We start from the raw sequence: 55,851 nt of genomic DNA on the forward strand, positions 1-55,851 counted from the left end.
CCGACATGACCGAGGAGTCCACCCGGCTGAAGGCGCTCCAGACCCAGCAGCAGCTCGGCGTCCAGGCGCTGTCGATCGCCAACTCCTCCTCGCAGTCGCTGCTCTCGCTCTTCCGCTAAGCGCAAGGCCGCAGCCGCCAAAGGCAGGAAAGAGAGGAGGGCCGCCCGCAAGGGCGGCCCTTCGTCGTGTTCGCATCGGCCCGGCGGCCCGGGCGAGGCGCCAGGTCAGCCTTCGATCTCGGCCTTCAGCATTTCGAGCTCGAGCCACTCGTCCTCGGCCTTGGCCAGCGCCGCGCGCTTGTCGTCGAGTAGACCGGCGAGCTGGCGGAAGCGCTCCGGATTTGCCGAAAACAGCGTCGAATCGGCCATTTCCGCTTCCGCCCGGCCGATCGCGGCTTCGAGATCGGCAATCGTCTTCGGCAGGGTCTCGAGCGCGAATTTCTGCTTGTAGGAGAGCTTCGAGGCGCCATTTGGCTTGCCGGCCCCGCCCGCAGCCGCACCCGCGTCCGCGCCGGCCTTCTCTGCCGCCTTGCCCTGTCTGTTGCCGCCCGCCGCCGGCTTTTGCGGCCGCTCGGCCGCTGCCATGCTGCGCTTCTGGGAGAGCATGTCCGAATAGCCGCCGGCAAATTCCAGCCAGACCCCGCCCTCTGCCGGAGAGATCACCCCCGTCACCGTGCGGTCGAGGAAGTCGCGGTCGTGGGAGACGAGGAGGACGGTGCCCGGATAGCCGGCGATCAGCTCTTCCAAAAGATCCAGCGTCTCCATGTCGAGATCGTTGGTCGGCTCGTCGAGGACGAGCAGATTGGCCGGCGTCGCCAGGGTCTTGGCCAGCAGCAGCCGCGCCCGCTCGCCGCCGGAGAGCTGGCCGACGGGCGTCCTGATCTGTTCGGGCGAAAACAGGAAGTCCTTGAGGTAGCCGGCGACGTGGCGCGGCTCGCCGTTCACCATCACCTGGTCGCCGCGCCCGTCGGTGAGCGCCTCGGCGACGCCGACGTCGTCCTTCAGCGCGGCGCGCTTCTGGTCGAGAAAGGCGCGATCGAGATTGGTGCCGAGGCGAACCCTGCCCGCGTCCGGGGAAAGCTCGCCGATCAGCATCTTCAGGAGCGTCGTCTTGCCGGCGCCATTCGGCCCGACGAGGCCGACCCGGTCGCCGCGGGCGATGCGGGTCGAAAAGTCCTTCACCAGCACGCGGCCGTCATAGGCTTTCGCGATCGCCTCCGCCTCGATGACGAGCTTGCCGCTCTCGCGGGTCTCGCCGGCCTGCATGGTCACCTGGCCGACGGCGCGGCGCGCCTCGCGCCGCTCCTGGCGCATGGCGTGCAGCTCGCCGAGCCGGCGCATGTTGCGGGTGCGCCGGGCGGTCACGCCGTAGCGCAGCCAATGTTCCTCGCGGACGATCTTGCGGTCGAGCTTCTGGAGGTCGCGCTCTTCCTCCTCGAGCACCTTGTCGCGCCAGGCCTCGAAGGCGCCGAAGCCTTCCTCGATGCGTTTCACGGTGCCGCGGTCGAGCCACACCGTCGCCCGCGTGACGGTCTGGAGGAACCGCCGGTCGTGGCTGATCACCACGACGGCGCTCTTCATCTGGCGGATCTCGTCCTCCAGCCATTCGATGGTCGGAAGATCGAGATGGTTGGTCGGCTCGTCGAGAAGCAGGACGTCCGGCTCCGGCGCCAGGGCCTTGGCGAGCGCCGCGCGCCGCGCCTCGCCGCCTGAAAGGTTGGCCGGCGACATCTCCTCCGACAGGCCGAGCGATTCGACCAGGAAGGTGACGCGGTAGCGGTCGTCGGCGGGCCCGAGACCGTCCGCGACGTATTCGCCGACGCTCTGGAAGCTGCCGAAGTCCGGTTCCTGGGCGAGATAGCGCAGCGTCGTGCCGGGCTTGAGGAACACCTCGCCGCGGTCCGGCTCGACCTGCTTCGCGGCGATCTTCAGGAGCGTCGACTTGCCGGAGCCGTTGCGCCCGACCAGCGCGATGCGTTCGCCGGGCAAGACGTTGAGTTCGACGTTGGTCAGCAGCGGCGTGCCGCCGAAGGTGAGCGCGACGCCGTCGAGGCGGAGGAGGGGAGGGGGTGCCATGCGGCGCTTCTAATGCATTTGCGGGAGCGGAGGGAATGGGGTGGAGGGTCCCGTTTTGCAAGACGGACCAGACGGCGCCGATGGCTTTCCATGGTGCATTCGATGGCGAGGCCCATGAGGGGCTCACGCGACAGGGGGTCTGGCGAGGCATGCATCGATTCTGTTGCGGTCATGGCAGTAGATCCTCGGCACAAGGCCGAGGATGACGGCGGTGGGGGGCATGGCCTGTCCGGCGCCACCCGCCCATCCGCGGCGTCATGCTCTTCGACGTGGCGACGTCATCCTCCAAGACGCAGCGTCATGTCTATCACTCGGCGGCGTCCTCCAGAAGGCGACATCGTCCTCCCGTCCGCGCCGTCATCCTCGGCCTTGTGCCGAGGAGCTCCTGCCATCGCAATCTTGGATCCTATGCGAGCCGGCTGTTCTCGATCGATTCTGATGCGGCAACGACAGCAGATCCTCGGCACAAGGCCGAGGATGGCGGCCTGGAGGTGAACGCCGCCCGTCACGCTTTGCCGTCCCTGTCCCAACCTCGCGCGCACTATTGGCCGGGAACCCATTGCCCATTGACGCGGAGCCGATGCCTCGTCGGTGACGACTTCCCTACTCCGCCGGCGCGGGATGCCCCTCGTGGCCGTCATGGCGGCTCTCCTCCCCGCCGTCATGGTCTTCGCCTCCATGGCGCGCTTCCGCTGCGGCGACGTCGCGGTGGAGTTCGGCGGTGCGTTCCGACACCGGCGAGGAGAACCTTCCGAGGATCAGATAGGCGACGGGGGTGACGTAGAGCGTCGAGAAGGTGGCGAGGCCGAGGCCGCCGACGATGACGTAGCCGAGCGCCACGCGCGCCTCGGCGCCCGCGCCCGATGCCAGGACGAGCGGCACGCCGCCGACCACCGTCGCGACCATGGTCATCATCACCGGCCTGAGGCGGATCAGGCAGGCATCCTCCACCGCCTGCCGGAGCGGCAGACCGCGCTCGCGCAGCTGATTGGCGAATTCGACGATGAGGATGCCGTTCTTCGCCATGATCCCGACCAGGAGGACGAGGCCGATCTGGCTGTAGAGATTGAGGCTCTCGCCGAAGAAGGAGAGCGCGTAGATCGCGCAGGCGACGCCGAGCGGGACCGTGGCGATGATGATGAAGGCCGAGACGAAGCTCTCGAACTGCGCGGCGAGCACCAGGACGATGATGACGATGGCAAAGCCGAAGACCAGAGCGAGGCCGTTGTTGGTTTCCGTCAGTGTCGCCGCCTCAGCCAGCGGCACGAGGCGCTGGGTCGGCGGGAGGAGATCCTTGGAGAAGGCCTGCACGTCGCTCCAGGCCTCCTGGATGGCGTAGCCGTCCGGGATCTGGGCGGTGATCGCCACGGCCCGGCTGCGGTTCTCGCGCTCCAGCGACGGGGCGATCGGCTTCTCCTCGATCTCGGCGACCGTCGACATCGGCACGATGCGCCCGTCGGAGGCCTTGAGGAAGACGTTCCTGAGATCGCCGGGGTCGTTGACCGGGTCGCTCGACGAGATCAGCCGGATCGGCACTTCCTTGTCGGCGATGTAGGTCTGGCCGATCTCGCGGCCGTCGAGCAGCGCCTGCATGGCGGTGGCGAGGCCGTCGATGTCGATGCCGAGGTCGGAGGCGCGCGCCCGGTCGATGACCACCGAAAGCTGCGGCTGGGTGGCGTCGTTGGAAAGCCGCACGGTGCCCCAGCGCCCGTCCTTCTGCATCGCCTCGACGAGGTCGTCGGCGCTTTTCGCCAGTTCCTCGAAATTCTGGCCGGCGACGGCGAACTGCAGGCCGCGGCCGCCGCCGCGGATGCCGAGCGAGTTCGGCTGGATGGCGAAGGCACGCACCCCGGCGATGTTGCGGAGCTTGCCGTTGATCTCGCCGACGATCTCCTGCTGGGTGCGGACCCGGTCGGCCCAGTCGGCGAGGCTGACGACCATGAAGGCCTGGTTGGCGCCGCCGCGGCCGGTGATCGCGAAGACGTTCTTCGCCTCGCCGGAATCGACATAGGGCATGAGGATGTCTTCGACCCGGCGGACCTGCGAGTTGGTGTAGTCGAGGCTCGCCCCCTGCGGGCCGCTGATCGACATCAGGACGACGGCGCGGTCCTCGGACGGGGTCAGCTCCTGCGGCATGGTGCGAAAGACGGTGTAGGCGCTGAAGGAGAACAGCGCCGCCGCCGCCACGACGACGACGGGAAAAGCGAGGCAGAAGCGCAGCGTCAGGGCGTAGAGGCCCCCCAGCCGCCGGCCGAACCAGCGGATCGCCCGGGCGAACGGCCCCGGCCGGCACTCGTCCTCGCGCGCCTTCAGGAACGTCGCGGCGAGCATCGGGCAGAGCGTCAGCGCGATGAAGGACGAAATGACGACGGCCGCGGCGAGGACGTAGCCGAATTCCTTGAACAGGCCGCCCGCCTGGCCCGGCAGGAACGAGATCGGCACGAACACGGCCGCCAGCGTCGCCGTCGTCGAGATCACCGCGAAGAACATCTCGCGCGCGCCCATGACGGCGGCAGCGCGCGGCTTCACCCCCATGTCCCGCCAGCGCACGATGTTTTCAAGGACGATGATCGCGTCGTCGACGACGAGGCCGGTGGCCAGGACGAGGGCGAGTAGCGTCAGGATGTTGACCGAAAATCCCATCAGATAGATGAAGCTGATGACGCCGATGAGGGCGATCGGCATGGTGACGGCCGGGATGAAGGTCGCGCGGAGATTGAGCAGGAACAGGAAGATCACCGCGACGACGATGACGACGGCAAGGCCGATGGCGAGCTCGACCTCGTGCAGCGCGCCGTTGATGAAGGTGGCGTCGTCGCTGGTCACCTCGATGTGGACGCCTTCGGGCAGTGTGCGGTTGAGATTGGCGACCTCGCGCCTGACGCCCTCGGAAATGTCGAGGGTCGAGGAGCCGGCCTGCCGCACGACGCCGAGGCCGATGCCGGTCTCGCCGTTGCGGCGAAGCTGCGAGGCGGCCTCGTCCGGGCCGAAGCGCACGGAGGCGACGTCGCCAAGCCGCGTGCGGTCGTCGAGATAGATCGCCTCGAAGGCCTGCGGCGAATTGACGTTGGCGTCGGCCCGGACGATCAGCTGCTGGCTCGGCGAGGCGAGCGACCCGGCCGGGACGTCCATCGCCGCGTTCTGGAGGGCGGTCGCGACGTTGCCGAGGGTCAGGCCTCTCGTCGCCAGCTTGTCGGGGTCGATGTCGACATAGATCAGCTTCTCGCGCTCGCCGTAGACCTGGAGGTCGGCGACGCCGTCGACCGCGGCGAGCTGGTCGGCGATCCGGTCTTCGACGAGGGTCGTCAGGTCCTCGATCTTCATGTTCTTCGCCGTCACCGCGAGGCGCATGATCGCCTGCGCATCGGCGTCGGCCTTGACGATGCGCGGATCGTCGGCGCCTTCGGGAAGCTGGTTGGCGATGCGGCTGACGGCATCGCGCACGTCGCTCGCCGCGACGTTGAGATCGGTCGCGTCGGAAAATTCGATGGTCACCCGGGCATCGCCGAATTCCGACTTCGAGGACATCGATTCGATGCCGGTGACGCGGGCGACGGCGCTTTCGATCTGGCTCGTCACCTGCCGGTCGATGGTTTCGGGGCTGGCGCCGTCGAAATCGACCGAGACGGTGATCACCGGCCGGTCGACATTCGGCAATTCGCGGATCTCGACGGCGTTGAGCGCGGCGAGACCGGCGACGACGATCAAAAGGTTGAGGACGATGGTGAGGACCGGCCGGCGGATGAACAGGCTGGTGAAGGCGGTCAGCCCGTCGATGCGCTCGCTCGGCTTCACGGGCGCGCATCCTTGCCCGTGCCGCCGCGGCCGGTCGGGCGCAGCACGGCGGCCGGCGGCGGTTGCGGCAGCTCTTCGGCGACGGCCGAAGCGACGAAGCCCGCTCCGGCATCGGGCGACGATCCGACCGCCGAGCGGCGCCCGTCACCGGCGGCGACCGCGCCGCCGCCCTCCTCGCGCCGCGACGCACCCGCGACCGGGGAGGAGCGCTTTTCCTCCGGCGTCCTGACGGCAAGGCCCGGGCGCATCGCCTGCAGGCCTTCGACGACCACCGGATCGCCGGGCCGCAGCTCTTCGGAGGAGACGAGGACGCGGTCGATGTTGCGTTCGACGATCGAGACCGGCGTCTTCACCACCTTGCCGTCGACGATCTTCCAAACGATCGGGCCGGTGCGTTCCCAGACCACCGCGAGCGGGTCGACCGAGAGATATTCCTCGCCGTCGAGCGACAGGGAGACGGTGAACGACATGCCCGGACGCAGCGAATCCCCCTCGTTGTCGATCAGCGCCTCGGTGCGCAGCGTCCGGCTCGCCTCGTCGAGGCGGCTGTCGATGGCGCTGATCTCGCCCTTGTAGACCCGGTCGGGCTGGGCGGTCGGCACCGCCTGGACGGGGGCGTCGCGCTTCAGTTCCGGGACGAAACCTTCGGGCGTGTAGAAGACGACCTTGATCTCGCGGCGGTCGTCCACCTTGGCGATCGCCGTCTGGGAGTTGACGAGATCGCCCTTGTCGACCGAGACGATGCCGATCCGACCGGCGATCGGGGCGCGGACCGTGCGCTTGCCGAGGGCGATTTCCGCCGTGCGCAGGTCGAGCTTGGCGTTGTCGCGCTCGCGCACCACGTCGTTGACCTCGACGCTCGAGATGGTCCGGGACTTCGAGAGCTTCTCGTAGCGGGCGAGCTTCTCGTTGGCGGCATCGACCGCGATCCGGGCTCTGGCGACGGCGAGTTCCTCGGAGGAATGCTCGAGCACCACCAGCGGGTCGCCGGCCGCCACCTCGTCGCCCGAACGGACCGCGACGCTCTCGATGATCCCGGTGGTGTTGTCCGGATAGACCGTGACCGAGCGCGCCGCCTCGCCTGTGCCGATGGCCCGCATCTGCGTGCGGGTGCGGCCGGTTTCGACGGCGTCTGCGACGACCAGCTGGGCGCCGCCTGAGCGGCCGCCCCGCGATCGCTGCTCGGGCGTCCCAGCGACTGCCGGCGCATCGCCTGCCGCCGGGGCCAGCCACGCGATGGCGTCTCGGACGGGGCCGGGCAGGGGAAGCCCCGATTGGAGGAGTGCGGGACCGGCCGACGGCTCGAGCTTGATGTAGGCCGCACCCATGACGGCCAGCACGAGCAGGGTGACGAGGATCTGCCGGATCAGGGCCATGCGGCGGAGAGCTCCTTCGGAGGCGAGCGAAGCGACCGAAGGTCGTGCTCACAAGCATAGTCGCGAATTCGGCACCTTTGCGGGAACAAGCGTTACAAATTGTAATAGACTGGACACGAACGATCCGCCGTGCTTGGGCCGAGCCCCCAAGCGATGCAGCCTTCCAGCGTAACGCTTCAAACAAGAAAGGGCCCGCCTTTCGGCGGGCCCTTCCGATCATATTGTCGTGCGGTGACGGCGATCAGTTCGCCGGCTGGGTGGTCGCGGCGCCGCTCTGGTCGCCGGTCTGGCCACCATCCTTGGCACCCATGTTCTGACCGTTCGCTTCGAGCCGCATCGAGTCGCGGTTATCGGCGTAGGTGTCTTTGTTGAACTCAGGCGCGTTGTTCAGCTGGTCTTCGGTGAACTGGGTGTAGAGATACAGTTCGCCGTCCTTGTCGCGCATGAAGTTGAGGTTGTCCATGCCGAGGGCGACCGGCTTCTCGCCGATGCCGAGGAAGCCGCCGACGTCGACGATCACCGCATCCACCTTGCCCTCGGCGTTGAGCGCGATGTCGCCGATTTCGCCGACGCTCTCGTCGTTCGGACCGTACACGGTGGTGCCCATCAGGTCGTCGGCCGTGAGCGAGGCGTCGTCGTCGACCTTGGTCAGACCCTGACGCTGGCTACCGCCGGTCGAAGCGGTCGTGGTGGCGTCGGCCTGCGGGTTGGTCGCTGCCATGCCCTGAGCCGCCTGGCCGGTGGTCCCGGCAGCGCTGTCGGCCATATCGGCGGTCTTGTCGCCGGCATTGTCCATCGCCTGGCCGGTATTTTCGGCGGCCTTCTGCGTGGCGTCGCCGGCATTGTCGGCGGCATTGGCCATCTTGTCGCCGGCATTGTCCATTGCCTGGCCGGTATTCTCGGCGGCCTTCTGCGTGGCGTCGCCGGCATTGTCGGCCGCGTCGGCCGTCTTGTCGCCGGCATTATCCATCGCATTGCCCGCGGCAGCGCCCGTCGCGGCGCCGGTCGCGGCCATCTGACCGCTGCTGTCGGCCGGCTGGTCGCCGGTGTTCGCAGCCATCTTGTCCGACGACTTGTCGTCGTCGAATTCCGGAGCCTGATTCAGCGCATCCTTGTTCAGGGACGCGGTGATGCGCGGCTGGTCATTCTCGTCGCGGCTCATCTTCAGCTGGTCGAACGGGACGGCGACGTCCTTCTCGCCGATGCCGAGGAAGCCGCCGACGCCGATGACCGCCGCGTCGACCTTGCCGGAAGAGGCGACGACGAGATCGTCGATCCCGCCGATGTCCTCGGCGTCCTTACCCGGGCCGGTGTAGACGTCGGCGCCGATGACGTTCTCGCTGAGATACTGGTCGGACCCGGGCGTTGCCGGATACTCGGTCGACCCACCCTCGTTGGTGGCCGTCTCACGATCGGTCTTGCCGGCGGCCGTCGCATCGTCGGTCTTGTTGGCGGCCATCGACTGATCGCCCGACGCCGCATTGTCGGCCGGCTGGGTCGCGGCCATCTGGTCGCCCGACGCGGGTGCCGTGGCGGTGCCGGCGGCCGGCGCGGTCGCGGCGTTGTTCTGAGCCGCGGCCTGCTGCTGCTCGGACTGCTTCTCCTCGCGGGTCTTGAACGCCGGCGCGCTGGCCAGCTCGTTCATGTCCGCCTTCAGGACGGCCCGGGGCTCCTTGTTCTCGTCCATCGTCCAGCCGATCTTGCTGAACGGGATCGCGACCACCTTGGACTCGTCGTTCACCGTGGCATCGACGATCGCCGCGACGATCTTGCCGTCGCTGCCGATCAGGAAATTCTGGATGTCGCCGACCGACTTGGCGTCCTTGCCCTCGCCGTCATAGACCGACTTGCCGGTCAGGTTCGACGCCATGTACTGGTCGTCGGAGAGCTTCGTCAGGTAGTTGCCCGAAGCCGCGGCCTGGGTGGCGTCCGCCTGTTTGGCGTCGCCGGACATCGCGGCGTTGTCGCCGGAAGTGGCGTCGCCGCTCGGCTGCGTCGCGGCAGGCTGCTGCATCTGCTGGTCGGACTTGCTGGCGTCCTGGGCGAAGGCGGGCGCGGTAAGAAGGGCGGCGACCGCCGTCGTTGCGAGAAGCTTGCGGATCATGATGAAAACCTTTGTCTATATTGCAGATAGACCGGGCCCGCATGCCCGGCTCGGGTAAGCCGGGATGCACGGCGCTTGGATGGCTGGGTAACTTGTTGTCGGGCAATCGGTTCCAAAAAATGCTGGCGCTGCGCCCCATTCGTTGAATGCGGCGCAGCATTTGTCACGCGACGACGATGGCGCCGAATAGAAGGAGCAGCAAAAGGCCCGCAAGAACAATGAAGATCAGGATCTTGGCGAGGCCTGCCGAGACCCCCGCGATGCCGCGAAATCCAAGAAGGCTGGCGATCGCCGCGACGATCAAAAGAATGATGATCCATTTAATCATATGGGACTCCTATAAATCCGCTCCAGCTCGGGCCGGCGCCTGCCGGCCACAGCGGTCCATGTAGCGCCGCATCGGCCGTTGAGGATGGAGGAACGGCGTCTGGCTTCCGCGAAGGCAAGGGCACCGACGCGATCATGCGGCAGACACGGCTCGAAGGACCAGAAAGGCGAATACGAGCGCGGGGCGCGAGCTGGATCTCGCGATCCGGCCTGCATCTCCGTATTTTGCGAAAGCCATGCAAGGGCTTGCCCCGCCGTGCCGTGTCGACTTTGGGCCGCAGGCGCCTAGCTGAAGCGCATCCGGCCTGACGGCCCTCAATCTTTCAAGCGTGGTCCCTGTCGATGCGAATCCTGGCGCTCCTCAATCGTGATGGCGGCACGCTCAAGACGACGAATCTCGATTGGCTGTCCGAACTCATCCGGGACGAGTTCGCCGTGCACGGGCACGAGGTCACGGTGGAGATCTGTGGGGGCAAGGAGATCGTGCAGGCGATCGAGAAGGCGGCAGGCCGCAACGATCTCGACGTCCTGCTCGTCGGCGGTGGCGACGGCACGGTTTCCGCCGCCGCTGCGGCATTGTTCAAGGGCGAGACGGCGCTCGCGATCCTGCCGGCGGGAACGATGAACCTCTTCGCACGCACGCTGCAGATCCCGCTGGGGCTGGAGGAGGCGGTGAAGGCGATGGCCGGCGGGACGATCACCGACGTCGACGTCGCGACGGTCAACGGCAAGCCCTTCATCCACCAGTTCGCCGCCGGCCTTCATGCGCGGATGGTCAGGTTTCGCGAGCGCATCGCCTATGGCTCGCGGCTCGGCAAGATGTGGGCGACGACCCGGGCGATCGCGCTGGCGTTCCGCAAGCTTCCGAAGGTTGAGCTTCTGATCAAGGTGGACGGACGGACCGAGCGCCTGCTGTGCTCGGCCATCGCCGTGTCGAACAATGTCTACGGCCTCGGCCATCTGCCCTTCGCCGACAATCCGAAAGGCGGGGAGCTCGGCATCTACATCTGCACGGAGCGCGATCTCAGCCGTGTCGCCAAGCTGACGCTGGACATCTTCACCGGCAACTGGCGGCGCAATCCCTCGCTGGTCGTCAAGACGGCGAAGCGGGTCGAGCTTGCCCATCGCGGCAAGCCGCGCTCGAATCGCGCCGTGCGCGATGGCGAACTCGAACTCCTCGACGATCTGTCCGAAGTCGAACTGCATCCGCTGGCGCTGCGCGTCCTGGTGCCCGCCGAGGCGACCTATCTCGACCAGGCGGTCGCAGATGCGGCGCAGGAAGAGGAGCAGGCGCCCGCCGCACCCGTGCAATAGCTTAAGGAGCCGAGGACGCTCGAAGGGGCGGCGTATCCGGACGCCGCCCGGCGACCGGCGGCGGGCGAAAGCGGTCCACCCGATAAAGTCGCGCGCTCAGTGGTGGCGCAACGCCTCGATCAGCTGATCCTTGGTCATGTCGGACCGGCCGTCGATGCCGATTTCCTGCGCGCGCTCGTAGATCTCGTCCTTCGTCCACTCTTCGTAGGGCGCGGCCTTTCCGCCCTTTTTCGACGGTTGCATGTCGGGATTGGCCTTGGCATTCGAGATCCGCGCGGACTTTTCCTTCGAGTAGCCCTCGTCGCGGAGAGCCTCGTAGAGCTTGGGATCTTTCAGCTGCGGGGTCGAACCGCTTTCAGCTGGATTCTTCGCCATCGTCATGTCTCCGGTATCGAGCGGCTGCGAGGCTCGCGGTTTCGAGGGTCGGCGCCCAAGCCGGAAAACGGCCCGCTGCGCCAACCCAAGGAGGTGTCGGCGCACGGACCGAATGGCCGGGGAACGTCTATCCGAAGGCGCACGGAAGCGCCCTGACGCCCGGTGTCCGGCTGGTTCTGCGCACCCGCCCTGCGCCGGCAGGGCACCTCGTATCGGCGCCGGGCCGGGGCATATGCCCGCTTACTGCGAACCCGTGCCGGTTCCCGTCGTGCCGCCGTTGTCCGGCGCCACAACGACATCCTTGCCGTTGTTGGCATCCGTCTTTGCCGGCGCGGTGTCGGTCGCGGTCTTGCTCCCGTCGTCGAGCGAGGCGTCCGGCTCGCTGGCGCCGTAGAACTGCACCCCGACGAAGACGATGGCGCAAAGCGCCAGGGCCGCGATGAGGATCATGAGAATGGGCGTGCCGCGCCGGCCCTGCCTGGCGCGCTCTTCGTCGAGTCTGGTCATGTGGCTTGTTCCTTCGCTCGGCGTGCGGGCACTGCCGTTTCGGCAAAGACCGCGCGCCGCGTGGGTGATGGGACCGTGGCTTTGGAGGAGAACGCCGCCTTCCCGGAATGACCGGAAGTGCGGGCCTTTACTGCCGAAGCGGTTCCCTGCCTCAGGCTTCGAGCGTCAACGCGCCATGGTTACGGCCGTTCCGCCGTCGAAGCATGGGCGGGAAGCATTCCCATCTCGAAGGAGAGTGGCGACTGACCGGCCGCAGCCGGTCAGTAGGCGTCGGACTCGCCGCGCGTGAAATAGGAATTGACCGCGCGCCACACCGCCCAGCCGACTGCGCCGGCAACGGGGACGAGCAGCAGCTTCTTGTTGCGCCGCGCCGACTGGAAGAGCAGCGGCGCGTTGGACAACGCCGCGACGCCCGCAATCGACGCGATGTCGCGCTGCAGGCGATCGTCCGCGCGCTTGCGGGGCGGGCGTCTGACGATCACGATGGCGACATAGGTCAGGAGGATCAGCACGAAGAACACGCCGGCAAAGCCGAGTGCGGCAGCGAGCGGCCCGTAGAGCGATGCGATCCAGACATAGAGGGCGGTCATCAGATAGGCGACCATCAGGATCGCCAGGACCGCCATCACCAGATACAGCACGACGAGGCGGCGGAGACGGGCGACATAGACGCCCGCCTCGCCGGTGACCAGTTTGGCGACCAGTTGCCAGATCATCGAGCCCTACCGGAAGAGGCGGGCATAGAGATAGCCGATGCCGGCGGCGATCAGGACGCTCTTGATCGGCTCGGCCCGGATGCGCTCGCTCATCTCCTCCTCGAGGTCGCTGGCGGCGTCCTGGGCCTGGCGGATGTAGGCCTCGCCGCGCTGGCGAACGTCCTCGCGCAGGGCCCATGCCTGCTTGCGGACGTCCTCCGCGCCATGCGACGCGAGGTTTTTTACCGCGTCGTTGAGGGCGGTGACGTCCTCCCGCAGCCGGCCCAGCTGTTCCTCGAGATTGGCCCGGTCGGCCTGGGTCTTCGGATCCTGCCCCGGGGTGCGCGGGCCTTGGCCGGGCATGTTGGGGTTGTTGGCCATGTTGTCGCTCATCGATCAGTCCGTTCGTCTGGATTGCATTGTTCACGGCGCCCCGCCGGGCAAGGCTCGTCCGTCAGGCTTAGTGGTCGGCCGGTCCGGCGGATAACCCGGGGAGGGCCTGCCGGTTCCGTCCCCCGCGCATCACCGGTCAGGCCGCCGGAGCGACGCCGATGATCTGCGAGGATATCGAGTCCGGACCGTAGTCGCCGTCCCCCTCGACGCCGAGGATCTCGGCGATGCGCGTGCGCGCCCGGGAGACGCGGCTCTTGATCGTGCCGACGGCGCATTTGCATATCTCCGCCGCCTCTTCGTAGGAAAAGCCGGAGGCACCGATCAGGATCAAGGCTTCGCGCTGGTCGTCCGGCAGCAGCTCGAGTGCCTTGCGGAAATCCTGCAGGTCGAGATGTCCCTGCTGCTCGGGATGGCCGGCGAGCTGCATCGCATGGATGCCGTCGACGTCCTGCACCTCGCGGCCCTTCTTGCGCATCTGCGTGTAGAACTCGTTGCGCAGGATGGTGAAGAGCCAGGCCTTCATATTCGTCCCCGGCTGGAAGGTGTGCTGCTTGTCCCACGCCTTCACCAGCGTCTCCTGGACGAGATCGTCCGCCCTGTCGAAGGAGCCGGTCAGGGATGTCGCGAACGCCCGCAGATTGGGGATGATGGTGATGAGTTCCTTGCGAAAATCGAACTGGGCACTCATGGACGTCTCACTCCCGCGTCTTCGACTTCGAAGACGACTCCGCCTTGTCCAGCGCGTCGAGCAGGGAAAGGAACCGATCGGGCACCGGCTCGCTCGCCACGTCGTCGTAATAGGCCTTCAGCTGCTTGCCGATGGCGACATTGACGCCGAGCTCGGAGGGCTGCTGCGCCTTCTGGGCATGTCCGGTGTGCAATTTGTTTTCCTCATCCTCGCGATCGCTCATCGACCGCCTCGACAAATTCTGGGGCTGCGCGCGCAGCGGCACCATGACGTGTTGAAACTCATCTCATTCCCGCATTCTTCGACGACTAGGTACGAGAGATAAAACGGGATCCCGTTCTCGCAAGCCGTCAGCCGGCACGAGACCAATTTTCGAGCGGGTCTTCACAGCGCGCGACAACTGTCCCATTTACCCCAGAACTCGCAGGGTGCGGCCTTGTTCCTTCTCACCGGCCTGCCTTTCCAGCCGAGTTTGCAAATCACGATTGACGTCTTGTCCGAGGGACAGGAGGGGAGCCTAAATGTCGATGTCATCCCGCATAGCGCCGCACATTCCTTATCTGCGTCGCTATTCTCGGGCGCTTACGGGTTCGCAGGCGAGTGGTGACGCCTACGTCGCAGCCGTTCTGGAGACGCTGATCGCCGACCCGTCGCTGTTTCCGGAAGATCAGTCTCCCCGCATCTCGCTCTACAAGCTTTTCTCGTCGCTCTGGCAGTCCCTCGACGTGAACGTCCGCGAGGACGCGCCCACCTCCGCCTGGGAGGAGCGCGCCGCCCGCAATCTGAAGGCCATCGCCCCGCTGCCGCGGCAGGCGTTCCTGCTCGTCGCGGTCGAAGGCTTCACAAGCGAGGAGGCCGGACACATTCTCGGCGTCGACCAGACCCGTTTCTCCGAGATGATCGACCAGGCGGGATCGGACATCGGCCGGCAGGTCACGACGAACATCATGATCATCGAGGACGAGCCTCTGATCGCGATGGACATCGAACAGATGGTCGAGAGCCTCGGCCACAGCGTCACCGGCATCGCGCGCACCCACAAGGAAGCGATGGCACTGTTCGAGAGCCAGAATCCGGGCATGGTCCTCGCCGACATCCAGCTTGCCGACGGCAGCTCCGGTATCGACGCGGTGAACGACATTCTCGCCAAGGTCTCGGTTCCGGTGATCTTCATCACCGCTTTTCCCGAGCGGCTCCTGACCGGCGAGCGGCCGGAGCCGACCTTCCTGGTCACCAAGCCCTTCAATCCCGATATGGTGAAGGCGTTGATCAGCCAGGCGCTGTTCTTCGAAAACGACAGCCGCGCGGCTGCCTGACATTGCAGGATGACCGGTCGGCGCGGCTGTGGCGAAGGCCGCCGCGCGGAAAGGTCGCGGCTCTGCGGGATCGGCGGGGAGAGGCCGGACGGCACGCCCTTCGGCCGGTCCCGTCGCAGCCTTCTCGCCGCTCCGTCGAGGGTTTTCGGCGCGCGACCGTCCCGCTTGTCCGCGGCCGTCAACCTTTCCACAGACTTATCGTTTGAGCTTGGTCGCGGCTACGGAACCTTTGAGAGGCGAGGTCATTGTTTCTGACGTCAGGGCACGGCGTCGGGCCGAAGACGTTGATGGACATACGGGTTTTGCTCTGACCCCGCGGGCCGGCCGGACCGTGGCGGAAACTGGATAGTGGTGGCGTCGGCTGATGTTGGGACAGAAGATCTTGCGAGCGATCGAAAATACGGAGATGTCCGTATTCGCGCAAGATTTGGACCTTCGCTACGCCTGGGTCTGCAATCCCGGCAGTTCCTGGCTCGCGGATGCCAACACCGGCTCGAGCGACAGCGACATCCTGAGCGAGGCGGCGGCAAACCGCTCGACGGCGATGAAGCGCGAAGTACTCGCAAGGGGTCACGCGATGCGCTACGAGATGTCGCTCGTCCAGGGCAACCAGACGCGCTGGTACGACATCTGCGTCGACGTCGATCGTGACGACAGCGGCACGCCATGCGGCATCATCGGCACGTCCTCCGACATCACGGATCAGAAGCGTCGCGAGGAAACCCTCAAGACGCTGCTGCGCGAGCTGTCGCACCGCTCGAAGAACCTTCTCGCGATCATCCAGAGCCTCGCCAGTCAGACGGCGCGCCACTCCCTGACCGTGCCGGAATTCCTCGTGCGGTTCCGCGGCCGCATCCAGTCGCTGTCCTATTCCCAGGACATCGTCACCGATGCCGACTGGCGCGGTGCCGACCTCGAAAGCCTGGTGACCACGCAGGTCGAGCGATATGCTCCAGATGGCATGGACCAGATCGACTTCAGGCCGGTCGACGCGTACCTGTCGCCAACGGCGTCGCTGCATGTCGGGCTCGCCCTGCACGAACTTGCCGTGAACGCGGCGTCCTACGGCTCGCTGTCGGTGCCGGGTGGCACGGTCGCCATCCAGGCGCGTGTCGAAAGGCAGGACGGCGAGGCGGTGCTGGTCATCATCTGGCAGGAGAGGGGCGGGCCGAGGGTCCGGCCGGAGCGCGACGCCCGCTTCGGGACGTCGACGCTGGAGCGGATCGTGCCCAACGCCGTGGGCGGCGAAGCGCGCCTGGAATATCTCCCGGAAGGCATCCGCTACACGCTGACGATTCCGGAAGCGCAGTTCGAGCTGACGCAGCCGCAATCCCGGCCCTAACGGGCCCTGAGTGCAGCGGCCCTTCCGGCGCTCGCGCCGATGGGTCGCCGTCGCCCGCGTGAGACGGCGGACCGGCTCCGGCCGTCCGACATCTCGTCTGACCCTTCCACTTTACCGGCACTGGAGAGGACAGCGCGACCGCACCGTTCGCGCGTAGAAGCACCACCGCCCAAGTCGAGAACCTTCTCACGCGAACGTGAGACGATTTCTCGGTCGACTGCGGAACCAAGGGTGCGGCCCGGCTATTGTCCTTCCCGAAGGAGAGGTGGTCAATGGAACACGTCGCTGCTTTTATGTTGCTGGTGGGATGCTCGGGGGATATTTCCGTCTGCAAGGAGATTCCGGTCCCGGTCCCGGCCTATGAGACGGTCGCGGAATGCCGGCAGGAGCTGCCGGTCCAGATCCGGTTGAGCGGAACCGCCGACAAGCGGGTCTTCGGCGCCTGCAAAGAGGTTTCGGAGAAGGTATTCCAGCAGTCGGCGACGCTCGACTGGTCGATCTCGCGCGACGGTCAGCTGTCGATTGCCTTCGACGGCAAGCCGAGCCTCGTCGCGTCACGCTGACGCCGACGCGCACGCCACCGCCGGTCTACGACCCGGCGGATCCATGACCCGGCAAAGTTTTCCGTGCCGGCGCTTTCGACGCTCGTAGGATCGTCGCAAGCGCCGGCACTTTGCGTTTTCCTGCCCAGTGGCGGCCCCCGATACGTCATGGACGCGAGGGCTGCGTCAAACGGTCCCGCTTGCCGCTCGAGAGAAGGGGCGGGTCGGCGCGATCGCGAGCGTTCTTCGTCACCGGAACGCGGTAAAGGTCAGGTTTCGGCGCCGCGCCGTCGCGTCTCGCGCCGGCCGAGGCGAAGATTCCGTTGATAAAATGCGCCTGTGTACCGCCGCGGCTGATGACGCGGGCGCCCGTTCTCCTATAATTTCCCTCATCGGGGACGCCCTAGTGAAAGTGAGAAAGTCATCATGATTCGGAAGATCAGCTTCGCAGCGATTGCCGCGGCCACCATCCTGGCCGCCGGCTGCACCACGGAAGACCGGTACACGGCGGGTGGGGCCGTCGCCGGCGGCGCGGTCGGTGCCCTCGCGGGCCAGGCCATCGGCCACAACACCGGTTCGACCCTCGCCGGTGCGGCGATCGGCGCCGGCGTCGGTGCGGTCGCCGGCAACGTGATTGGCCGTTCCAAGGAGAACCCGGGCTACTGCCGCTATTCCGACGGCAACATCTATCGCTGCCCGGAAGGCTATTGATCTCGAAGCGGCGCTCGCGCGGGACTCGCCTGCAGGGAGCGTGATCCGGCTTCAGCCTTCGGATCGTGACAGGACGCCCCGCCTTTTCGGCGGGGCTTTCATATCTTGAGGAGAGGCGGCGATGGCACGGCTGGCGGGACGAAACAAGGCGACGCGCTCACTTGAGAAAAGCCCCTCGGTCGGCTGCGGCGCACCGGTCGTCAGGCGCATCGCGGCTCCGGCGGCAATCGCTGCGATCATGGGGCTGAGCGGCTGCACCAGCGGACCGCTCCCGCCGGTTTTCGGCGCGGTGTTCGGCCTCGAAAACGCCGAGCGGACGCCCCATCGATCCGGCGAGATCCCGGCGGCCGTCGTCGCGCCGGGCGATCGGGTCCTCGGCCTGTCGGCCAACTCGCCCGGCCAGTGCATCTACCAGCGGGCGCGAAGCAACCGGCGCTTCGTCGCCGACTGCCCCGAGGGCTACGACGTCTGAGCGTTCGCACCGGGTTTCGGTGGCGCGGCGCATGGCGGGCATTCACGTTCTGCCGGCGCTGACCAGTTCGACGAAGGCCTTGCGATAGCCGCCGTCACCGGCGGGATCCGAGTCGAACTCGACCCGCCGCATCTGGTCGCCATTGGCGATCTCGAAGCCGCGACGGTCCACCGTTGCGATCCGCCAGCCGCCCGTTTTGGCGCCGGCCCTCGCGGCGATGGCGTCGACGGCGTCAAGATGGTCGGCATTCATGTGGTCCCGGGCGCGGATCCCTGCGGCCTCGAGTTCGTCGTCCTCCGCCTCGACGAAGTCGGCGGGGGAGAGTTCGAAGGCCTTGCCGAAGCCGCCGTTCAGCGCGGCGCCTTCGGGCTTCAGACGAAAGAACCGGAAGTCGGGAAAGTCGACATAGAGTTCAGCCTTCGGATGGCGGGCGAGGAAGCGGGCTCGGATCCTGGCCGCCGCCTGCGTTCCGCGCTCGACGGGCTCGGCGTTGGCGAAGATGCTGATCCGCGGATGGGCGAGGGGATCGCCCTTTCCGGGCCGGGCGGCGAGCAGCGAGCATCGGCGGTCGTGATCGAGCGCCCTTGCATGCAGGGAGAGCTGCGAGACGAAGATGACCGGGCATCCGGCGAAGTCGGTGGCGACGAGGGTCTTGCTGACCGCGGGCCAGCCGTCCGAGGGCCGCAGAACTGCCAGCGATGCCTCTCGCGCCGGACGAAGCAGCATGCGCGCGGTGAGCCGCGCCGCCTCGTCCACCTCTCTCAGCACCGAGCGCGGAGCTTCACCCTGCGGCCGACTTGCCGCAGCGTCGTTTTCGGTCTCGTCCCGGCCGTCCTCGTCTCGATCTTGATCTCGACCCCGGTCGCGTCGGTCGCCCATGCTCGTCTCGCCCTTCGTGTCGGCCGCGCCCCGGGGAACCACCGGGCGCAGGACGCCCGCCGCCGTGCGCTCGTCCCGGCCGAGCGATAGCACCGACGGGACGCGTCGCGCCAATCGGACCCGCGGCCCAGATGGCGTTTTTCTTGGACGAGCGGCGGCACGCGCGATATCTGCCCGCCGACGACCGGCCCCGACACCCGGCCCCGACACACGGACAGTCTGGAGCATCCGATTTTGACCGACGACCTCAAGTCACGCATCCTCGACATCCTGCGGCGCATGGATCCGCCGGACGGCGGGGGGGACGTGGTGAGCCGCTCGCTCGTCTCCGAAATCTTCGTCGCCGACGGCAAGGCGTTCTTTTCGCTGACGGTCCCGGCGGCCGAGGCGCAGCGCTTCGAACCGTTCTGTCGCAGGATCGAGGCGGAGGTGGCGAAGCTCGACGGCATCGCCAAGGCGATCGTCGCGCTGACCGCGGAAAAGTCCGCCGGAAGCCAGGCCCCGCGCAATTCCGCCCCCCCGCCGTCCCCGACGCCGCGGCCGGCCGGCGGAGCGGGCGGAGCGGGGGGAGCCCCGGCGGCTCCGGCGCGGCCCGGCGCGAACAAGCCCGGCATTCCCGGCATCGAGCGGATCGTCGCCGTCGCCTCGGGCAAGGGCGGCGTCGGCAAGTCGACGACCGCCGTCAATCTCGCCCTCGGCCTCGCGGCGCTCGGCCTGCGCGTCGGCATCCTCGACGCCGACGTCTACGGTCCGTCGATCCCGCGGCTGCTCGGACTGAAGGAAAAGCCCAAATCGGCCGGCGGCCGGACCATCGTTCCGCTCGAGGCCTTCGGCCTCAAGGCGATGTCGATGGGGCTGATGGTCGACGAGGAGACGCCGATGATCTGGCGTGGGCCGATGGTGATGTCGGCGCTGACCCAGATGCTGCGCGAGGTCGAATGGGGCCCGCTCGACGTCCTTGTCGTCGACATGCCGCCGGGGACGGGCGACGCGCAGCTCACCATGGCCCAGCAGGTGCCGCTGGCCGGTGCCGTCATCGTCTCGACGCCGCAGGACCTCGCGCTCATCGATGCGCGAAAGGGCCTTGCCATGTTCAGGAAGGTCGACGTGCCGGTGCTCGGCATCGTCGAGAACATGAGCTACTTCGTCGCCCCGGATACGGGCCGTCGCTACGACATCTTCGGCCACGGCGGCGCCAAGGCCGAGGCCGAGCGGCTGGGCGTGCCGTTCCTCGGCGAGGTGCCGATCGAGATGGCGATCCGCGAGAGCTCCGACGCCGGCCGGCCGGTCACCGCGAGCGAGCCGGACGGGCCGCATGCGGCGGCCTACAAGCACATCGCCGCGAAGGTCCTGCAGCAAATCGAAGAGGCAGCGCCGCGCTCTGCCGCGCCTCGCATCGTTTTTGATTGAATGGTCAAAAACGGGGCTTGCCTTCTCCAACCAAAAGCTGTCGGATATGCCCAGTGAGCGGGCGGCAAGACCCGCTCCCCCCTGACAGGAGGCATTCTGCATGAAATCCCTGACCCGGCTCCTCGCCGCGACGGCCTTGACCCTGGCCCTCGGGTCGGCGGCGTCGGCCAAGACGCTCGTCTATTGCTCCGAGGCGTCGCCGGAAGGTTTCGACCCGGCGCTCTATACCGCGGGCACGACCTTCGATGCCGCGTCGCGCACGGTCTACAACCGCCTCGTGGAGTTCAAGCACGGCTCCACCGAGATCGAGCCGGGCCTTGCCGATTCCTGGACGATTTCCGACGACGGCAAGGAATATACCTTCAAGCTACATCCGGACGTGAAGTTCCAGACCACGGATTTCTTCACCCCGACCCGGACGCTCAATGCCGATGACGTGATCTATTCCTTCGAGCGGCAGCTGAAGAGCGACAATCCCTGGAACCAGTACGTCAACGGCGCCAGCTGGGAATATGCCAGCGGCATGGGCTTTCCGGATCTCATCAAATCGGTCGAGAAGGTCGACGACCTGACCGTCAAGTTCACCCTGACGCATCCGGAAGCGCCGTTCCTCGCCGATCTCGCGATGGATTTCGCCTCGATCCTGTCGAAGGAATATGCCGACAAGCTCGAAGCGGACGGCCAGCAGGCGATGTTGAACCAGCAGCCTCTCGGCACCGGCCCGTTCCAGTTCGTCGCCTACCAGCCCGATGCGGTGATCCGCTACAAGGCCAATCCCGACTACTTCAAGGGCAAGCAGCCGATCGACGACCTGATCTTCGCGATCACCACCGACGCCTCGGTCCGGGCCCAGAAGCTGAAGGCCAACGAGTGCCAGATCTTCCCCTATCCGAACGCGGCCGACGTCGAGGGCCTGAAGTCTGACCCGAACCTCGAGGTCCCGAGCCAGGAAGGCCTCAACGTCGCCTATCTCGCCTACAACACGACGCAGGCCCCCTTCGACAAGGTCGAGGTCCGCAAGGCCCTCAACATGGCGATCAACAAGCAGGCGATCATCGACGCCGTCTTCCAGGGTGCGGCGACGCCGGCGAAGAACCCGATTCCGCCGACGATGTGGTCCTACAACGACGAGGTGAAGGACGACGCCTACGATCCGGACAAGGCCAAGCAGATGCTGAAGGACGCCGGCGTCGAGAACCTCTCGATGAAGATCTGGGCGATGCCGGTGTCGCGCCCCTACATGCTGAATGCCCGGCGCGCCGCCGAGCTGATGCAGGCCGATCTCAAGCAGGTCGGCGTCAATGCCGAGATCGTCTCCTACGAGTGGGGCGAATATCTGGAAAAGTCCAAGGCCAAGGACCGCGACGGCGCGGTGATGCTCGGCTGGACGGGCGACAACGGCGATCCGGACAACTTCCTCGACACGCTGCTCGGCTGCGACGCGGTGGGCGGCAACAACCGTGCCCAGTGGTGCGACAAGGAGTTCGACGACCTCGTCAAGCAGGCCAAGCAGGTCTCCGACCAGGAGAAGCGCGCCGACCTCTACGAGAAGGCCCAGGTGGTCTTCAAGGAGAAGGCGCCCTGGCTGACCATCGACCATTCGACGGTGTTCATGCCGATGCAGAAGTCGGTGAAGAACTTCCACCAGGACCCGCTCGGCTACCATCGCTTCGACGACGTCGACATTGCCGAATGACCCCGGCGGCGTGAACTGATCGGCGAGGGGCGGCTTCGGCCGCCCCTTTTTGCAAGATGAAGGCCGCTCCATGCCTGCGACCCACCCGTTCCATTCCCGCATCCTGCTCGCATTCGACTTCGACTGGACGCTGGCGGAGGACAGCTTCGAACGCCTCGTCGCCGTGATGGGGTTCGACGTCGAGGACTGGAAGGCGAACCACTACCATCCGCTCGGCGACGCCGGGTGGGACGACATCCTCGCGAAGTTCGAGGGGTTGCGCCGGCTCTGCGAGCCCCGCGGCCGGACGATCACCCGCGATGCGGTTGAGGAGGCTGGCCGGACGACGAAGGGCTTTGCGGCGGCCGAAACGATGCCGGAGCGGCTGCGGGCCGTCGCCCGGGCCGTCGACCCGACCGTCACGCTCGAATTCGCCATCGTCTCGTCCGGTTATCTCGACGTCTTCGGCGCCCATCCCGTGGCCGGCGTCTTCGATCGGCGCTACGGTTCGGCCTTCGATTTCGACGACGAGGGCGTCGTTCGCGGCGTGAAGAAGATGATCTCGCACCCGGAGAAGGTCCGCTATCTCGAGGCGCTGGCCAAGGGCATCGACGTCGGCGGCTCGAACGCGCCGTCGCGCACCGAGGCGGAGCTTCCCGAGGACGAACTGCGCGTCGCCTTCGATCAGATGATCTATGTCGGCGACGGCGCCTCCGACCTCCAGGCCTTCGGTTTCGTTCGCGACAACAGCGGCTTTGCGATCGCGGTGGCGCGGGACGGCGGCTTTTCGGCGGAGGGCGAGATGCTCAGCGCGCAGCGGCCGGACGCGCTCGCTCCTGCCGGCTATGAGGATGGCTCGCCGCTTTTCGAGATCCTCGCCCATGCCGTTCGATCGCATGCGGCGCGGATCGCGCTCCGGCGGCTGGGGCAGGACCGGTGAGTGCGGCCCCGAACGAGGCTGCGGCGACGCTTTCGGTTCGTCCGGCAACTGCGGCGGACGTGCCGGCGATTGCGGACATCTGGCACCGGGGCTGGTGTGACGCGCATCTCGGCCACGTGCCCGAGGCGCTGCTCATGCATCGCAGCCGGGAGAGCTTTCAGCGCCGTGCCGGCGACCGGCTCGAGGACAGCCGCATCGCTCTCAGCGCCGGCAGAGTGGTCGGCTTCCTGCGGGTTCACGCCGACGAGGTCGAGCAGGTCTTCGTCGCGGGCGGCTTTCGTGGCAGCCGGGTCGCTCCGGCCCTGATGGCGGCGGCGGAAGCGCTTCTTGAAAGCCGCGGCATGGACGCGGCCTTCCTCGTGGTGAACGAGGCCAACGCCCGCGCGCGCCGATTCTATGAAAAGCAGGGTTGGCGCTTCAAGACCATCGTCGACTATCCCGTGGAAACCGACGATGGCGAGATGACGATCCCCATCCTTCGGTATGAAAAGGCGCTCCCAGAGCCCAGGATGTCTGCCTGAATGCTTCGCTTTTTCCTCTCGCGTGTCGTCGTCCTCGTCCCGACCTTCATCGGGGTGTCGATCGTCGCTTTTGCCTTCATCCGGCTTCTGCCGGGCGATCCGGTGCAGATGCTCGCCGGCGAGCGGGTGGTCGATCCGGCCCGCCACGCCGAGATCATGCATCAGCTCGGCTTCGACCGGCCGGTGGTGATGCAGTATCTCTCCTATCTCTGGGGCTTGCTGCAGGGCGATTTCGGCACCTCCATCGTGACCAAGCGCAACGTCGCGACGGAGTTCTTCACGCTGTTTCCGGCGACGCTCGAACTCTCCTTCTGCGCCATCGTCATCGCCGTCTTCCTCGGGGTTCCGGCCGGCGTCTTCGCGGCGGTCAAGCGCGGCTCCTGGTTCGACCAGACGGTGATGGGCGCGGCCCTCGTCGGCTATTCCATGCCGATCTTCTGGTGGGGGCTCTTGCTGATCATCCTCTTCTCCGGCGTGCTGCAGTGGACGCCGGTGTCGGGGCGGATCTCGCTGCTCTACTACTTCCCGCAGGCGACCGGCTTCATGCTGATCGACTCGCTGCTGTCCGACCAGAAGGGCGCCTTCGTCTCGGCGCTGTCGCATCTCGTCCTGCCGTCGATCGTGCTGGCGACGATCCCGCTCGCCGTCATCGCCCGCCAGACGCGGTCGGCGATGCTGGAGGTGCTGGGCGAGGACTACGTCCGCACGGCGCGCGCCAAGGGGCTGCCCAAGGCGCGGGTCGTCGGCGTCCATGCGCTGCGCAACGCGCTCATCCCGGTGGTGACGACGATCGGCCTGCAGGTCGGCGTGCTGATGGCCGGCGCGATCCTCACCGAGACGATCTTCTCCTGGCCCGGCATCGGCAAGTGGATGGTCGATTCGGTGTTCCGCCGGGACTATCCGGTGGTCCAGGGCGGGCTGCTCTTGATCGCGATGATCATCATGTTCGTCAATCTCGCGGTCGACGTGCTCTACGGCGTCATCAATCCGCGCGTCCGGGCGCGCTAGGAGAAGTACCGATGAGCCACATCTCAGCCCAGGAAGCCGAAGAGGGCGTCGGCACCGACCTTCCGGACCATCGTCCGCGAAAGAGCGCCCGCCGGCAGATGCTGGAGGAGTTCTGGTACTACTTCTCCGAAAACCGCGGCGCCGTCCTCGGCCTCGTCGTCTTCGGCCTGATCGTCCTCACCGCCATCGCGGCGCCGCTCATCGCGCCGCATTCGCCGGTGGTCACCAACAACCAGGCGCAGCTCGTCCCGCCGGTCTGGCAGGACGGCGGCAGCTGGACCTATGTCCTCGGCACCGACGCGATCGGCCGCGACATCCTCTCGCGGCTCCTCTACGGCGCCCAGTATTCGCTGTTCATCGGCGTGATCGTCGTCGTCGTCGCGGTCTCGGTCGGCATCGCCGTCGGCCTCGTCGCCGGCTATTTCGGCGGCTGGATCGACACCGTCATCATGCGGGTGATGGACGTCATCCTCGCCTTTCCCTCGCTGCTTCTCGCCCTCGTCCTCGTCGCGGTGCTGGGGCCTGGCCTCACCAATGCGATGATCGCCATCGCGCTGGTGCTGCAGCCGCATTTCGTGCGCCTGACGCGGGCCTCGGTGATGGCCGAGAAGCGCCGCGAATACGTCACCGCCGCACAGGTCGTCGGCGCGGGCCCGCTGCGGCTGATGGTGATCACCATCCTGCCGAACTGCCTCGGCCCGCTGATCGTCCAGGCGACCCTGTCCTTCTCCAACGCCATCCTCGACGCGGCCGCCCTCGGCTTCCTCGGCATGGGCGCCCAGCCGCCGACGCCGGAATGGGGCACCATGCTCGCCGAGGCGCGGGAATTCATCCTGAGGGCCTGGTGGGTGGTCACCTTCCCGGGCCTTGCGATCCTCGTCACCGTGCTCGCCATCAACCTCGTCGGCGACGGCCTCAGGGACGCGCTCGACCCGAAGATGAAGCGGAGCTGAGATGGATGGGAAGCTGGGTCGGCCCTGCCGTGACGGCTGCGCTGATTTCGTCGCTGATCGCGGCCGTCGGCTGGTACGTCAGTTGGCGAACGGCGAAAGGTGTCGAAGCGCGTCGGCGGGAAGAACGGGTTCGCGACGTCCAGACCGCCATTCTGGCCGAGATACGCTCTGCCGTCCATCATCTGAGGCAGTACGAAACATCGGAGATCGTCGATGGCGTCCGCCGCCGGACGCAGGAGTCTCGAGACTACGTGCCGTTCATTGCCCGGGAGCCGGGCTCACCGCTGTATCGCGCGATCGCCGGCGAAATATCGATCCTGCCGAACCGTGTCATCGACACCGTCGTCCTGTTCTACAGGCAACAGGAAGTGATCGCCTATTTCGCGGACGATCTGCGGGGTGACCGTTTCACGGCGATGCCCGCGGAGGAGAAGATCAGGATGATCGAGGACTATCTCGCCCTGCGTGAATACGCCGCCGCGCTCGGACAGGACGCGATCCAAGCTCTCGATGCATCATTGGGGCAGAGCATCAGTAGACCGGACGAGGACCGGTCGGGCCGGAAATCGGCTTCGGACGAGGCTTGACGGCTGACATGACGAACTCCTTCGCACCATCATTTATACCATGGAACCCGGTTCTGTAAGACCATGCCCCTTCTCTCCCTCCGCAATCTCTCCGTCACCTTCGACACCGCGTCGGGTCCGTTCAAGGCCGTCGACGGCGTCGACGTCACGGTCGAGCCCGGCGAAGTGCTCGGCATCGTCGGCGAATCCGGCTCCGGCAAGTCGGTGGCGATGCTCGGCCTGATGGGCCTGCTTCCGCCTTCGGCCACGGTCACCGCCGACGAGATCGCCTTCGAGGGCCGCGACCTTCGGGCGATGTCCGGCCGCGAGCGCCGGAAGATCATCGGCAGCGAGATCGCCATGATCTTCCAGGAGCCGATGTCGAGCCTCAATCCCTGCTTCACCGTCGGCTTCCAGATCAAGGAGGCGCTGAAGGCGCATACCGGTCTCGACCGCAAGGCCCGCCAGGCCCGCGCCGTCGAGCTGATGCGCGCGGTCGGCATCCCGGAGCCCGAGCGCCGGCTCTCCGCCTTCCCGCACCAGATGTCCGGCGGCATGAGCCAGCGGGTGATGATCGCCATGGCGACCGCCTGCAATCCGAAGCTCCTCATCGCCGACGAGCCGACCACCGCCCTCGACGTGACGATCCAGGCGCAGATCCTCGATCTCCTCCTCGACCTCCAGAAGGATCACGGCATGGCGATGATCCTGATCACCCACGACATGGGGGTGATCGCCGAGACGGCCGAGCGGGTCGTCGTGCAGTATGCCGGTCAGCAGGTGGAGCGCCAGAAGGTCGCGACGCTGTTCGACCATCCGCACCACCCCTATACCGCGGCGCTGCTCGCGGCGATCCCCGAGCGCGCCACGCAAAGGCGCCTGCCGACCATTCCCGGCGTCGTGCCGGGGCAGGGGGACCGGCCGGACGGCTGCCTGTTCAACCCGCGCTGCCCGAAGGCCGACGACAGGTGCCGCACCGTGGTGCCGCCTCGCCAGCCGGCCTCGCTCGGCGAGGCGCTCTGCCACTATCCGCTCGATCCTCCCGCCTCTTTCACCCGTCCGACAAGCGTGAGCGCTGCCCGATGACCGTACCGACGAACGCGCCCGCCAATGCCATCGTCACCGCCAGCAACGTCAGCCAGGTCTACGAGGTGCGCCGCGGCCTGTTCGCCAAGCCGCTCGGGCTGAAGGCCGTCAAGGATGCGAGCTTTTCCGTCGAGGAGGGCGAGACGCTGGCGATCGTCGGCGAGAGCGGCTGCGGCAAGTCGACCCTCGCGCGCATGCTGACGATGATCGAGACGCCCGCCGAGGGCGCGCTGACCATCGACGGCGTCACCATCACCGGCGACAATCCCGGCGACGTCAGGAAGCTGCGCTCCACCGTGCAGATCGTCTTCCAGAACCCCTATGGCGCGCTCAATCCGCGCCAGAAGGTCGGGTCGATCATCGAGGAGCCCTTGAAGATCAACACCAAGCTCTCCTCCGCCGAGCGCCGGCAGAAGGCGGAGCGGGCGCTCGCCGAGGTCGGGCTTCGCCCGGAGCATTACGGCCGCTATCCGCACATGTTCTCCGGCGGCCAGCGCCAGCGCATCGCCATTGCCCGGGCGATCATCCTCGAGCCGAAGATCCTCGTCCTCGACGAGCCGGTCTCGGCTCTGGACGTCTCGATCCAGGCGCAGATCCTCAACCTCCTCGCCGACCTGCAGGAGCGCCTCGGCCTCACCTACATCTTCATCAGCCACGACCTCTCGGTGGTGAAGCACGTCGCGACGCGGGTGATGGTGATGTATCTCGGCCGCCCGGTCGAGATCGCCCCGGTGGCGGCGCTCTACGCGGCGCCGCTCCACCCCTATACCCGCGCGCTCCTCTCGGCGACGCCGGCCACGGACCCGAAATCCAAGGGCCAGCGCATCCGCCTGACCGGCGAACTTCCCTCGCCGATCAGCCCGCCGCCCGGCTGCTCCTTCAACCCCCGCTGCCCTTATGCCAACGACCGCTGCCGCACCGAGCGACCGGAGCTGACGCAGCATGGCCCGACGCGGGTGGCATGCTTTGCGGTGGAGGAGGGGCGGATCGACGGGGCCGGCTCGGCCGCGGCGTGACCCGCCGTCGCCGAGGCTCGATGTGCCCTCGATCTTGCGCAGACGGGTGCCCCAGTCGCCTCAGCCCTTCATCGCCGACTGCGGATCGACGCCGCCCATCGCGCAGACATGGGCGAACTCTTCTTCCGTCACCGGCTGCACGGAAAGCCGCGAGTTGTTGACCAGCACCATGTCGGTCAGCGCCGGCTCGGCCTTGATCCTGTCGAGGGTCACCGGCTCCGGCACGTCCATCACCGCCCTGATGTCGACGCACTCCCATTTCGGATCGTCGGCGGTGGAATCGGCATGCGCCTCCTTCACCACCTCGACGATGCCGACGACGGCCTTGCCCTCGTTGGAATGGTAGAAGAAGCCGCGGTCGCCGCGCTTCATCTCGCGCATGAAGTTGCGGGCCTGGTAGTTCCTGACGCCGGTCCATTCCTCGCCGGAGGCGCCCTTCTGCTTCTGCTGGTCCCAGGACCAGGTGGCGGGCTCGGACTTGTAGAGCCAGTAGCGCATCTTATGCGGCGTCCGGGTTCTTCACCGTCCAGTTCCAGCGGCGGATCTCGACCTGTTCGAACAGGCCGGCGACGGCATAGGGGTCGTCCGCCGCGATCGTCTTCGCCGCGTCGAGCGTCTCCGCCTCGACGACGGCGAGGGTGCCGACCGGCTTTTCGTCGCCGCCGAGGAACGGGCCGGCGAATTTCAGCCTGTCGCCGAGGGAATTCAGATAGGCGAGATGCTCGGGGCGGTTGTCCATCCGGGTTTGCAGATGGTTCGGCTTGTCGGTCGAGATGATGGCGAAGAGCATGGGGCTGTCCTTTGGGATGGCCCCGCCGCGGCAAACTGCGGGGCGGGGCCTTCGAGGGTTCGAGGCGAGGAGCTACCGCGGCCGGGCGCGGCTTTCAACCGGCTTCGCGCTTCAGCGGCCGGGCAAGCAGCCGCTGGATCGCCGCGTCCACCGTCAGCCCGCCCGACAGGACCGCGGCGACGGTCTCGACGATCGGGGCTTCCGTCGAAGTCTTTGCGGCGAGGCGGGCTGCGATCGCGGCGGTGTAGACGCCCTCGGCGAGTTTCAGCGTCGTCACGTCCTCGCCGCGGCCGAGCGCTGCGCCATAGGCGAAGTTGCGCGATTGCGGCGAGGAGCAGGTGAGGACGAGATCGCCGAGGCCCGAGAGACCCATCAGCGTCTCCGGCCGGCCGCCGAGCGCCTCGCCCAGCCGCCGGAGCTCGACGAAGCCGCGGGTGATCAGCGCCGCCTGGGCGGAGGCGCCGAGGCCGCGGCCGGCGACGATGCCGGCGGCGAGCGCGAGGACGTTCTTCAGGGCCCCGCCGGCCTCGACGCCGCGGACGTCGTCGCTGGCGTAGCAGCGGAAGCTGTCGGTCGAGAGCCTGCGGGCGAGCGCGTCGGCGGCCTCGGCGTCGGCTGCCGCGACGGTGACGGCCGTCGGCAGACCGCGCGCGACGTCGCTCGCAAAGCTCGGACCGGACAGGACGCCGAGCGGCCGTCCGGGAAGCGCCCCGGCGACGATGTCGGACATGAAGCGGCCGGTGCCCTGCTCGATTCCTTTGGCGCAGAGAACGAGTGGAACGCCGGACCGAAGATGCGGAGCGAGCCCGGCGGCGACCTCCGAAAGGCTCTGGGCGGGCACCACCAGGAGGACGAGCGAGGCACCCTTCAGCGCCTCGGCCGCGTCGGCGGTCGGGCAGATCGAGGCCGGCAGCGCTATTCCCGGCAGGTAGCGCGGGTTCTCGCGGCCTGCGCCGATCGCCGCGATCGTCTCGGCATCCCGCCCGAACAGCCGCACTGCAGAGCCGTCCCGGGCATAAAGCGCGGCGAGTGCCGTTCCCCAGGCGCCGCTTCCCACGACGGCGATCGCGCTCATGCCTTGGCTCCCCGGCGTCCGTGGCCGACGAGCGGCGCGGATTTCTCGTCGAGCGGCCAGCGCGAGCGCACCGGCGCGTCGAGCGAATCGGTCAGCCCGGCCTCGAGGCGTTCGAGCCCGGCATAGGCGATCATCGCGCCGTTGTCGGAGCAGAGCTTCAAAGGCGGGGCGACGAGCCGGAACCCGGCGGTTTCGCATTCTTTGGCGAGCGCCGCCCGGATGGCCTTGTTGGCGCCGACGCCGCCGGCGATGCCGAGAACCGGGCCGGCGATGTCGGGAAACCTCTCGCGGAACCGCGCCAGCGCCCGGCGCGTGCGATCGGCGAGAGTCTCGGCGCAGGCCGCCTGAAAGCTCGCGCAGAGATCCGCGACGTCCTCGTCGGACAGCGGCGCCTTCGCCTCGGCGGCGAGACGCAGCGCCGTCTTGAGGCCGGAAAAGGAGAAGTCGAGCCGCGCCTCGCCCTTCATCGGACGCGGCAGGGCGAAGCGTGTCGGATCGCCCTTTGCCGCCATGATTTCGACGTTCGGCCCGCCGGGATGCGGCAGCGACAGAAGCTTTGCGGTCTTGTCGAAGGCCTCGCCGAGCGCGTCGTCGATGGTCGTTCCCCAGCGTTCGTAGTCGCCGAGGCCCCGGACGAGAAGGATCTGGCTGTGGCCGCCCGAAACGAGCAGCAGGAGATAGGGATAGGCGATGTTGTCGGAGAGCCGCGGCGAGAGCGCATGGCCTTCGAGATGGTTGACGGCGACGAAGGGCAGGCCCCTGGCGGCGGCGATCGCCTTGCCGGTCATCGCCCCGACGAGGAGGCCGCCGACGAGGCCGGGGCCGACGGTCGCGGCGACGGCATCGACGGCGCCGAGCGTGATGCCGGCGTCGCCGAGCGCCGCGCGGACGATCCCGTCGAGCGCCTCGACATGCGCCCTCGCGGCGATTTCCGGCACGACGCCGCCGAAGGCCGCATGTTCCTCGATCTGCGACAGGACGACGTTGGAGAGGATCTCCGCTCCACCATCGGCACGCCGCCGGACGACGGCCGCCGCGGTCTCGTCGCAGCTCGTCTCGATGCCGAGGACCGTCGCTGCGGTCGTCGCATGCGCAAGGGGCGTTTGTCGGGTCATGGCGAAATCGCGCCTCGATCCTCGAAAATGGCAGGGGCGGGCCCGCCGCCCGGCAAGCCACCGGGGACGCGCTGCGCCGTTCGAAAGGCGGTTGCCGGCCGTTCGACGCGGCAAGGCGCGAGAGGACTTTGCGCCCCGCCCGCAATCGCGCCATGCTATGCGCGATCCGGACGGCGGATGGCAAGGCGCGGGCCGCTCCGCCGGCAGGCGAGCGGCAACGCCGTGAGCACGAGCGGCAAGGGGGAGGTATCGTGAGCGACAGGACGATCCGAATCGGCACACGCGGCAGCCAGCTGGCGCTCGCCCAGGCGAGCGAGGTGCGTGCCCGGCTGATGGCGGCGCACGGGCTTCCGGAAGAGGCGTTTCAGGTCGAGGTGATTTCGACCTCCGGCGATCGCATCCTCGACCGACCGCTGTCGGAGGTCGGCGGAAAGGGCCTGTTCACCAAGGAGATCGAGCTCGCGCTGCTGGACGGGACGATCGACCTCGCCGTCCACTCCTCCAAGGACGTGGCGACGGTGCTTCCAGGCGGGCTGGAACTTTCCGCCTACCTGCCGCGGGAGGACGTGCGCGACGTCTTCATCGGAAGAGCCGCGCCGACGCTCGCCGCGCTGCCGCAGGGCGCGACGGTCGGATCGGCCTCGCTGCGCCGCCAGGCCATCCTGAAGCGCATGCGGCCCGACCTCAACGTCGTCATCTTCCGGGGCAACGTGCAGACCCGGCTGCGCAAGCTGGGTGAGGGGCAGGCCGACGGCACGCTCCTGGCGATGGCCGGCCTCAACCGCATGAACATGGCGCATGTGGCGACGGAAGTGCTGGATCCGGAGGTCTTTCCGCCGGCGCCGGGGCAGGGGGCGATCGTCATCGAAAGCCGTATCGACGACGCGTTTGTCCGCGGGATGGTCGCCGCGATCGCCGACGAGGCGACCGCGACCGCCCTGACCGCCGAGCGCGGCTTCCTCGCCGAGCTCGACGGGTCCTGCCGCACGCCGATCGCCGCCCGCGCGCTGATTGCCGGGGACGGCACGCTGACGCTGCACGGCATGATCCTGCGGCCCGACGGCAGCGAGATGCACGAGACGAGGCGCGAGGGCGTCGCCGAGGATGCCGAGCTCATCGGCCGCCTGGCGGCACGGACCGTGCTGGAAGCGGCGGGACCGGGCTTCTTCGACGGCTGGACGGCCTGAGGCGGGGCGCGAGGCGATGGCCCGCGTCCTGATCCTGCGCGAGGCGGCAGAGGCCGAGAAGACCGCGCGTGAGCTCTCGCTCGCCGGCCACCAGCCGCTGATGCTGCCGCTCGAAAGGAGCGTCGACATCGACGCGCCGCTGCAGGAAGCGCTTGGCGACGCGGCGATCGCCGGATTTGCCCTGACGAGCGCCCGGGCCGTGCCGGCACTGGCCGGGGCGTTTCCGGCCGATCGCCGGCCGGTCCTCTGTGTCGGCAGGGGCACCGCCGAGGCGGCCGGCGCGGCGGGGTTTCCCGACGTGCGCACGGCGCGAGGGGCGGCCTCGGGCATGGGGCGTCTGGCGATCGAAACGGGAATCACCCCCGGCGCGATCCTGCTCTACGCCGCTGGGCGCCGCCGAACCGGCACGCTCGAACGCGCCCTCGACGCGGCGGCGATCGGCTACCGGATCTGGGAGGTCTACGACATCGTTCCCGTGACGCTTTCGGCGGGGATGGTCCGCAGCGTGCTCATGGGCGGGCCGCCGGACGCCGTGCTGCTTCTTTCGGCCGGGCAGGCCGAAGGCTATCTGCGGCTGGCGCAGGAGATGCCGGACCTCTTCACCCCGCAGCCGCGGCTGCTGGCGCTGTCGGAGCGGGTCGCCGCCGCGCTGCCGCAACCATGGCGCGCCGCTACGCTGATTTCTCGCGAGCCGACCCTCGCCTCGCTTTTCGAACGTCTCGGCTAACCTAGATCCGTGACCTATGTGAACTCGAAGCTTGCGCCATGCGCGCGAATGAAGGACCAATGGGCCGCAACGCCGCGCCGGGGAGGAAGCCCTCGGGCATTGCAAGGACTTCGCGAAGCATGGAGCTGACGCTATGACCAATCGTCCCCGGCGATCACGACCCAGCAAGCCGCGTGGCCAGACCATCGACCTGAAGGCGGAAAAGAAAACGACCGTGAGCGAAGGCGACAAGACGAGCGCGGCAGCCGCCGCCAAATCCGAGGGCAGCGCCGCGACCGACCGGCCGGCGGCGGGCGAGCCGTCGGCGACGCCGCAGCCGGCGACACCGGCCAAGACGGCCGCGACGACGAACTTCCCGGGTTCGGCCTCCACCACGAGCGATCCGAAGCAGGCGGCGGGAACGACGGCGGTCTCTGGAGCGTCGGCGGCGGGCGCTGCCAAGACGGCGCCGACGGCCGCCAAGGATGCCGCGGGAATGCCGTCGAAGGCAGGTCTCGCGAGCGCCGCGGCCAATCCGGCCAAGCTTGCCTCCGCATCGACGCCCGGCGCCACCACCACCGCCGCGACCGCGGCAGCCGGGGGGAGCCCGAAGCCGTCCGTCCCGGTGACGACGAGCGCCGCCTCGGCCGCGAGCGCCGCTTCGTCGAGCCCGGCAAGGGGCGAGCCGGGCGCCGCCGGAAGAACGGCGGCCTCGTCGGCATCCCCATCGGCTTCATCCTCTTCCGGCCCTTCTGCCGCCGCGCCCTCAAGGACGCCCTCCCGCGCGACCGACAGCGGCGGCGGATCCGGGTCTGGACATTCCTCGTCGTCATACACGCCGCCGCCCAGCGGTTCCGGCGGTGTCGGCGCCGGCGGCCTGATCGGCGCGGCGCTGCTCGGGGCGATCCTGGCGCTCGGAGGGACATGGGTCCTTGCCGCCAACGGCTGGCTGCCGGCCCCGGCACCGGCGGCGACGAATACCGACGCCTCCGACGAGCAGCTGCAGGCGATGAACGGCGAGATCGCCAAGCTGAAGGATCAGGTCGCGGCCATGGGGGCGGGCCAGGCCGCGTCGTCCGGCACCGCTCCGGCCGTCGACCTTTCGCCGCTCGAAAAGCGCATGGCGGCGCTCGAGAGTTCGACCGCCGACCTTTCCTCTCTCAAGCAGTCGGTCGACCAGGCCGGCACCACGGCGAAATCGGCGAGCGACGCCGCCAAGGGCGCCAGCGACGCGGCCGCGGCCGCCGGCAAGACCGCCAGCGGCGCCAACGAGACCGCATCGGCCGCGGAAAAGGCCGTCGCCGGGCTGAAGGAAGCGAGCGACCGGACGGCGCGCGACGCGGCCGACGCCCTGAAGCAGGCGAGCGCCGCCAACGAAACGGCCGGGGCGGCGCAGCAGGCCGCGACCAACGCCCAGCAGACGGCGAACGGCGCGCAGACCACGGCCCAGTCGGCGCTCGACAAGGCGAACGCCGCGGCCGGCGATGCGAGCGCCGCCAAGGAAGCGGCCAGCGCGGCGAGCTCGAAGGTCGACGGTGCGCTCGCCGACCTCGGAAAGCGGGTGGGCGCCGTCGAGGAGGCGGAAAAACGGGCGGCGGTGGCGCTGGCCGCGGCGAACCTCAAATCCTCGATCGATTCCGGCGGACCTTTCGCCGAGCAGCTCGAAACCTATGCCAAGACCGCCGGTGCCGGCGAGGCGACCGACAGCCTCAGGCAGTTCGCCGCCGACGGCGTTCCGTCCGAGCGGCAGATCGCCGCCGAGTGGCCGGATGTCGAGCGGAAGATCGCGGACGCGCTCTCGCCGCCGCGGCCGAACGCGCCGCTGCAGGATCAGTTCGTGGCCGGGCTTTCTTCGCTCGTCCAGATGCGCTCGTCGGGCACGCCGCCCCAAGCCGACAAGAGCGACGACGCGGTGCTGTCGCGCCTCGACGCGGCGATCCGTTCCGGCGACCTTCAGGCGTTCCACGCGGAATGGGAGAAGCTGCCCGACACCGCGCAACAGGCCAGCGCCGACTTCGACGCCAAGGTGAAAGCGCGGCTGACGGCCCAAGACATCGTCTCGTCTACCCTGCAGGGAGCCATTTCGGGCTCGAAGCCGGGTTCGACCGACACGCAAGGCACCGCCGAACCTGCCAACCAGGGCTAGCCCGGGACTTACTCGATGCTGCGAATTCTCGCTTTCCTTATCGTCATCCTGGTGCTGTCGCTCGGCTTCGGCTGGCTGGCGGACAACCCGGGCTCCGTCACCTTCGACTGGCAGGGACAGACGGTCCAGACCAGCCTGATGGTCTTTCTCATCGCGCTGGCGATCGCGATCGTCGCCGTGATGTTCGTCGTCTGGCTGATCTCGGCGTTCTTCCGCACCCCCCACACGATCCACAGCTATTTCGACGGGCGCCGCCGCGACAAGGGCTACCACGCACTGTCGAGCGGCATCATCGCGGCCGGGGCCGGCGACGCCATCCTCGCCCGTCGCATGACCAAGCGCAGCCAGAAGCTCCTGGACGGCCGGCGGGAACCGCTGGTCCGCTTCCTCGATGCCCAGACCGCGATGATCGAGGGCGACCACGCCCATGCCCGGTCGGTCTTCCAGAGCATGGAGCGGGACAACGAGACGCGGCTCCTCGCCATGCGGGGCCTCTATCTCGAAGCCGAACGCGTCGGCGACGAGGCGGCGGCCCGCTTCTATGCCGAGCGGGCCGTGCGGCTCGCGCCGCACGTTCCCTGGGCAGGCGGCGCCGTGCTGGAGGGAAAATCGCTGGCCGGCGACTGGGACGGCGCGATCCACGTGCTCGAAGCCCAGAAGAACACGCGGCTCATCGACCGCGACGAGTCGGACCGCAACCGCGCCGTGCTCCTCACCGCCAAGGCGATGGACTGCGTCGAGGCCGATCCGAAGGCCGCCAAGGCGGCGGCGCTCGAGGCGCACAGCCTCGCGCCCGAGCTCGTGCCGGCAGCCCTCGTCGCGGCCCAGGCCTGCTTCCGGCTCGGCGATCTGCGCAAGGGCGTCAAGGTTCTGGAAAAGAGCTGGACCTACGGGCCCCATCCGGAGGTCGCCGCAGCCTATGTCGCCGCGCGGCCGGGCGATTCCGTCGACGACCGGCTGAAGCGGGCGAAGCATCTGGCGTCGCTCCGTCCGGGACACGTCGAATCGGCGATCTGCCTCGCCCGCGCGGCGCTCGACGCCCACGACCTCGGCCTCGCCCGCAAGTCGGCGCTGGAGGCGGCGGAAATCGAGCCGCGCGAGAGCGTCTATCTGCTGCTCGCCGATATCGAGGAGGAGGACACGGGCGAAGTCGGCCGCATCCGCGAATGGATGGCGAAGGCGATCCGCGCGCCGCGCGATCCGGCCTGGACGGCGGACGGGGTCGTCTCGGAGAATTGGGCCCCCGTCTCGCCGGTGACTGGCCGGCTCGACGCCTACGAATGGAAGGCCCCGCCGCAGCGGCAGGTCACCGCCCATGCCCACGTGCTCGAAGAGAGCGCCGGAAGCTTCGAGCAGGATGATGACGAGGCCGGAACGAAAGCTGCCGCCGGCACTGCCGCCACAGCTGAGCCTGCCGCAACGACCGCCTCGGCCGCGGACAGGCCGGTGGATGCCGGACCAGCGGCAACCGTTTCCGGAACCGGTGAGGCCGGAGAACCGGCGCCGAAATACCGGGCTGCCGGCGCGCTGGTGAACGGCTCCGGCAAAGCCGCTGCCTCGGAAGAGACGCCAAAAACCGGCAAGCCGGCACAGGCCCCCGACTACGGCCGCTCCAGCGAGGAACGCAAGGCGGCGCGTTTCGGCTGAGGCGCGAAGCGCTGCAGCCGCCCCCCGAGGCACGAAGGTTCCCTCCGAGGCCGGCATGTCCGCGCCCCGGCGGGGCATGACGGTAAGGCGGACATGTTCGATCAGATCAAAGGCTTCTTTCGCGCCATCGCCTCCATGGGCGACGAGGACGAGCGCGACGGCGCCGACCATCTCCGCGTCGCCAGCGCGGCGCTCTTGTTTCACGTCATCGATGCCGACGGCGTCGTCACGAGTTCGGAGCGGCGGCGTTTCGTCGAGATCCTCCGGGACGAATTCGACCTGTCGGACGCCGAGGCCGAGCGGCTCGCCACCGAGGGCCGGCAGGCCGACCAGCAGTCGGTCGATCTCTACCACTTCACCTCGATCCTCAAGCGCGAACTCGACGAGGCGCATCGGATCCGCTTCGTCGAACTTCTCTGGGAAGTGACCTACGCCGATGGCGACGTGCACGAGCTCGAGGACAATCTGATCTGGCGCATATCGGAACTGCTCGGCGTTTCGACCCGCGAGCGCATGCTGATGAAGCACGAGGCGGCCGGCAGGCAGGACGACTGACCCGGCGGAACCAGCCTTCCGGCGGGCCGGATCGGCGCGGCCGGGGCGCGACGGATGCCGTCGCCCTTGCGGTCGGAGATGACCGCCGGTCGCCGCCCGGTGACGGTCGGTCACCCCTTGCCAAATCCGGCACGGCGCTTGCTTGCCTTGCATCGAAGCCCCGCGGAGCGTAGGTCTCGGGCGTCCTGCACGGACCGCTTTCCAAGGCAACGACGAGCTTGCGGCAGAGAGCCATGGCATTTCACGAGCACGCCCTGACCAACGAGACGGCAGCCGTTGCGGGGCTTCGCGAACCAAAATACGTCCTCGACGCCACCGACGTGCGGCCGGTTCTCATCGTCCTCCATCAGGAGACGTCGACGCCGGGTCGCGTCGGCCAGGTGCTGCAGCGCCACGGCGTGGCGCTCGACATCCGGCGGCCGGTGCTCGGCCAGGCGCTGCCGGCGACGCTCGACGCCCATCGCGGGGCGATCGTCTTCGGCGGGCCGCCGAGCGCCAACGACCCGCACGACTACATCAAGGCCGAGCTCGACTGGATCGGCGTGCCGCTCAAGGAGGAGCGGCCGTTTCTCGGCATCTGCCTCGGCGCGCAGATGCTGGCGAAACGTCTCGGCGCGGCGGTCGCCTCGCATCCGGGCGGCCTCGCGGAGATCGGCTATTATCCGCTCCGCTCGACGACCGAGGGACGCCAGATCGTCCGCCACTGGCCGCAGATGATCTATCAGTGGCACCGCGAAGGCTTCGATCTGCCGCGCGGCGCCCGCCTGCTCGCCGAGGGCGACTGGTATCCGAACCAGGCGTTCCAGTACGGACCGGCGGCCTTCGGCGTGCAGTTTCATGCCGAACTCACCCTTGCGATGATGCACCGCTGGACGACGCGGGGCCACGAGCGGCTGCAGCTTCCCGGGGCGCAGGCGCGGCGTGCGCATTTCGACGGCCGCAGCGTCTACGACGCGCCGGTGCTGCGATGGCTGGAAGCGTTTCTGGCACGCAGCTTCGGCCGCAGGGTCGAGGCCGCCGATCCCGCCTGACACCGCCGACGTGGCGACGAGACATGCGCAGTCGATCTTGGCTGACCCGCTGCCTCAGCCCTTTCCGGCCTTTGCGGCGATCAGCTCAGCCGCCCGCGTCAGTGCGAAGTCGTATCCGCGTGTGCCGAAGCCGGCGACGACGCCCTCCGCCCGCCCGGAGACGTAGGAGTGATGGCGGAAGCTCTCGCGCCGGTGGATGTTGGAGATGTGCACTTCCAGCACGAAGCCCTCGAAGGCGTTGAGAGCGTCGAGGATCGCCACCGAGGTGTGGCTGAAAGCCCCGGGGTTGACGACGATCGCCGCCGCGGCCTCGCGCGCCTCGTGGATCCAGTCGATGATTTCGTATTCGCGGTTCGACTGCAGGCAGCGCAGCTCGTGACCGAGCTCGGCGGCGAGATCCTTAAGCCGCCGCTCGACGTCGGCGAGCGTTTCATGGCCGTAGACCTCGGGCTGGCGCTTGCCGAGCAGGTTGAGATTGGGGCCGTTGATGCAGAAGATGGTCGCCATGGGCCGCATTAGACCGCTGCCTCACGGCTTGGCAAGCCGTGAGGGGCGTGAGAGCTAGCGCGGGCTGAAATGAGCTTCGCTCATCTTCCTGCTCCATCTTCCTTTTCCCGCATGATCTTTTCCGAAAACCGGTTCCCACTTTTCGGGATCATGCTTTAGCGCCGCGCGAGGGTGTCGCCGACCCACTCGCGGGCGAGCCGGGCGAGATTTCGCGAGCGCCGGCCCCTTGCGATCGCCTTGACGGCGGCATCGACGGCGTTCCGGCTCTCCGGCCGCAGCCCGATGACGTATGTCGCGACCGGCAGCCTTTCCGGCCAGAAGCGGTTCATCACGAAATGGTCGGGCATCGCGCAGGAATCAGCGCATTTGATCGCCGGATCGGCAATCAGGGCGCGCGTCGTCTCGTCGAGCAGCTGCTGCCCGGGGGACGCCCTGCCGAACGTCTCGTCATAGGCCATCTTCCAGGCAAACGCCTGGCCCGCCTGGACGAGGGCGACGAGGCTCGCCACCGGCCGCTCGGCGACGAGGAGGCTGTAGATGCGGGCCCGGCCGTCCTCGGCCAGAGCATTGATCGACTCGCGCGCAAATGCCGCCCGGTAGCGATCGAGGACCATCGCGCTGCGGATCCTGCCCTTCCATCCGCTGGCTTCGAGCGACAGGAACTGCTCGAGCGCCGCGCGCACGCTCGCCGTGTCGCGGGAAACGCGGAAGGTGACCGGACCCTCTGCCTCGAGCAGCCGTCTCTGGCGCTGGAGTTCGCGCCGGCGCCGGGCCGAGATCGGCTGTGTCCGCAGGTAGTCGGCAGCCTCCGCCTTCACCAGCCCGGCGCGCGTGAAAGCGTCCACCGTGGCGATCGGCAGGCCGGCCGTCCGGACGGCATTGGCGAGGGCGGCGGCGAAGGGGCCGTCCGTCCGCGTTTCCGGCAGCACGAGGACGCCGGGAAGCCCGGTCTCGGCCGAGGCCAGCATCTCGAAGAAGCCGAGCAGCGTCTCTTCGGGATCGTCGCCGTCGAGCGGCAGCGTGCCCAGCCGGCCGAAAGGGTGGACCCAGGCGCGGATCGTCGAGACGCCCCGCAGCCCGAAGGTCCGCTCGATCGTGTAGGGCATCAGGAGGCGGAGGCGACTGCGCGACCTTCCCTCGTCGCGCAGGACCATCAGCCGCACGCTGCGGTCGTCGAGACGCGGCATCGCCGGGACGAAGAAGCGGGGATCGAAGAAGACGTTCGCCTCGATCGAACGGCGCGAGAGATGCTGCAGCTCGTCGATCAGCGAGAAGGCCTGTTCGGGACGATAGACGGTGAAGCGACGCGAACCGCCGCTGCGCGGCACGGCGACGTCGAGTTCGGCCGGTACCGGATTCTCGGTCGTCATGCCCCTCGCGCGGCCGGCCAGCGACGTCGTCGAAACGACGTCCGCTTCCTGCGGCCGCTCGGCGCCGGCGAGCCTATCGGCGGCGTCACCAAATCCGGGTGGTGCATACTCCGTACTCGGCATACTCGACATACTCGGCTACACGCTCTCTCGGGTCGTCCTGACCAGTGCCGCTCCGCTCCATATTCACCAGGAGATTTTAAGATTTCGTCGCAGGTTTCAATCCGGGACAATTCGCCTCGCCAACGGACCGTTGTGGCGGGAGGAAATGCCCTCGCGCCCGGGCGTCTGTCGCCTCTCTTCAGCCGGAGAAGCCGCCAGCGGCGAGGAAGGCCTGCTCCGGCTCCGTCGTCTCCCGGCCAAGCACTTCATTACGATGGGGAAACCGCCCGAAGCGGGCGATGATGTCGCGATGCATTTCGGCGAATTTCACGTTGTCCGCCTCGCCGAGCCGCTCCATCCAGGCGACGCAGTCCTGTTGGTCGGAAAGCTGCTCCGAGTGCATCAGCGGCAGTGCCAGAAACTGGTTGACGTCCTCGGCCACGATTTCGTGATCGCCGCGCGCGAGCGCCATGCGGGCAATTCCGGCGGCCTTGCCGTCGGTGGCAAATGCCAGCGGGCTGCCGCGAAACATGTTGCGCGGAAACTGGTCGAGGAGGATGATCAGCGCCAGCGCGCCGTTGGCCTCCTCGGCCCAGGCGTCGAGTTCGCCGCGCGCGGCCATTTCGTAGAGGTCGCCGAAGCGTCGTCGGATCGTCGCGTCGAAGGCTTCGTCCTTCTCGAACCAGCGTTCGGGGCCCGCCTCGCGCCAGAACTCGACGATCGTCTGTGGGTCGGCGGACGAAGGGTGGGGCATGGCTCGGCTTTCCTGTCGGCGCGCAAGTTCGCGGCACGCAGCGTGCGAGCGGGAGATAGTGACGCCGCAGCGGCGTCAAAGAGGGTGTGAATGAAAAGCGTGGCGACGATCGAGGCCGAGCGGTGGGTGGAACTCGACCTGACGGGTCTGCGCTGCCCGCTGCCGGTGCTTCGAACCCGCAAACATCTGGCCGGGCTGCCCGACGGAATGGGGCTTGCCGTCGTTGCCGACGATCCCCTCGCGACGCTCGACATCACCCATCTGTGCCGCGAGGAAGGGCATCTGCTCGCCGCGACGCGGCTGGAAGGCACTGCAACGCGCTTTGAGATCGTCAAGCGGCGCCGGGCGGTGGAATGACGCCGGAGGCCTCCGCCGTCTCGCGGCGCCGGGCCGCTCAAGCTTCGAAGCGATGGCCCGGCACGGCGAGGGGGTTTGCTTCGATCGCCGCGCGGTCGGCCGCATCCGGGGCAATGCCGCCGGTGAAGGCGCCGAAGAGGTCGCGGGCGTAGCGCTCGTCGAGGCCGCTGCCGATGAGGACGATAAGCGTCTTCGCGGCCGCGCCCCGGGGCCAGGCCGGAAGCTGGGCGGGCGGATGCATGAAGCCCTGGACGCCGTGGATGACGAGGGGGCGTGCCGGGTTCTCGGCGAGGAGGACGACCCCCTTCATTCTCAGGATCTTCCCGCCCGCGGTCTCGGTGAGGATCTCGAGAAAGCTCGCGATGGCGTCGAAGGGGACGGGCCGGTCGGTCTCCAGCGAGATCGAGCGGATGGCGTCGTGGCGGAAATGGTCGTGGTCATGTCCATGATGACGATGGCCGGCATGGTCGCTGCAGTCGTCGCCCGCCCCGTCCGCCTCCGAGGGGCACGCCTGCTGGTCCCGCGGGGCGTTTCGTGGGGCGCCACCCGGCAAGGGTCCCGATCGCAGCGGCTCGCCCAGCCAGTTCGACAGGCCTTCGCCGCGCGACAGGCTATCGGCGAGGCCGCATCCGACGAGAACGCCCTCGGCGCCGGTGACGGTGGCCGCGTCGACGATCGGGGCGCGCGGATTGATGCGGCGGACGGCCGCGTGCAGCGAAGCGACGGCGTCGGCCGAGACGAGGTCGGCCTTGGTGAGGACGATCCGGTCGGCGACCGCGATCTGGCGGCGGCTCTCCTCGTGAGCGGCAAGGGTGGCGAGGCCGTGGGCCGCGTCGACGACGGTGACGACGCCGTCCAGCGCATAGGCGTGCGACAGGAAGGGATGCGCCATGATCGCCGAAAGGATCGGGCCGGGATCGGCGAGCCCCGTCGTCTCGACCAGGACGCGGGCCGGCGGGCGTCGGCCTTCCGTCGCTCCGGCCCCGGCCGCGAGGTCGGCGAGGGTGTCGACGAGTTCGCCGCGCACCGTGCAGCAGAGGCAGCCGTTCGACAGCGAGATGACACCATCGCTCGACACCGCCTCGATCAGCAGCGGATCGATCGCCGCCTCGCCGAACTCGTTCACCACAACCGCGGCGTCGCCGAGGGCGGGGTCGCCGATCAGGCGGTTCAGCAGCGTCGTCTTGCCGGCGCCGAGAAAACCGGTGAGGAGCGTCAGCCGGATCGGCACGCCCCGGGCGCCGTCGTCACTTGCCATCACGCGCTAGTTCGCTCCGATTTCGGCCGCCTGGCCCCGATGCCCGTAGGCGGCGGGTCTGAGGTCGAAGCCGATCTCGGTGTCGAGCCGCGGCCCGCGCTTGGCGAGCGGGCTGTGGACGCCGAGCTTGAAGCGCAGGGCGCTCTGCCGGCCGCTATAGGCATTGACGGCGGAAGGCTTGTCGGTCGGTCGGTCGGCGGTCGGCAGCGGGGAGGCGGCCTCGCCGGGAGCTGCACCGTCGGGCCCTGTTCCGCCGGACGCCGTTCCGTCGCTCTGGCCGGCCATCGTGTCGGGTGCTGGCGGCGTCGGACGCGGCGTCGGGATCGGAATGCCGTAATTGGCGATGATCGACACGCCCGGATCGACGAGGTCGTTGCCCGCCGCGCCGCCGAGCCCGACCTTCACGGTGACCGGCGCGCGCTTCATTTCCGTCAGGTAGGGCGAGCCGAACATCTCGTCGCGGTTCTCCTCCTCGACCCGTTCGTTCGCCCGCGCCGTGCGTCCCGCCTTGCCGCAGATGAAGTCGGAAATGTCCAGCACCTCGCCGCTGGAGGTCGGGAGCTGATCGAGGGTCACGTCCTTCGTCGCCGGATCGGTCTCGAAGCCGGCTTGGAGCAGCGAGGCCGAGAGGCGCTCGCGCGGGATCGTGCCGTTGGCGCCGAGGACGACGGCGACCAGCGTCCGGCCGTTGCGCGTCGCCGAGGAGACGAGGTTGAAGCCCGAGGCGCAGATATAGCCGGTCTTCATGCCGTCCGCCCCCTCGAACCGGCCGAGCAGCTTGTTGCCGTTGCGCATCAGCGCCTTGCCGTTGGTGATCGCCTCGATGTCGAAATAGCCGGCGAATGCCGGGAATTCGCGCCGGATGCGGACCGCGATGGTCGCGAGATCCTTGGCCGAGGAATACTGGCCTTCGCCGGGCAGGCCGTTGGGGTTGATGTAGTGGGTGTCCTTCATGCCGAGTGCCGCCGCCTCGGCATTCATCATGTCGACGAAGTCGCCTTCCGATTCATGCGCGAGGCTCTGGCCGATCGCCATGGCGATGTCGTTCGCCGACTTGACCAGCATCATCTTCAGCGCGGTGTCGAGGCGGATCACCGACCCCGCCGGATAGCCCATCTTGGCCGGCGCCTGGCTGGCGGCGAGCCGCGTGACGATCACCGGCGAATCGAGCGAGACGCGGCCTTCGCGCAGCGCCTTCAGCGCGAGATAGGCCGTCATCAGCTTGGTCGTGGAAGCGGGATAGCGACGCTCGCTGGCATCGTGCTCGGACAGCACCTTGCCCGTCGCGACGTCGACGACGACGCTGGACATCGACGGCGCCGAGGGGGTCTCGGATGCTGCCGCGGCAGCGTCCGACGGCGACGCGGCATCCGTCGACTGCGCGGCGGCATCGGCATCCGAATCGGCGTCGGCCTCAGGCCCGGATTTTGCCGGATCGACCTTGCCGGTCTCGCCTGCTGCCGGCCCTGTCGCCGATTCGGCCGAGGGATCGCTCGCCTGGGGCTCGGTCTTCGCCGCCTCGGCCGCCTGGGGCTTCGGCGTCGGAACCGCGACCGCGGCCTGTCGCGCTTCGGCGAGACCCGCCGGAGCAGCGGCGGCGATGGCCAGCGAAAGCATTGCGCTGCCGATCAGACGTTGCCAGTCGGACGATCTCACCAACTGCGCCTCCTTCTCATCGTCGTCGATGGCGCCGCCCGGGCGGCCGGCCGGTTGACAGGCCGCGCCGCCCGTGTCGCACTGCGAAAGAACGCCCGGCGGCGCCGGTTCGGGCCGGTGGTCGCCCGCCATGCCGGACGCGCTTGCGCAGGGCGGACCGGAGCGGCAGACGGTGGATGCTTGCCGGCCCGGGCAGCGCCACGCCTCGAACGGAAACAAATCATGCCTGTCAGTAACCGAATCGCCGCTCTAAGGCCAGAGATCGAAGCTTGGCGGCATGCGCTCCACGCCGAGCCCGAACTTCTCTACGACGTCGGCGACACGGCGGCCTTCGTGGCGGCGCGGCTCGAGGAGTTCGGCTGCGACATGGTGGCGACGGGCATCGGCCGGACCGGCGTCGTCGGCCTGATCCACGGCCGCGAGGGCCCCGGCGGCCGGATGATCGGCCTCAGGGCCGATATGGACGCCCTGCCGATCGTCGAGGAGACCGGCAAAGACTACGCCTCGCGCCGCGCCGGCGCGATGCATGCCTGCGGCCACGACGGCCACATGGCGATGCTGCTCGGCGCCGCCAAGGGGCTTTGCGAGACCCGCGGCTTTTCCGGCACCGTGGCGCTGATCTTCCAGCCGGCGGAAGAGGGCGGCGCCGGCGGCAAGGCCATGATCGAGGACGGCCTGTTCGACCGCTTTCCCGTCGAGAAGGTCTACGGCATGCACAATCTGCCCGGCCTGCCGGTCGGACGCTTCGGCATGCGCCACGGGGCGATCATGGCCTCGACCGACGAATTCGCCGTCACGCTCAAGGGGCGGGGCAGCCACGCCGCGCTGCCGCATCGCGCCGCCGACCCGATTCTCGCAGGCGCGGCGCTGGTGCAGGCGATGCAGGCGATCGTCTCCCGAAACACCGATCCGCTCAGATCGCTGGTCGTCTCGGTAACGCAGTTTCACGGCGGCTACGCCCACAACGTCATTCCCGACACGGCGACCGTTTCCGGCACCGTCCGCGCGCTCGATACGGGGATGCGCGATCTCGCCGAAAAGCGGATCCGCGAAATTTCCGCCGGGATCGCCAGCGCACACGACCTCGAGGCGGTCGTCGACTGGGACCGCAACTATCCGGTGACGGTCAACGACGCGGCGGAGAGCGACTTCTGCGCCGAGGTCGCAGGCGAGGTCGCCGGACCTGCCAATGTCGATCCCTCGGCACCGCCGCTGCTTGCCGGCGAGGACTTTTCCTACATGCTCGAGGAAAAGCCCGGCGCCTACGTCTTCATCGGCAACGGCGACACTTCGGGCCTCCACACCGCCGCTTACGACTTTTCCGACGAGGCCCTGGTGTTCGGCGCGAGCTACTGGGTGCGGCTGGTCGAACGGGCGCTCCCGGCTGGCTGATCCGGCCCCGGGCCGACGGGCCGACGGCACGCTGCAAGCGATAAGCCTTTCTGGCGATGTCACCCGGCGCACCCATCGCGCCGGCCGCCCGGGGTAGCGCGCGACACATCGCCCGGCGCGTGCCACCTTCTCGGCGCACCTCTCATCCCGACAGACGCCTGTCCTGCAGGGCGCGGCGATTTCCGCCGCCCGCCGGGCGGGGCTGGCACGCCGCTTGCTGAACCGAAGTCGTCGCGACGGCGGGAGGCGCTGCGACGGCAGGCGAGGGCGAACCGGTGACGATCACCGGAGCCGCGATCTCGACGGGCGTCGGCCGGGTCTTCCCACATCGGCAGAGCGTTCCGCCGCCGCGTCGCGGCCCGCCATCCGGCAGGGCCGCCGAGGGAAATCGTTTCGCACGGGCCGCCCCGGCCCATCGAGTGGAGGAAAATCACCATGAACAAGCTGCTGCCGAGCACGCTCGCGCTCGTCGCCTTCGGCCTCGCCGCGACCGCCGCCAAGGCCGATCCGAAGGGCTGCGACGATGGCGAGATGGTCATCAAGTTCAGTCACGTCGTCGCCGCCACCGGACACCCGAAGGGCGATGCCGCGACGCTGTTCGCCAAGCGCGTCAACGAGGAGATGGACGGCAAGGCCTGCATGCAGGTCTTCGCGAACTCGACCCTTTTCGACGACGACAAGGTGATGGAGGCGCTGCTCCTCGGCGACGTGCAGCTCGCCGCGCCGTCGCTCTCGAAGTTCGAGGCCTACACGCTGAAATACCGGCTGTTCGACCTGCCCTTCCTGTTCGAGAGCCTCGACGCCGTCGACCGCTTCACCCAGTCGGATGCCGGCAAGGGCATGCTGAACATCATGGAGGACGTCGGCTATACCGGCCTCGGCTACTGGTCCTCGGGCCTGAAGCAGTTCTCGGCCGACAAGCCGCTCAACGTTCCCTCGGACGCCGCCGGGCTGAAGTTCCGCATCCAGACCTCCGACGTCGCCGAGGCGATGATCGAGGCGATGGGCGCCTCGGCCCAGAAGCTGGCCTTCAAGGAGGTCTACGGCGCGCTGCAGACCGGCGTCGTCGACGGCCAGGAGAACACCTGGTCGAACATCTACACCCAGAAGTTCTTCGAGGTGCAGGACGGCGTCACCGAGACCAACCACCAGCTGCTCGCCTATCTGCTCGTCACGTCGACGGAGTGGCTGAACGGCCTCGATCCCGAGATGCGCGACCAGTTCGTCAAGATCGCCGACGAGGTCACCCAGGAAGCCAACGCCAACGTCGCGGCGATCGAGCAGAAGAACCGGCAGAACATCATCGATGCCGGCGGCACCATCCGCGAGCTGACGCCGGACCAGCGCAAGAAGTGGGTCGAGACCATGAAGCCGGTCTGGGACCAGTTCAAGGGCGACATCGGTCAGGACCTGATCGACGCGGCGGTCGCCTCGAACAGCACGAACTGACCGAGGCGCTTCGGCCATAGACCTGCCCTTCGCGCATCGGCGCGAAGGGCGCCAGGCGGCGGATGCCCACGGCCCGCCGCCTTCGGCCTCCGATCGGTCGCCACGGCCTCGTGCCGGTCGGTGGCCTTCGCCGTGCTGCCCGCCCTTCCTTCATCGCTCCAAAGGTTCCGCCCGTCATGAGCCTGTGGCCCTATTTCGCGATCCTCGGCCTGATCGTGCTTCTGTTCCTCGTGGAGCGCCGCTGGCCGGACGCGGTCACGCGGTTCGAGGAGAATGTCCTCGCCATCCTGCTCGCGACGATCACCCTCGTCTCCTTTTTTCAGGTGATCGCCCGCTACGGCTTTTCCACCGGCTGGGGCGGGGCGCTGGAATTCAACCGCATCCTCTTCGCCTGGCTGATCCTCTTCGGGATGAGCTACGGGCTGAAGACCGGGCTGCATCTCGGCGTCGACGCCGCCATCCGGACGTTTCCGAAGCCGGCGTTCCGGGCCTGCGCCCTGTTCGGGGCCTTCGCGACGCTGCTCTATGCCGCGATCCTTTTGTCCTCCGACTGGCTCCAGGTCTTCGGGGCGCATGCATCGGGCGGCGCGGTCTTCTACTGGGAGCGGTTCTTCAAGGTCGGCATCGGTCTCGACGACCTTCGCTATCCCGAGTGGTTCCAGGCGGCGTTCGGCGTGCAGGAGCGGGTGCAGCGCTGGATCGCCTATCTGATGCTGCCCGTCGGGCTGGCGCTGCTCGGCTTCAGGGCCATCGAGGCGATGGTCGCCATCGCCACCGGCCGGCGCGAGCTGGTGATCGCCGGGCACGAGGCGGAAGACCTCGTCGCCGAAAACCGCGACGTCCTGAAGGACTGACGCGACCATGGAAGCCTTCGTCCTTCTCCTCCTCGTCCTCGGACTGTTGTTCCTCGGCGTTCCGGTGGCGATCGCCCTCGGCCTTTCGGCCGTGATCATGATCGCCTTCTTCTCCACCGACTCGATGTCGTCGGTGGCGATCCAGCTCTTCACCGCAGCCCAGAACTACACGCTGCTGGCGATCCCCTTCTTCGTCCTCGCCTCGGCCTTCATGTCGACGGGAGGCGTCGCGAAACGGCTGATCGACTTCGCGATCGCGACCGTCGGGCATTTCCGCGGCGGCCTCGCCATGGCCTCGGTGCTCGCCTGCATGCTGTTCGCCGCGCTGTCGGGCTCCTCGCCGGCGACCGTCGTCGCCATCGGCACCATCGCCATCGCCGGCATGCGCAAGGTCGGCTACTCGAAGGAGTTTTCCGCCGGCATCATCGCCAATGCGGGGACGCTCGGCATCCTGATCCCGCCCTCGATCGTCATGGTCGTCTATTCGGCGGCGACCAACGTCTCGGTCGGGCGCATGTTCCTCGCTGGCGTCATTCCCGGCCTCGTCGCCGGGCTGATGCTGATGGGCGCGATCTATCTCGTCGCCCGGCGCAAGAACCTGCCGGCCGAGGAGTGGCGCGGCTTCCTGCCGCTGCTGCGCAGCGGCAAGGCGGCGGGATTCGGCCTGTTCCTCATCGTCATCATCCTCGGCGGCATCTATGGCGGCGTCTTCACCCCGACCGAGGCGGCCGCGGCCGCGGCGGTCTACGCCTTCCTCGTCGCGGTCTTCGTCTATCGCGACATGGGGCCGCTGAAGGGCCGGCCGTGGGTCGCCGAGACCGACACGCCGCGCGCCCGCACCGGCTTCGGCGCCATCGCCTACGGCATTTCCTTCTTCGTCGTCTCGCTGATCCTCGTCTATTTCGTCACCGCCGGCCCCGGCGGCGATTCGACGCTCTCGATCGGCGAACGCAGCGTCCTGTGCGGCGTGCCGGCGATCCTCGTCGCGATCGCCTACGGCCTCTGGCGGGGCGAGGGCGGCCTCGGCGCCCTGCCGGCGACGCTCGCGGCGGGATTGCCGATCTTCGGGCGCAACCTTGCCCTGATCGGCCGGAACTTCCTGCCGGCCTGCTTCGACGGGGAAACGCGGAAGGTGCTGGTCGACGCCGCGAAGACGACGGTGATGCTGATGTTCATCATCGTCAACGCGCTGCTCTTCGCCCATGTCCTGACCTCGGAGCGCATTCCCGACGCGATCACCGCGCTGATGCTCGACTACGGCTTCACCTGGTTCAGCTTCCTGATCGCCGTAAACGTCCTGCTCCTGATCGGCGGCCAGTTCATGGAGCCGTCGGGGCTGTTGCTGATCGTCGCGCCGGTGGTGTTTCCGATCGCCATCGAACTCGGCGTCGATCCGGTGCATCTCGGGATCATCATGGTGGTCAACATGGAGATCGGCATGATCACCCCGCCGATCGGGCTGAACCTCTTCGTCACCTCCGGCATCACCGGCATGAGCCTCGTCAAGGTGGTCAAGGCGGCTATGCCCTTCGTCGGCGTCCTCTTCCTGTTCCTGATCCTGGTGACCTACGTTCCGTGGCTTTCGACGGTCCTGCCCTATGCGCTGATGGGACCGGAGATCGTCACGCGGTAGCGGCCGGCGGCGAACCAGCCGGCGGCCTCGTCCCTCAATTGACGGAAAGGGATGACAAGCTCTCATCGATCATGTTAGCCTCCTAACGTTACGTAATTTTGTGTCCTCGCCAGTGTCGGAGAATTTTCCGAATGTCGAGGAGACTCGTTGTGCCAGCCGAGAGGCGCGCAGATCATCGATGTTTTTTCCGATTGGGGCAAAACGACCTTGAGAAGGATAGAGACATGCTCAAGACGACGATCGCCGGGGTTGCAATCCTGATCGCTTCGACAACCGCCTCGATGGCCTGGACGGGCTGGGCAACCACCGGCGTCAACTTCCGCAGCGGCCCCAGCACCTATCACGATGTCCTCGGGACGATTCCGCAATGCGGAAAGGTGAGTGTGGGGGCAAGTGAAAACGGCTGGTACCGGATCCGCTGGTCGGGTCACTGGGGCTGGGTCTCGAGCAACTACATCTCGTCGGAGCGCTGTGGCTATTCCGGTGGCGGGTACCATTCAGACGGCGGATACAAGTCCCGCGGCCATTCGCGCGGCGGATATTCCGGCGGCGGCGGCTACAATTCCGGTGGCGGTTACTGATCGACCACCGAGGGATCGGGCGCATGGTCGCCCGGTCCCGCTCAGGGGCTGCGGCGTCGGGCTGGCCCTTCCGAAGTGGGCAGCCTTGTGAGGCACCGGAGCGGCCGGCGCTGCCTCGCCGGTCGTTTTCTTCGGCTTCCCGCCGATCGTCGCTCGGCGAGCCGAGACCAAGGCGGCCTCCCGGTTCGCGGCGGCTGCTGTGATGGGCGGTGGGGCGGCGCTCATTCCATGTTGGTGTGATTGCCGCGCATCGTCTCCGGCGAAACGGCCATCAGGTCGCGGAGCTTCAGAACCATCACCTCGAACAGCACGAACAGCGCCCCCTCGTAGAGCGAGCCCATCGGCAGGACCGACGTCGCCGCGGCGCCCCGATCGTTCGCCATGGTCTGGGCCGGTACGGTCAGAACGAAATCGGCGAGCGCGGCGCAGCGCCCGTCCGGCTGGGCGGTGAGGAAGAGGATCTTCGCCCCGGATTCTCTCGCGACGTCCATCAGGGCGAGGGCTGTCGAGATGTAGCCCGGGCCGACGGAGACGACGAAGAGGTCGCCTTTCTGAAGTGCCGGCATGGTCATGTCGCCGACCACTCCGACATCTGCCCCGAGATGGAAGAGCCGCATGGCGAAGCCTTTGATCTGCAGCCCCTCGCGCCCGCCGGCATAGCAGCCGATGCGCCGCGCCGCGGCGATCATCCGGCAGGCCTCGTCGACGGCCGTGTCGTCGATCCGGTCCATCACCGTGCCGAGCTCGGAAAGTGCCGTCCGATAGAGATCGCTCATCCTTCGAAATCCCTCAGTTCGTTCAGGGTGGTCGCCGCTCAGACGATGCCGCCGCCGGACCCCCGCACCGCCGGCCGCTCCGCCGCGACCTTCTTGCGATAGCCGCTCGCCCGATAGGCGGCGATCGGGTCGATCGCGCCGCCGTCGAGGAGCCGCGCTTTTGCGAGGATCGGCGTCACGTCGGTGCGGAAGGCCTGTTTCAGGCATTCCGACGCCATGATCGCGTCGTTGTCGTCCTGATGGCCGCGAAGCGCCGCGCGGTCGACGAGAAGCGCCTGGGCATAGGCGCGGCGGATCTCGCCGGCCGAGCGGATCAGGCTCTCGATCGGGTCGGTGACGTTGTGGGACTGGTCGATCATGTGGGCGGGGGCAAGTCGCTCCAGCGCCTCGCCCGCCTCGACCAGTTCGTTGAAGACGAGGAACAGCCGGAACGGATCGATCGAGCCGGCGTCGAGGTCGTCGTCACCATATTTCGCGTCGTTGAAGTGGAAGCCGCCGAGCTTCTTCGCGAAGATCAGCCGCGAGACGATCTGCTCGATGTTGACGTTCGGGGCATGGTGGCCGAGGTCGACCAGGCAGAAGGCCCTGTCCCCGAGTTCCCGGGCGATCAGGAGGTTGGTGCCCCAGTCCTGCACGACGGTCGAGTAGAAGGCCGGCTCGTACATCTTGTGCTCGGTAAAGAGCCGAAAGTTTTGCGGAAGCCCGGCATAGATCGCCCTGGCGGATTGGAGATAGCGCTCGAAGCTGCGCGAATGGTCGCTCTGGCCGGGAAAGTTCGCGCCGTCGCCGACCCAGACTGTGAGCGCCGTCGACCCGATCGCCCTGCCGAATTCTGCGACGGCGAGATTGTGCTCCACCGCCTGGGCTCGCACCGCCGGGTCGGCGTGGCTGAGCGAGCCGAACTTGTAGGAGAGCGGCTGGCGCGGATCGTCCGGGTGATCCTGGAAGGTGTTGGAGTTCATCGCGTCGAAGCAAAGGCCGAGGCTCGCCGCCTTGTCCTTCAAAGCGGCCGGATCGGCGCGGTCCCACGGGATATGCAGCGAGACGGACGGCGTCGCCCGGCCGAGCTGCTGGATGACGGCGCAGTCGTTAAGCTTTTCCATGATGCCGCGCGGCTCGCCCGGGCCGGGAAAGCGGGCAAAGCGCGTGCCGCCCGTGCCGACGCCCCAGGAGGGGACGGCGACGGCGAAGGCCCTTAGCTTCTCCACGATGGCGTCGACGGCGATGCCGCGCCGGTCGAGGGTCTCGCCGAGGGCGGCGAAATCGGCCTCGAACGCCGCCTGCCGCTTCCCGTTGTCGGCCTCGAGGACGCTCTCGTGGATCGGCAGTTCGCTCATGGCCTTCTCCTCCCAGATTGGCCTGCCGGGCGCACCCGCCCCTTGCGGCCCGCTCAGCGCGTGAAGGACTGGGCGTTGCCGGCATCGACGTTGAGGATGTTTCCGGTCGACTTCGCCGAAGCCTCGCCGGCGAGGAACGCGACCGCCTCCGCCACGTCCGCAGGCAGAACCGAGCGCTTCAGCATCGAGCGCTTGCGATAGTGCTCTTCGAGCTCTTCGGGCGCCATGTTGTAGGCGGCGGCGCGCTGCTCGCGCCATTCGCCCGTCCAGATCTTCGAGCCCTGCAGCACCGCGTCGGGATTGACCACGTTGACCCTGATGCCGGCCTCGGCGCCTTCCAGCGCCAGGCAGCGGGCGAGATGGATCTCGGCGGCCTTGGCGGTGCAGTAGGCGGCGGCGTTCGGCGAGGCGGCAAGGCCGTTCTTCGAGGCGATGAACACCACCGCGCCGCCGAGGTCCTGCCGCCGGAACAGCCGAAAAGCCTCGCGCGAGACGAGGAAGTAGCCCGTGGCGAGGATGCCGATGTTGCGGTTCCACATCGACAGTTCGGTGGTCTCGATGGGCGCCGAGGAGGAGATGCCGGCATTGGAGACGAGGATGTCGGCGCCGCCAAATTCGACGGCGGTTTCCGCCATGCCATGGGCGACTGCCGCCTCGTCGGTGACGTCGAGGGCGACGGCGCGCACCATGTCGGTGGAAAAGCGCTTCGAAAGATCGGCTTTCGCCCGTTCGAGCGCCTCGGCGTCGATGTCGGCGAGGACGACGCAGGCGCCGTCGGACGCCAGCCGTTCGGCCGTCGCCCGGCCGATGCCGCCGCCGCCGCCGGTGATGAAGGCGATGCGGCCGGCGAGTGCCTTCGGCTTCGGCATGCGCTGGAGCTTGGCCTCCTCGAGCAGCCAGTATTCGATGTCGAAGGCTTCCTGCTCCGGCAGGCCGCGATAGCTGCCGACCGCCTCCGCCCCGCGCATGACGTTGATGGCGTTGACGTAGAACTCGCCGGCGATCCGCGCGGTCGCCTTGTCCCTGGCGAAGGTGATCATGCCGACGCCCGGCACCAGATAGACCACCGGGTTCGGATCGCGCATCGCCGGGCTGTCGCCGTGGCGGCAGCTTTCGTAATAGCGGCCGTAGTCGGCGCGATAGGCGGCGATCGCCGCGTCGAGCCCGGCGATCACCGTTTCGACGTCGCCGGTCGCCGGATCGAAGTCGAGCACCAGCGGCCGGATCTTGGTGCGCAGGAAGTGGTCCGGGCACGAGGTGCCGAGCGGGGCAAGCCGCGACAGATCGTTCGAGCCGACGAAGTCGAGCGCGGCGGGGCAATCGTCGAAGTGGCCGATCTTGCGCTCCTCCCGCCCGATCCGCCCGCGGATCTCCGGCATCAGCCGCGCGGCAATGGCGCGGCGCTCGTTTGCCGCGAGCGCGGCGACGCGCCTTCCCCCGAAGGCCGGTGCGCCGGCGGTCCTTTCGGCCAGGAAGGCGATCGCGACGTTGATGATGCGGATCGTCGTCTCGTAGCAATCCCGCGCCGTGTCGCCCCAGGTGAACAGCCCGTGGCTCTCGAGGACGACGCCCTTCGCGTCCGGATGCTCGCGGGCGAAGTCCGACAGAGCGAGGCCGAGTTCGAAGCCCGGCCGCCGCCAGGGCAGCCAGCCGATCTCGTCGCCGTAGATCTCGCGCGTCAGCTCGCGGCTCGTCGCCGTCGCGGCGATGGCGATGACGGCGTCCGGATGCATGTGATCGACATGGGTGTAGGGCAGATAGGCGTGGAGCGGCGTGTCGATCGAGGCGGCGCGCGGATTGAGAGCGAAGGTGCAGTGCGGCAGGTAGCCGACCATCTCGTCTTCGTGTTCGGCGCCGCGATAGAGCCCCTTCAGCGCCTCGAGCCTGTCCTGGTAGAGTGTGGCGAAGCCGTCGCGCTGCATCGTGCCGACGTCGCCGCCCGAGCCCTTGACCCACAGCACCGTGACGTCCCTGCCGGTCAGCGGGTCCTTCGCGGTGACCTTCGCCGAGGTGTTGCCGCCGCCGTAATTGGTGATCCGCTTGTCGGCACCGAGGAGGTTCGAGCGGTAGAGCAGCCGCCCCGGCTCGTCGAGCGTCGCCGCATGTGCCTCGTCCCACAGCGAGGGCAGGAGGTGGGACCCGCTGGTTTGCGGCGCTTCGGACATGGTCGACCTCGCATCGGCTTCTTGACGCCGCCGGACCGGCCTTGCGCGGCGGCGACGACCGGTGCGGCAGAAATCGGAGCCTCGCGGCAGCGCATCGACGCTCGGCGCCCTGCCGCGGCTCGGGCGTCACCATTGGCCAAAACAGCGAAAACGTCAATCATAACGATCGTCATCCGTCATGCTGCGTTGCAATATGATCGAACTTGATCGAAGATGATTGACAATCGCAGAGCCTTCGATCAGCATCCTCGACTGGGAGACACGCCGCTCATGCACGAACGCGAGAGACAGAGGGTCATCCTCTCCGTGGTTCAGGCCCGCTCGGTCGCGACCGTGCAGGAGCTTTCCCGGCTGACCGAGGCGTCGGAAGCGACGACGCGGCGGGACATCGCGGCCCTGGCGCTGCGGAAGAAGCTGAAACGGGTGCGCGGCGGGGCCGAGGCCCTGAAGGCCGAGGCTTTCGGGGAGATCTCCAGCCTGCCCTTCGCGAAGGCGCGCACGATCAACGAGCTCGAAAAGCGCGCCATCGCCCGCGAGGCGGCGAAGCTCTGCGGCGACGGCGACGCGATCATCCTCAACGGCGGCACGACCACCTTCCAGATGGTGCATCACTTCGCCGGCGCGCGGCTGCAGGTGCTGACCAATTCCTTCTCGATCGCCAACCACCTGATCGATCATTCCGAATGCACGGTGATGCTGCCGGCCGGCGCGATCTACCGGGACCAGGCGCTGATCCTTTCGCCCTTCGAGAACGACGGAATCGCGCATTTTCGCGCAAGGCGGATGTTCATGGGGGCGCAGGGGATCTCGACCTACGGCATCGCCGAGACCGATCCCCTGATCATCCAGTCCGAGCAGCGGCTGATGCGCCAGGCCGACGAGCTGGTGCTGCTCGTCGATTCCTCCAAGTTCCAGAAGCCGTCGAGCATGATCATCGCGCCGCTCGAACGGGCCGACGTGCTGATCACCGACGAGGGGATCGCCGACAAGGATGCGGGCATGGTGGAGGCGGCGGGCGTGCGCCTCGTCGTCGTGGAAGTTTCCCAGGAGGGGAGCGAGCGCGATGTCGCCTGATGACACCATCGACCCGGTCGAGCCCGGATTGGAGCGGATCGCCTTCCGCATGCGGCTGCTTGCCGGTCACGCCGACGAGTATCGCCGGCGCCACGACGCGATCTGGCCGGAACTGGTCGAGCTGCTGCACGCGGCGGGCGTTCGCGACTACGCGATCTTCCTCGACCCGGAGACCGACGCGCTCTTTGCCGTCCTCGAACGGCGGAGGGACCACCGGATGGACGAGTTGCCCTCCCATCCGGTGATGC

Annotated in this window: 54 protein-coding genes (1 of these 54 only partly in view); 30 read left to right on the plus strand and 24 right to left on the minus strand. The window is 68.0% G+C overall.

Annotated features, from left to right (window positions below; all coding sequences use genetic code 11):
- Positions 1–119, plus strand: a 119-nt coding sequence (locus J1C47_RS14485) for a flagellin (protein WP_281065526.1), incomplete at its 5' end; no start/stop codon positions are given.
- A 105-nt stretch (positions 120–224) separates the two neighbouring features.
- Here the strand turns inward: J1C47_RS14485 and J1C47_RS14490 are convergent.
- From J1C47_RS14490 to J1C47_RS14510, 5 genes are all read right to left on the minus strand, one after another.
- Complete coding sequence (locus J1C47_RS14490; RefSeq protein ID WP_207351495.1) at positions 225–2,075, minus strand: ABC-F family ATP-binding cassette domain-containing protein; 1,851 nt, start codon at positions 2,073–2,075, stop codon at positions 225–227.
- A 603-nt stretch (positions 2,076–2,678) separates the two neighbouring features.
- Positions 2,679–5,870 carry an efflux RND transporter permease subunit gene (locus J1C47_RS14495; protein ID WP_207351496.1) on the minus strand — a complete coding sequence of 1,064 codons (3,192 nt, stop codon included), beginning with the start codon at positions 5,868–5,870 and terminating at the stop codon, positions 2,679–2,681.
- Positions 5,867–7,246, minus strand: coding sequence for an efflux RND transporter periplasmic adaptor subunit (locus J1C47_RS14500; protein ID WP_207351497.1), 1,380 nt, complete (start codon positions 7,244–7,246; stop codon positions 5,867–5,869). Before J1C47_RS14500 ends, J1C47_RS14495 begins: the two co-directional genes overlap by 4 nt.
- A 241-nt stretch (positions 7,247–7,487) precedes the next feature.
- Positions 7,488–9,350, minus strand: coding sequence for a PRC-barrel domain-containing protein (locus J1C47_RS14505; protein WP_207351498.1), 1,863 nt, complete (start codon positions 9,348–9,350; stop codon positions 7,488–7,490).
- Between the two features lie 163 nt (positions 9,351–9,513).
- Positions 9,514–9,678 carry a DUF1328 family protein gene (locus J1C47_RS14510; protein WP_207351499.1) on the minus strand — a complete coding sequence of 55 codons (165 nt, stop codon included), beginning with the start codon at positions 9,676–9,678 and terminating at the stop codon, positions 9,514–9,516.
- Between the two features lie 341 nt (positions 9,679–10,019).
- Here J1C47_RS14510 and J1C47_RS14515 point away from each other — a divergent pair, with 341 nt between their 5' ends.
- The gene (locus J1C47_RS14515) at positions 10,020–10,991 is read left to right on the plus strand and encodes a diacylglycerol/lipid kinase family protein (protein ID WP_207351500.1); all 972 of its coding nucleotides are present in this window, start codon (positions 10,020–10,022) and stop codon (positions 10,989–10,991) included.
- Between the two features lie 96 nt (positions 10,992–11,087).
- On the opposite strand, the gene J1C47_RS14520 is transcribed toward J1C47_RS14515, so the two are convergent.
- From J1C47_RS14520 to J1C47_RS14545, 6 genes are all read right to left on the minus strand, one after another.
- Positions 11,088–11,366, minus strand: a complete 279-nt coding sequence (locus J1C47_RS14520) for a DUF7218 family protein (RefSeq protein ID WP_207351501.1) — start codon at positions 11,364–11,366, stop codon at positions 11,088–11,090.
- A gap of 240 nt (positions 11,367–11,606) precedes the next feature.
- The gene (locus tag J1C47_RS14525) at positions 11,607–11,873 is read right to left on the minus strand and encodes a hypothetical protein (RefSeq protein WP_207351502.1); all 267 of its coding nucleotides are present in this window, start codon (positions 11,871–11,873) and stop codon (positions 11,607–11,609) included.
- Between the two features lie 260 nt (positions 11,874–12,133).
- Positions 12,134–12,589 (minus strand): hypothetical protein, encoded by a 456-nt coding sequence (locus tag J1C47_RS14530; RefSeq protein ID WP_207351503.1) that lies wholly within the window; start codon positions 12,587–12,589, stop codon positions 12,134–12,136.
- Between the two features lie 6 nt (positions 12,590–12,595).
- Positions 12,596–12,961 (minus strand): ElaB/YgaM/YqjD family protein, encoded by a 366-nt coding sequence (locus J1C47_RS14535; protein ID WP_245396576.1) that lies wholly within the window; start codon positions 12,959–12,961, stop codon positions 12,596–12,598.
- Between the two features lie 136 nt (positions 12,962–13,097).
- Complete coding sequence (locus J1C47_RS14540) at positions 13,098–13,649, minus strand: sigma-70 family RNA polymerase sigma factor (protein ID WP_207351504.1); 552 nt, start codon at positions 13,647–13,649, stop codon at positions 13,098–13,100.
- 7 nt (positions 13,650–13,656) lie between these two features.
- On the minus strand, positions 13,657–13,842 hold the full coding sequence (locus J1C47_RS14545; RefSeq protein WP_245396577.1) for a NepR family anti-sigma factor: 186 nt from the start codon (positions 13,840–13,842) through the stop codon (positions 13,657–13,659).
- Between the two features lie 328 nt (positions 13,843–14,170).
- Here J1C47_RS14545 and J1C47_RS14550 point away from each other — a divergent pair, with 328 nt between their 5' ends.
- From J1C47_RS14550 to J1C47_RS14570, 5 genes are all read left to right on the plus strand, one after another.
- Positions 14,171–14,965, plus strand: coding sequence for a response regulator (locus J1C47_RS14550; RefSeq protein WP_207351506.1), 795 nt, complete (start codon positions 14,171–14,173; stop codon positions 14,963–14,965).
- Positions 14,966–15,371: 406 nt separating this feature from the next.
- Complete coding sequence (locus J1C47_RS14555; RefSeq protein WP_245396578.1) at positions 15,372–16,307, plus strand: sensor histidine kinase; 936 nt, start codon at positions 15,372–15,374, stop codon at positions 16,305–16,307.
- Between the two features lie 272 nt (positions 16,308–16,579).
- Positions 16,580–16,870, plus strand: coding sequence for a hypothetical protein (locus J1C47_RS14560; RefSeq protein ID WP_207351508.1), 291 nt, complete (start codon positions 16,580–16,582; stop codon positions 16,868–16,870).
- A gap of 405 nt (positions 16,871–17,275) precedes the next feature.
- Positions 17,276–17,560 carry a YMGG-like glycine zipper-containing protein gene (locus J1C47_RS14565; protein ID WP_207351509.1) on the plus strand — a complete coding sequence of 95 codons (285 nt, stop codon included), beginning with the start codon at positions 17,276–17,278 and terminating at the stop codon, positions 17,558–17,560.
- 121 nt (positions 17,561–17,681) lie between these two features.
- The gene (locus tag J1C47_RS14570; protein ID WP_207351510.1) at positions 17,682–18,032 is read left to right on the plus strand and encodes a hypothetical protein; all 351 of its coding nucleotides are present in this window, start codon (positions 17,682–17,684) and stop codon (positions 18,030–18,032) included.
- A gap of 42 nt (positions 18,033–18,074) precedes the next feature.
- Here J1C47_RS14570 and J1C47_RS14575 read toward each other — a convergent pair whose 3' ends face one another.
- Positions 18,075–18,800 carry a HugZ family pyridoxamine 5'-phosphate oxidase gene (locus J1C47_RS14575; protein ID WP_342591991.1) on the minus strand — a complete coding sequence of 242 codons (726 nt, stop codon included), beginning with the start codon at positions 18,798–18,800 and terminating at the stop codon, positions 18,075–18,077.
- A 345-nt stretch (positions 18,801–19,145) separates the two neighbouring features.
- Here J1C47_RS14575 and J1C47_RS14580 point away from each other — a divergent pair, with 345 nt between their 5' ends.
- The 9 genes from J1C47_RS14580 to J1C47_RS14620 all read left to right on the plus strand — a co-directional run bounded on the left by J1C47_RS14580 (position 19,146) and on the right by J1C47_RS14620 (position 28,086).
- Complete coding sequence (locus J1C47_RS14580) at positions 19,146–20,321, plus strand: Mrp/NBP35 family ATP-binding protein (protein ID WP_207351512.1); 1,176 nt, start codon at positions 19,146–19,148, stop codon at positions 20,319–20,321.
- A gap of 100 nt (positions 20,322–20,421) precedes the next feature.
- Positions 20,422–22,017, plus strand: a complete 1,596-nt coding sequence (locus J1C47_RS14585; RefSeq protein WP_207351513.1) for an ABC transporter substrate-binding protein — start codon at positions 20,422–20,424, stop codon at positions 22,015–22,017.
- A gap of 70 nt (positions 22,018–22,087) precedes the next feature.
- On the plus strand, positions 22,088–22,936 hold the full coding sequence (locus tag J1C47_RS14590) for an HAD family hydrolase (RefSeq protein WP_207351514.1): 849 nt from the start codon (positions 22,088–22,090) through the stop codon (positions 22,934–22,936).
- Positions 22,933–23,457, plus strand: coding sequence for a GNAT family N-acetyltransferase (locus tag J1C47_RS14595; protein ID WP_207351515.1), 525 nt, complete (start codon positions 22,933–22,935; stop codon positions 23,455–23,457). Before J1C47_RS14590 ends, J1C47_RS14595 begins: the two co-directional genes overlap by 4 nt.
- Positions 23,458–24,465 (plus strand): ABC transporter permease subunit, encoded by a 1,008-nt coding sequence (locus J1C47_RS14600; RefSeq protein ID WP_207351516.1) that lies wholly within the window; start codon positions 23,458–23,460, stop codon positions 24,463–24,465.
- 98 nt (positions 24,466–24,563) lie between these two features.
- Positions 24,564–25,418 carry an ABC transporter permease subunit gene (locus tag J1C47_RS14605; protein WP_245396583.1) on the plus strand — a complete coding sequence of 285 codons (855 nt, stop codon included), beginning with the start codon at positions 24,564–24,566 and terminating at the stop codon, positions 25,416–25,418.
- Between the two features lie 5 nt (positions 25,419–25,423).
- Positions 25,424–26,005, plus strand: a complete 582-nt coding sequence (locus J1C47_RS14610) for a hypothetical protein (protein WP_207351518.1) — start codon at positions 25,424–25,426, stop codon at positions 26,003–26,005.
- 63 nt (positions 26,006–26,068) lie between these two features.
- Complete coding sequence (locus J1C47_RS14615; protein WP_207351519.1) at positions 26,069–27,070, plus strand: ABC transporter ATP-binding protein; 1,002 nt, start codon at positions 26,069–26,071, stop codon at positions 27,068–27,070.
- A complete protein-coding gene (locus J1C47_RS14620; protein ID WP_207351520.1) occupies positions 27,067–28,086 on the plus strand; it encodes an ABC transporter ATP-binding protein in 1,020 nt (339 codons plus the stop codon). The genes J1C47_RS14615 and J1C47_RS14620 overlap by 4 nt, the downstream gene beginning before the upstream one ends.
- Before the next feature lie 60 nt (positions 28,087–28,146).
- Here the strand turns inward: J1C47_RS14620 and J1C47_RS14625 are convergent, their stop codons facing one another.
- The 4 genes from J1C47_RS14625 to tsaD all read right to left on the minus strand — a co-directional run bounded on the left by J1C47_RS14625 (position 28,147) and on the right by tsaD (position 31,066).
- Positions 28,147–28,584: an EVE domain-containing protein gene (locus tag J1C47_RS14625; RefSeq protein ID WP_207351521.1), complete on the minus strand. Its 438-nt coding sequence runs from the start codon at positions 28,582–28,584 to the stop codon at positions 28,147–28,149.
- 1 nt (position 28,585) lies between these two features.
- A complete protein-coding gene (locus tag J1C47_RS14630) occupies positions 28,586–28,876 on the minus strand; it encodes a YciI-like protein (RefSeq protein ID WP_207351522.1) in 291 nt (96 codons plus the stop codon).
- A gap of 94 nt (positions 28,877–28,970) precedes the next feature.
- Positions 28,971–29,951 carry an NAD(P)H-dependent glycerol-3-phosphate dehydrogenase gene (locus J1C47_RS14635; RefSeq protein WP_207351523.1) on the minus strand — a complete coding sequence of 327 codons (981 nt, stop codon included), beginning with the start codon at positions 29,949–29,951 and terminating at the stop codon, positions 28,971–28,973.
- Complete coding sequence (tsaD, locus tag J1C47_RS14640; RefSeq protein ID WP_207351524.1) at positions 29,948–31,066, minus strand: tRNA (adenosine(37)-N6)-threonylcarbamoyltransferase complex transferase subunit TsaD; 1,119 nt, start codon at positions 31,064–31,066, stop codon at positions 29,948–29,950. Before tsaD ends, J1C47_RS14635 begins: the two co-directional genes overlap by 4 nt.
- Before the next feature lie 251 nt (positions 31,067–31,317).
- Here tsaD and hemC point away from each other — a divergent pair, with 251 nt between their 5' ends.
- The 6 genes from hemC (at position 31,318) to J1C47_RS14670 (ending at position 38,338) form a co-directional block, all read left to right on the plus strand.
- Positions 31,318–32,253 carry a hydroxymethylbilane synthase gene (gene hemC, locus J1C47_RS14645; protein WP_342591992.1) on the plus strand — a complete coding sequence of 312 codons (936 nt, stop codon included), beginning with the start codon at positions 31,318–31,320 and terminating at the stop codon, positions 32,251–32,253.
- Between the two features lie 16 nt (positions 32,254–32,269).
- Positions 32,270–32,980, plus strand: coding sequence for a uroporphyrinogen-III synthase (locus J1C47_RS14650; protein WP_207351526.1), 711 nt, complete (start codon positions 32,270–32,272; stop codon positions 32,978–32,980).
- A 214-nt stretch (positions 32,981–33,194) separates the two neighbouring features.
- Positions 33,195–35,105: a COG4223 family protein gene (locus J1C47_RS14655; RefSeq protein WP_207351527.1), complete on the plus strand. Its 1,911-nt coding sequence runs from the start codon at positions 33,195–33,197 to the stop codon at positions 35,103–35,105.
- A gap of 15 nt (positions 35,106–35,120) precedes the next feature.
- Entirely contained in the window at positions 35,121–36,752 is a 1,632-nt protein-coding gene (locus tag J1C47_RS14660) for a heme biosynthesis protein HemY (RefSeq protein ID WP_207351528.1), read from the plus strand.
- A 93-nt stretch (positions 36,753–36,845) separates the two neighbouring features.
- A complete protein-coding gene (locus J1C47_RS14665; RefSeq protein WP_207351529.1) occupies positions 36,846–37,307 on the plus strand; it encodes a tellurite resistance TerB family protein in 462 nt (153 codons plus the stop codon).
- 233 nt (positions 37,308–37,540) lie between these two features.
- Positions 37,541–38,338, plus strand: a complete 798-nt coding sequence (locus J1C47_RS14670; RefSeq protein ID WP_207351530.1) for a glutamine amidotransferase — start codon at positions 37,541–37,543, stop codon at positions 38,336–38,338.
- Positions 38,339–38,392: 54 nt separating this feature from the next.
- Here the strand turns inward: J1C47_RS14670 and aroQ are convergent, their stop codons facing one another.
- From aroQ to J1C47_RS14685, 3 genes are all read right to left on the minus strand, one after another.
- Positions 38,393–38,845, minus strand: a complete 453-nt coding sequence (aroQ, locus tag J1C47_RS14675) for a type II 3-dehydroquinate dehydratase (RefSeq protein WP_207351531.1) — start codon at positions 38,843–38,845, stop codon at positions 38,393–38,395.
- Positions 38,846–39,000: 155 nt separating this feature from the next.
- Positions 39,001–40,215, minus strand: a complete 1,215-nt coding sequence (locus J1C47_RS14680; protein ID WP_207351532.1) for a GNAT family N-acetyltransferase — start codon at positions 40,213–40,215, stop codon at positions 39,001–39,003.
- Positions 40,216–40,516: 301 nt separating this feature from the next.
- Entirely contained in the window at positions 40,517–41,071 is a 555-nt protein-coding gene (locus J1C47_RS14685) for a DUF924 family protein (protein WP_207351533.1), read from the minus strand.
- A gap of 90 nt (positions 41,072–41,161) precedes the next feature.
- Between J1C47_RS14685 and J1C47_RS14690 the strand changes: the two genes are divergently transcribed.
- Positions 41,162–41,428, plus strand: coding sequence for a sulfurtransferase TusA family protein (locus J1C47_RS14690; RefSeq protein ID WP_207351534.1), 267 nt, complete (start codon positions 41,162–41,164; stop codon positions 41,426–41,428).
- 37 nt (positions 41,429–41,465) lie between these two features.
- Here J1C47_RS14690 and J1C47_RS14695 read toward each other — a convergent pair whose 3' ends face one another.
- Entirely contained in the window at positions 41,466–42,686 is a 1,221-nt protein-coding gene (locus J1C47_RS14695; protein WP_207351535.1) for a CobW family GTP-binding protein, read from the minus strand.
- A 6-nt stretch (positions 42,687–42,692) separates the two neighbouring features.
- Positions 42,693–44,342, minus strand: a complete 1,650-nt coding sequence (locus tag J1C47_RS14700; protein ID WP_342591993.1) for a D-alanyl-D-alanine carboxypeptidase family protein — start codon at positions 44,340–44,342, stop codon at positions 42,693–42,695.
- A gap of 222 nt (positions 44,343–44,564) precedes the next feature.
- On the opposite strand from J1C47_RS14700, the gene J1C47_RS14705 reads away from it, so the two are divergent.
- The 5 genes from J1C47_RS14705 to J1C47_RS14725 all read left to right on the plus strand — a co-directional run bounded on the left by J1C47_RS14705 (position 44,565) and on the right by J1C47_RS14725 (position 50,251).
- The gene (locus J1C47_RS14705; protein WP_207351536.1) at positions 44,565–45,734 is read left to right on the plus strand and encodes a M20 aminoacylase family protein; all 1,170 of its coding nucleotides are present in this window, start codon (positions 44,565–44,567) and stop codon (positions 45,732–45,734) included.
- 435 nt (positions 45,735–46,169) lie between these two features.
- Positions 46,170–47,183: a DctP family TRAP transporter solute-binding subunit gene (locus J1C47_RS14710; RefSeq protein ID WP_207351537.1), complete on the plus strand. Its 1,014-nt coding sequence runs from the start codon at positions 46,170–46,172 to the stop codon at positions 47,181–47,183.
- A gap of 176 nt (positions 47,184–47,359) precedes the next feature.
- A complete protein-coding gene (locus J1C47_RS14715; protein ID WP_207351538.1) occupies positions 47,360–48,037 on the plus strand; it encodes a TRAP transporter small permease in 678 nt (225 codons plus the stop codon).
- Positions 48,038–48,044: 7 nt separating this feature from the next.
- A complete protein-coding gene (locus J1C47_RS14720) occupies positions 48,045–49,670 on the plus strand; it encodes a TRAP transporter large permease (protein WP_207351539.1) in 1,626 nt (541 codons plus the stop codon).
- Between the two features lie 224 nt (positions 49,671–49,894).
- Positions 49,895–50,251: an SH3 domain-containing protein gene (locus J1C47_RS14725; RefSeq protein ID WP_207351540.1), complete on the plus strand. Its 357-nt coding sequence runs from the start codon at positions 49,895–49,897 to the stop codon at positions 50,249–50,251.
- Between the two features lie 221 nt (positions 50,252–50,472).
- Here the strand turns inward: J1C47_RS14725 and J1C47_RS14730 are convergent, their stop codons facing one another.
- Genes J1C47_RS14730 through J1C47_RS14740 form a run of 3 tightly spaced genes read right to left on the minus strand, consistent with a single transcriptional unit; the run spans position 50,473 to position 54,529 of the window.
- A complete protein-coding gene (locus J1C47_RS14730) occupies positions 50,473–51,027 on the minus strand; it encodes an SIS domain-containing protein (RefSeq protein WP_207351541.1) in 555 nt (184 codons plus the stop codon).
- A 38-nt stretch (positions 51,028–51,065) separates the two neighbouring features.
- Positions 51,066–52,364 carry an L-rhamnose catabolism isomerase gene (gene rhaI, locus J1C47_RS14735; RefSeq protein WP_207351542.1) on the minus strand — a complete coding sequence of 433 codons (1,299 nt, stop codon included), beginning with the start codon at positions 52,362–52,364 and terminating at the stop codon, positions 51,066–51,068.
- A gap of 53 nt (positions 52,365–52,417) precedes the next feature.
- Positions 52,418–54,529 (minus strand): bifunctional rhamnulose-1-phosphate aldolase/short-chain dehydrogenase, encoded by a 2,112-nt coding sequence (locus tag J1C47_RS14740; protein ID WP_207351543.1) that lies wholly within the window; start codon positions 54,527–54,529, stop codon positions 52,418–52,420.
- Positions 54,530–54,799: 270 nt separating this feature from the next.
- On the opposite strand from J1C47_RS14740, the gene J1C47_RS14745 reads away from it, so the two are divergent.
- Together J1C47_RS14745 and J1C47_RS14750 are read left to right on the plus strand one after the other, a co-directional pair.
- Positions 54,800–55,603 (plus strand): DeoR/GlpR family DNA-binding transcription regulator, encoded by an 804-nt coding sequence (locus J1C47_RS14745; RefSeq protein WP_207351544.1) that lies wholly within the window; start codon positions 54,800–54,802, stop codon positions 55,601–55,603.
- Between the two features lie 28 nt (positions 55,604–55,631).
- On the plus strand, positions 55,632–55,851 hold the 5' portion of the coding sequence (locus tag J1C47_RS14750; RefSeq protein ID WP_207351547.1) for an L-rhamnose mutarotase. 95 nt of this gene lie beyond the right edge of the window; the window shows 220 of its 315 coding nt (coding positions 1–220); it begins with the start codon at positions 55,632–55,634; its stop codon lies beyond the right edge, outside the window.

The sequence above is a fragment of the Jiella sonneratiae genome (assembly GCF_017353515.1).
Taxonomy (GTDB): domain Bacteria; phylum Pseudomonadota; class Alphaproteobacteria; order Rhizobiales; family Rhizobiaceae; genus Jiella; species Jiella sonneratiae.

What these genes read in the sequence shown, in the direction of transcription:
- J1C47_RS14490 (WP_207351495.1), bottom strand. Translation starts at nt 2,075, where the DNA reads ATGGCACCCCCTCCCCTCCTCCGCCTCGACGGCGTCGCGCTCACCTTC.
- J1C47_RS14500 (WP_207351497.1), bottom strand. Translation starts at nt 7,246, where the DNA reads ATGGCCCTGATCCGGCAGATCCTCGTCACCCTGCTCGTGCTGGCCGTC.
- J1C47_RS14505 (WP_207351498.1), bottom strand. Translation starts at nt 9,350, where the DNA reads ATGATCCGCAAGCTTCTCGCAACGACGGCGGTCGCCGCCCTTCTTACC.
- J1C47_RS14510 (WP_207351499.1), bottom strand. Translation starts at nt 9,678, where the DNA reads ATGATTAAATGGATCATCATTCTTTTGATCGTCGCGGCGATCGCCAGC.
- J1C47_RS14515 (WP_207351500.1), top strand. Translation starts at nt 10,020, where the DNA reads ATGCGAATCCTGGCGCTCCTCAATCGTGATGGCGGCACGCTCAAGACG.
- J1C47_RS14520 (WP_207351501.1), bottom strand. Translation starts at nt 11,366, where the DNA reads ATGGCGAAGAATCCAGCTGAAAGCGGTTCGACCCCGCAGCTGAAAGAT.
- J1C47_RS14525 (WP_207351502.1), bottom strand. Translation starts at nt 11,873, where the DNA reads ATGACCAGACTCGACGAAGAGCGCGCCAGGCAGGGCCGGCGCGGCACG.
- J1C47_RS14530 (WP_207351503.1), bottom strand. Translation starts at nt 12,589, where the DNA reads ATGATCTGGCAACTGGTCGCCAAACTGGTCACCGGCGAGGCGGGCGTC.
- J1C47_RS14535 (WP_245396576.1), bottom strand. Translation starts at nt 12,961, where the DNA reads ATGAGCGACAACATGGCCAACAACCCCAACATGCCCGGCCAAGGCCCG.
- J1C47_RS14540 (WP_207351504.1), bottom strand. Translation starts at nt 13,649, where the DNA reads ATGAGTGCCCAGTTCGATTTTCGCAAGGAACTCATCACCATCATCCCC.
- J1C47_RS14550 (WP_207351506.1), top strand. Translation starts at nt 14,171, where the DNA reads ATGTCGATGTCATCCCGCATAGCGCCGCACATTCCTTATCTGCGTCGC.
- J1C47_RS14555 (WP_245396578.1), top strand. Translation starts at nt 15,372, where the DNA reads ATGTCCGTATTCGCGCAAGATTTGGACCTTCGCTACGCCTGGGTCTGC.
- J1C47_RS14560 (WP_207351508.1), top strand. Translation starts at nt 16,580, where the DNA reads ATGGAACACGTCGCTGCTTTTATGTTGCTGGTGGGATGCTCGGGGGAT.
- J1C47_RS14565 (WP_207351509.1), top strand. Translation starts at nt 17,276, where the DNA reads ATGATTCGGAAGATCAGCTTCGCAGCGATTGCCGCGGCCACCATCCTG.
- J1C47_RS14570 (WP_207351510.1), top strand. Translation starts at nt 17,682, where the DNA reads ATGGCACGGCTGGCGGGACGAAACAAGGCGACGCGCTCACTTGAGAAA.
- J1C47_RS14585 (WP_207351513.1), top strand. Translation starts at nt 20,422, where the DNA reads ATGAAATCCCTGACCCGGCTCCTCGCCGCGACGGCCTTGACCCTGGCC.
- J1C47_RS14590 (WP_207351514.1), top strand. Translation starts at nt 22,088, where the DNA reads ATGCCTGCGACCCACCCGTTCCATTCCCGCATCCTGCTCGCATTCGAC.
- J1C47_RS14600 (WP_207351516.1), top strand. Translation starts at nt 23,458, where the DNA reads ATGCTTCGCTTTTTCCTCTCGCGTGTCGTCGTCCTCGTCCCGACCTTC.
- J1C47_RS14605 (WP_245396583.1), top strand. Translation starts at nt 24,564, where the DNA reads ATGCTGGAGGAGTTCTGGTACTACTTCTCCGAAAACCGCGGCGCCGTC.
- J1C47_RS14610 (WP_207351518.1), top strand. Translation starts at nt 25,424, where the DNA reads ATGGGAAGCTGGGTCGGCCCTGCCGTGACGGCTGCGCTGATTTCGTCG.
- J1C47_RS14615 (WP_207351519.1), top strand. Translation starts at nt 26,069, where the DNA reads ATGCCCCTTCTCTCCCTCCGCAATCTCTCCGTCACCTTCGACACCGCG.
- J1C47_RS14620 (WP_207351520.1), top strand. Translation starts at nt 27,067, where the DNA reads ATGACCGTACCGACGAACGCGCCCGCCAATGCCATCGTCACCGCCAGC.
- J1C47_RS14625 (WP_207351521.1), bottom strand. Translation starts at nt 28,584, where the DNA reads ATGCGCTACTGGCTCTACAAGTCCGAGCCCGCCACCTGGTCCTGGGAC.
- J1C47_RS14630 (WP_207351522.1), bottom strand. Translation starts at nt 28,876, where the DNA reads ATGCTCTTCGCCATCATCTCGACCGACAAGCCGAACCATCTGCAAACC.
- J1C47_RS14635 (WP_207351523.1), bottom strand. Translation starts at nt 29,951, where the DNA reads ATGAGCGCGATCGCCGTCGTGGGAAGCGGCGCCTGGGGAACGGCACTC.
- tsaD (WP_207351524.1), bottom strand. Translation starts at nt 31,066, where the DNA reads ATGACCCGACAAACGCCCCTTGCGCATGCGACGACCGCAGCGACGGTC.
- J1C47_RS14650 (WP_207351526.1), top strand. Translation starts at nt 32,270, where the DNA reads ATGGCCCGCGTCCTGATCCTGCGCGAGGCGGCAGAGGCCGAGAAGACC.
- J1C47_RS14660 (WP_207351528.1), top strand. Translation starts at nt 35,121, where the DNA reads ATGCTGCGAATTCTCGCTTTCCTTATCGTCATCCTGGTGCTGTCGCTC.
- J1C47_RS14665 (WP_207351529.1), top strand. Translation starts at nt 36,846, where the DNA reads ATGTTCGATCAGATCAAAGGCTTCTTTCGCGCCATCGCCTCCATGGGC.
- J1C47_RS14670 (WP_207351530.1), top strand. Translation starts at nt 37,541, where the DNA reads ATGGCATTTCACGAGCACGCCCTGACCAACGAGACGGCAGCCGTTGCG.
- aroQ (WP_207351531.1), bottom strand. Translation starts at nt 38,845, where the DNA reads ATGGCGACCATCTTCTGCATCAACGGCCCCAATCTCAACCTGCTCGGC.
- J1C47_RS14680 (WP_207351532.1), bottom strand. Translation starts at nt 40,215, where the DNA reads ATGACGACCGAGAATCCGGTACCGGCCGAACTCGACGTCGCCGTGCCG.
- J1C47_RS14685 (WP_207351533.1), bottom strand. Translation starts at nt 41,071, where the DNA reads ATGCCCCACCCTTCGTCCGCCGACCCACAGACGATCGTCGAGTTCTGG.
- J1C47_RS14690 (WP_207351534.1), top strand. Translation starts at nt 41,162, where the DNA reads ATGAAAAGCGTGGCGACGATCGAGGCCGAGCGGTGGGTGGAACTCGAC.
- J1C47_RS14695 (WP_207351535.1), bottom strand. Translation starts at nt 42,686, where the DNA reads ATGGCAAGTGACGACGGCGCCCGGGGCGTGCCGATCCGGCTGACGCTC.
- J1C47_RS14705 (WP_207351536.1), top strand. Translation starts at nt 44,565, where the DNA reads ATGCCTGTCAGTAACCGAATCGCCGCTCTAAGGCCAGAGATCGAAGCT.
- J1C47_RS14710 (WP_207351537.1), top strand. Translation starts at nt 46,170, where the DNA reads ATGAACAAGCTGCTGCCGAGCACGCTCGCGCTCGTCGCCTTCGGCCTC.
- J1C47_RS14715 (WP_207351538.1), top strand. Translation starts at nt 47,360, where the DNA reads ATGAGCCTGTGGCCCTATTTCGCGATCCTCGGCCTGATCGTGCTTCTG.
- J1C47_RS14720 (WP_207351539.1), top strand. Translation starts at nt 48,045, where the DNA reads ATGGAAGCCTTCGTCCTTCTCCTCCTCGTCCTCGGACTGTTGTTCCTC.
- J1C47_RS14725 (WP_207351540.1), top strand. Translation starts at nt 49,895, where the DNA reads ATGCTCAAGACGACGATCGCCGGGGTTGCAATCCTGATCGCTTCGACA.
- J1C47_RS14730 (WP_207351541.1), bottom strand. Translation starts at nt 51,027, where the DNA reads ATGAGCGATCTCTATCGGACGGCACTTTCCGAGCTCGGCACGGTGATG.
- rhaI (WP_207351542.1), bottom strand. Translation starts at nt 52,364, where the DNA reads ATGAGCGAACTGCCGATCCACGAGAGCGTCCTCGAGGCCGACAACGGG.
- J1C47_RS14740 (WP_207351543.1), bottom strand. Translation starts at nt 54,529, where the DNA reads ATGTCCGAAGCGCCGCAAACCAGCGGGTCCCACCTCCTGCCCTCGCTG.
- J1C47_RS14745 (WP_207351544.1), top strand. Translation starts at nt 54,800, where the DNA reads ATGCACGAACGCGAGAGACAGAGGGTCATCCTCTCCGTGGTTCAGGCC.